52 protein-coding genes and 2 pseudogenes (1 of these 54 only partly in view) are annotated in these 56,635 nt (G+C 62.9%); 38 read left to right on the top strand and 16 right to left on the bottom strand.

All coding sequences use genetic code 11. The features are described 5' to 3' along the window. The first annotated feature begins 136 nt into the window (after positions 1–136). Together HHL27_RS07735 and HHL27_RS07730 are read left to right on the top strand one after the other, a co-directional pair. The gene (locus HHL27_RS07735) at positions 137–991 is read left to right on the top strand and encodes a TorF family putative porin (RefSeq protein ID WP_169492759.1); all 855 of its coding nucleotides are present in this window, start codon (positions 137–139) and stop codon (positions 989–991) included. A 118-nt stretch (positions 992–1,109) separates the two neighbouring features. Continuing rightward, entirely contained in the window at positions 1,110–1,583 is a 474-nt protein-coding gene (locus HHL27_RS07730) for a PaaI family thioesterase (protein ID WP_169492758.1), read from the top strand. A 41-nt stretch (positions 1,584–1,624) separates the two neighbouring features. On the opposite strand, the gene HHL27_RS07725 is transcribed toward HHL27_RS07730, so the two are convergent. After that, positions 1,625–1,924, bottom strand: a complete 300-nt coding sequence (locus HHL27_RS07725; protein WP_169492757.1) for a hypothetical protein — start codon at positions 1,922–1,924, stop codon at positions 1,625–1,627. 164 nt (positions 1,925–2,088) lie between these two features. Here HHL27_RS07725 and HHL27_RS07720 point away from each other — a divergent pair, with 164 nt between their 5' ends. The 3 genes from HHL27_RS07720 (at position 2,089) to HHL27_RS07710 (ending at position 6,181) form a co-directional block, all read left to right on the top strand. After that, positions 2,089–3,831 (top strand): cation:proton antiporter domain-containing protein, encoded by a 1,743-nt coding sequence (locus HHL27_RS07720; protein WP_169492847.1) that lies wholly within the window; start codon positions 2,089–2,091, stop codon positions 3,829–3,831. An 83-nt stretch (positions 3,832–3,914) separates the two neighbouring features. Further along, a complete protein-coding gene (locus HHL27_RS07715) occupies positions 3,915–4,265 on the top strand; it encodes a hypothetical protein (protein WP_206069439.1) in 351 nt (116 codons plus the stop codon). Continuing rightward, the gene (locus HHL27_RS07710; protein WP_169492755.1) at positions 4,265–6,181 is read left to right on the top strand and encodes a linalool dehydratase/isomerase domain-containing protein; all 1,917 of its coding nucleotides are present in this window, start codon (positions 4,265–4,267) and stop codon (positions 6,179–6,181) included. Before HHL27_RS07715 ends, HHL27_RS07710 begins: the two co-directional genes overlap by 1 nt. Positions 6,182–6,207: 26 nt before the next feature. On the opposite strand, the gene HHL27_RS07705 is transcribed toward HHL27_RS07710, so the two are convergent. The 4 genes from HHL27_RS07705 to HHL27_RS07690 all read right to left on the bottom strand — a co-directional run bounded on the left by HHL27_RS07705 (position 6,208) and on the right by HHL27_RS07690 (position 11,563). Continuing rightward, positions 6,208–6,450: a hypothetical protein gene (locus HHL27_RS07705; protein ID WP_169492754.1), complete on the bottom strand. Its 243-nt coding sequence runs from the start codon at positions 6,448–6,450 to the stop codon at positions 6,208–6,210. 292 nt (positions 6,451–6,742) lie between these two features. Further along, on the bottom strand, positions 6,743–7,378 hold the full coding sequence (gene maiA / locus HHL27_RS07700; RefSeq protein ID WP_206069438.1) for a maleylacetoacetate isomerase: 636 nt from the start codon (positions 7,376–7,378) through the stop codon (positions 6,743–6,745). A 76-nt stretch (positions 7,379–7,454) separates the two neighbouring features. Continuing rightward, positions 7,455–9,038: a flavin-containing monooxygenase gene (locus tag HHL27_RS07695; protein WP_169492753.1), complete on the bottom strand. Its 1,584-nt coding sequence runs from the start codon at positions 9,036–9,038 to the stop codon at positions 7,455–7,457. A gap of 53 nt (positions 9,039–9,091) precedes the next feature. After that, positions 9,092–11,563 (bottom strand): TonB-dependent receptor, encoded by a 2,472-nt coding sequence (locus HHL27_RS07690; RefSeq protein ID WP_169492752.1) that lies wholly within the window; start codon positions 11,561–11,563, stop codon positions 9,092–9,094. A 154-nt stretch (positions 11,564–11,717) separates the two neighbouring features. Between HHL27_RS07690 and HHL27_RS07685 the strand changes: the two genes are divergently transcribed. Continuing rightward, entirely contained in the window at positions 11,718–12,377 is a 660-nt protein-coding gene (locus tag HHL27_RS07685; protein ID WP_277350549.1) for a TetR family transcriptional regulator, read from the top strand. Positions 12,378–12,424: 47 nt separating this feature from the next. Continuing rightward, positions 12,425–13,495 (top strand): acyl-CoA dehydrogenase family protein, encoded by a 1,071-nt coding sequence (locus tag HHL27_RS07680; protein WP_169492751.1) that lies wholly within the window; start codon positions 12,425–12,427, stop codon positions 13,493–13,495. A 68-nt stretch (positions 13,496–13,563) separates the two neighbouring features. Here the strand turns inward: HHL27_RS07680 and HHL27_RS07675 are convergent, their stop codons facing one another. Together HHL27_RS07675 and HHL27_RS07670 are read right to left on the bottom strand one after the other, a co-directional pair. After that, complete coding sequence (locus HHL27_RS07675; protein ID WP_169492750.1) at positions 13,564–14,793, bottom strand: acyl-CoA dehydrogenase family protein; 1,230 nt, start codon at positions 14,791–14,793, stop codon at positions 13,564–13,566. 65 nt (positions 14,794–14,858) lie between these two features. Then, a complete protein-coding gene (locus HHL27_RS07670; RefSeq protein ID WP_240959464.1) occupies positions 14,859–15,545 on the bottom strand; it encodes a TetR/AcrR family transcriptional regulator in 687 nt (228 codons plus the stop codon). Positions 15,546–15,633: 88 nt separating this feature from the next. On the opposite strand from HHL27_RS07670, the gene HHL27_RS07665 reads away from it, so the two are divergent. After that, positions 15,634–16,575, top strand: coding sequence for an oxygenase MpaB family protein (locus HHL27_RS07665; protein ID WP_169492748.1), 942 nt, complete (start codon positions 15,634–15,636; stop codon positions 16,573–16,575). Positions 16,576–16,616: 41 nt separating this feature from the next. Then, positions 16,617–18,206 carry a fatty acid--CoA ligase gene (locus tag HHL27_RS07660; protein ID WP_169492747.1) on the top strand — a complete coding sequence of 530 codons (1,590 nt, stop codon included), beginning with the start codon at positions 16,617–16,619 and terminating at the stop codon, positions 18,204–18,206. A 29-nt stretch (positions 18,207–18,235) separates the two neighbouring features. On the opposite strand, the gene HHL27_RS07655 is transcribed toward HHL27_RS07660, so the two are convergent. Continuing rightward, a complete protein-coding gene (locus HHL27_RS07655) occupies positions 18,236–19,051 on the bottom strand; it encodes a phytanoyl-CoA dioxygenase family protein (RefSeq protein WP_169492746.1) in 816 nt (271 codons plus the stop codon). Beyond that, the gene (locus HHL27_RS07650; RefSeq protein ID WP_169492745.1) at positions 19,048–19,872 is read right to left on the bottom strand and encodes a phytanoyl-CoA dioxygenase family protein; all 825 of its coding nucleotides are present in this window, start codon (positions 19,870–19,872) and stop codon (positions 19,048–19,050) included. The genes HHL27_RS07655 and HHL27_RS07650 overlap by 4 nt, the downstream gene beginning before the upstream one ends. Positions 19,873–20,030: 158 nt before the next feature. Between HHL27_RS07650 and HHL27_RS07645 the strand changes: the two genes are divergently transcribed. The 16 genes and pseudogenes from HHL27_RS07645 (at position 20,031) to HHL27_RS07580 (ending at position 33,321) form a co-directional block, all read left to right on the top strand. Continuing rightward, complete coding sequence (locus HHL27_RS07645; RefSeq protein ID WP_169492744.1) at positions 20,031–20,381, top strand: VOC family protein; 351 nt, start codon at positions 20,031–20,033, stop codon at positions 20,379–20,381. Positions 20,382–20,402: 21 nt separating this feature from the next. Further along, positions 20,403–20,768: a nuclear transport factor 2 family protein gene (locus HHL27_RS07640; protein WP_169492743.1), complete on the top strand. Its 366-nt coding sequence runs from the start codon at positions 20,403–20,405 to the stop codon at positions 20,766–20,768. Between the two features lie 90 nt (positions 20,769–20,858). Beyond that, a complete protein-coding gene (locus HHL27_RS07635; RefSeq protein WP_240959463.1) occupies positions 20,859–21,614 on the top strand; it encodes an SDR family NAD(P)-dependent oxidoreductase in 756 nt (251 codons plus the stop codon). A 47-nt stretch (positions 21,615–21,661) separates the two neighbouring features. Continuing rightward, the gene (locus HHL27_RS07630) at positions 21,662–22,297 is read left to right on the top strand and encodes a glutathione S-transferase family protein (RefSeq protein WP_169492742.1); all 636 of its coding nucleotides are present in this window, start codon (positions 21,662–21,664) and stop codon (positions 22,295–22,297) included. Positions 22,298–22,461: 164 nt separating this feature from the next. Further along, positions 22,462–23,361: pseudogene (locus HHL27_RS22875) on the top strand (methyl-accepting chemotaxis protein); the annotation flags it as partial. Positions 23,362–23,523: 162 nt separating this feature from the next. Continuing rightward, positions 23,524–24,441: a methyl-accepting chemotaxis protein gene (locus HHL27_RS22870; protein WP_420874034.1), complete on the top strand. Its 918-nt coding sequence runs from the start codon at positions 23,524–23,526 to the stop codon at positions 24,439–24,441. A gap of 64 nt (positions 24,442–24,505) precedes the next feature. Next, positions 24,506–26,086 (top strand): chemotaxis protein CheW, encoded by a 1,581-nt coding sequence (locus HHL27_RS07620; protein WP_169492740.1) that lies wholly within the window; start codon positions 24,506–24,508, stop codon positions 26,084–26,086. A gap of 47 nt (positions 26,087–26,133) precedes the next feature. Further along, positions 26,134–27,252: a chemotaxis-specific protein-glutamate methyltransferase CheB gene (gene cheB, locus HHL27_RS07615; protein WP_169492739.1), complete on the top strand. Its 1,119-nt coding sequence runs from the start codon at positions 26,134–26,136 to the stop codon at positions 27,250–27,252. Then, entirely contained in the window at positions 27,240–27,845 is a 606-nt protein-coding gene (locus HHL27_RS07610; protein ID WP_169492738.1) for a HEAT repeat domain-containing protein, read from the top strand. Before cheB ends, HHL27_RS07610 begins: the two co-directional genes overlap by 13 nt. Before the next feature lie 3 nt (positions 27,846–27,848). Then, complete coding sequence (locus tag HHL27_RS07605) at positions 27,849–28,715, top strand: CheR family methyltransferase (RefSeq protein ID WP_338114847.1); 867 nt, start codon at positions 27,849–27,851, stop codon at positions 28,713–28,715. Next, the gene (locus HHL27_RS07600) at positions 28,712–29,152 is read left to right on the top strand and encodes a response regulator (RefSeq protein WP_206069437.1); all 441 of its coding nucleotides are present in this window, start codon (positions 28,712–28,714) and stop codon (positions 29,150–29,152) included. The genes HHL27_RS07605 and HHL27_RS07600 overlap by 4 nt, the downstream gene beginning before the upstream one ends. Then, positions 29,143–29,481: pseudogene (locus tag HHL27_RS22865) on the top strand (Hpt domain-containing protein); the annotation flags it as partial. The gene HHL27_RS07600 and the pseudogene HHL27_RS22865, both read left to right, overlap by 10 nt. Positions 29,482–29,535: 54 nt before the next feature. After that, a complete protein-coding gene (locus HHL27_RS07595) occupies positions 29,536–31,440 on the top strand; it encodes a chemotaxis protein CheA (protein WP_240959461.1) in 1,905 nt (634 codons plus the stop codon). After that, the gene (locus tag HHL27_RS22195; protein WP_206069436.1) at positions 31,440–31,814 is read left to right on the top strand and encodes a hypothetical protein; all 375 of its coding nucleotides are present in this window, start codon (positions 31,440–31,442) and stop codon (positions 31,812–31,814) included. Before HHL27_RS07595 ends, HHL27_RS22195 begins: the two co-directional genes overlap by 1 nt. Next, on the top strand, positions 31,811–32,182 hold the full coding sequence (locus HHL27_RS07585; RefSeq protein ID WP_169492736.1) for a response regulator: 372 nt from the start codon (positions 31,811–31,813) through the stop codon (positions 32,180–32,182). Before HHL27_RS22195 ends, HHL27_RS07585 begins: the two co-directional genes overlap by 4 nt. Before the next feature lie 128 nt (positions 32,183–32,310). Beyond that, positions 32,311–33,321, top strand: coding sequence for a methyl-accepting chemotaxis protein (locus HHL27_RS07580; RefSeq protein ID WP_169492735.1), 1,011 nt, complete (start codon positions 32,311–32,313; stop codon positions 33,319–33,321). 4 nt (positions 33,322–33,325) lie between these two features. On the opposite strand, the gene HHL27_RS07575 is transcribed toward HHL27_RS07580, so the two are convergent. Beyond that, positions 33,326–34,252, bottom strand: coding sequence for a MerR family transcriptional regulator (locus HHL27_RS07575; RefSeq protein ID WP_169492734.1), 927 nt, complete (start codon positions 34,250–34,252; stop codon positions 33,326–33,328). Between the two features lie 303 nt (positions 34,253–34,555). Here HHL27_RS07575 and HHL27_RS07570 point away from each other — a divergent pair, with 303 nt between their 5' ends. The 5 genes from HHL27_RS07570 to HHL27_RS07550 all read left to right on the top strand — a co-directional run bounded on the left by HHL27_RS07570 (position 34,556) and on the right by HHL27_RS07550 (position 40,525). Further along, the gene (locus tag HHL27_RS07570) at positions 34,556–34,927 is read left to right on the top strand and encodes a response regulator (RefSeq protein WP_169492733.1); all 372 of its coding nucleotides are present in this window, start codon (positions 34,556–34,558) and stop codon (positions 34,925–34,927) included. A gap of 12 nt (positions 34,928–34,939) precedes the next feature. Next, positions 34,940–36,130 (top strand): methyl-accepting chemotaxis protein, encoded by a 1,191-nt coding sequence (locus HHL27_RS07565; protein WP_169492732.1) that lies wholly within the window; start codon positions 34,940–34,942, stop codon positions 36,128–36,130. 269 nt (positions 36,131–36,399) lie between these two features. After that, positions 36,400–37,836: an efflux transporter outer membrane subunit gene (locus HHL27_RS07560; protein WP_169492731.1), complete on the top strand. Its 1,437-nt coding sequence runs from the start codon at positions 36,400–36,402 to the stop codon at positions 37,834–37,836. A 20-nt stretch (positions 37,837–37,856) separates the two neighbouring features. Further along, positions 37,857–39,014: an HlyD family secretion protein gene (locus HHL27_RS07555; protein ID WP_169492730.1), complete on the top strand. Its 1,158-nt coding sequence runs from the start codon at positions 37,857–37,859 to the stop codon at positions 39,012–39,014. Between the two features lie 5 nt (positions 39,015–39,019). After that, positions 39,020–40,525, top strand: coding sequence for a DHA2 family efflux MFS transporter permease subunit (locus HHL27_RS07550; protein ID WP_169492729.1), 1,506 nt, complete (start codon positions 39,020–39,022; stop codon positions 40,523–40,525). Positions 40,526–40,543: 18 nt separating this feature from the next. Here HHL27_RS07550 and HHL27_RS07545 read toward each other — a convergent pair whose 3' ends face one another. Then, a complete protein-coding gene (locus HHL27_RS07545; RefSeq protein WP_338114845.1) occupies positions 40,544–41,275 on the bottom strand; it encodes an enoyl-CoA hydratase/isomerase family protein in 732 nt (243 codons plus the stop codon). A gap of 146 nt (positions 41,276–41,421) precedes the next feature. Here HHL27_RS07545 and HHL27_RS07540 point away from each other — a divergent pair, with 146 nt between their 5' ends. Then, positions 41,422–43,284 (top strand): AMP-binding protein, encoded by a 1,863-nt coding sequence (locus tag HHL27_RS07540; RefSeq protein WP_169492728.1) that lies wholly within the window; start codon positions 41,422–41,424, stop codon positions 43,282–43,284. Positions 43,285–43,635: 351 nt separating this feature from the next. Here HHL27_RS07540 and HHL27_RS07530 read toward each other — a convergent pair whose 3' ends face one another. Continuing rightward, entirely contained in the window at positions 43,636–44,220 is a 585-nt protein-coding gene (locus tag HHL27_RS07530; RefSeq protein ID WP_240959460.1) for a PAS domain-containing protein, read from the bottom strand. A gap of 151 nt (positions 44,221–44,371) precedes the next feature. Between HHL27_RS07530 and folE the strand changes: the two genes are divergently transcribed. From folE to HHL27_RS07515, 3 genes are read left to right on the top strand one after another with little or no spacing between them, the layout of a single operon-like run. Beyond that, on the top strand, positions 44,372–45,013 hold the full coding sequence (gene folE, locus HHL27_RS07525; protein ID WP_169492839.1) for a GTP cyclohydrolase I FolE: 642 nt from the start codon (positions 44,372–44,374) through the stop codon (positions 45,011–45,013). A gap of 37 nt (positions 45,014–45,050) precedes the next feature. Then, a complete protein-coding gene (locus HHL27_RS07520) occupies positions 45,051–46,031 on the top strand; it encodes an FAD-dependent oxidoreductase (RefSeq protein ID WP_169492726.1) in 981 nt (326 codons plus the stop codon). After that, positions 46,028–46,468, top strand: coding sequence for a DUF3429 domain-containing protein (locus HHL27_RS07515; RefSeq protein WP_169492725.1), 441 nt, complete (start codon positions 46,028–46,030; stop codon positions 46,466–46,468). Before HHL27_RS07520 ends, HHL27_RS07515 begins: the two co-directional genes overlap by 4 nt. Here HHL27_RS07515 and HHL27_RS07510 read toward each other — a convergent pair. The 4 genes from HHL27_RS07510 to HHL27_RS07495 form a co-directional block, all read right to left on the bottom strand. Then, positions 46,465–47,718: an acetyl-CoA C-acetyltransferase gene (locus HHL27_RS07510; protein ID WP_169492724.1), complete on the bottom strand. Its 1,254-nt coding sequence runs from the start codon at positions 47,716–47,718 to the stop codon at positions 46,465–46,467. The genes HHL27_RS07515 and HHL27_RS07510 overlap by 4 nt on opposite strands. Positions 47,719–47,728: 10 nt before the next feature. Then, positions 47,729–49,666, bottom strand: coding sequence for an alkyl/aryl-sulfatase (locus HHL27_RS07505; RefSeq protein ID WP_206069430.1), 1,938 nt, complete (start codon positions 49,664–49,666; stop codon positions 47,729–47,731). Positions 49,667–49,747: 81 nt separating this feature from the next. Next, positions 49,748–50,878 (bottom strand): acyl-CoA dehydrogenase family protein, encoded by a 1,131-nt coding sequence (locus tag HHL27_RS07500; RefSeq protein WP_169492723.1) that lies wholly within the window; start codon positions 50,876–50,878, stop codon positions 49,748–49,750. 42 nt (positions 50,879–50,920) lie between these two features. Beyond that, positions 50,921–52,120 (bottom strand): acyl-CoA dehydrogenase family protein, encoded by a 1,200-nt coding sequence (locus tag HHL27_RS07495; RefSeq protein WP_169492722.1) that lies wholly within the window; start codon positions 52,118–52,120, stop codon positions 50,921–50,923. 238 nt (positions 52,121–52,358) lie between these two features. On the opposite strand from HHL27_RS07495, the gene HHL27_RS07490 reads away from it, so the two are divergent. The 4 genes from HHL27_RS07490 to HHL27_RS07475 all read left to right on the top strand — a co-directional run. Then, positions 52,359–53,084 (top strand): AcvB/VirJ family lysyl-phosphatidylglycerol hydrolase, encoded by a 726-nt coding sequence (locus tag HHL27_RS07490; RefSeq protein WP_420874031.1) that lies wholly within the window; start codon positions 52,359–52,361, stop codon positions 53,082–53,084. Positions 53,085–53,094: 10 nt separating this feature from the next. Then, positions 53,095–53,517, top strand: coding sequence for a DUF2147 domain-containing protein (locus HHL27_RS07485; RefSeq protein WP_169492720.1), 423 nt, complete (start codon positions 53,095–53,097; stop codon positions 53,515–53,517). Further along, positions 53,514–56,096, top strand: coding sequence for a bifunctional lysylphosphatidylglycerol flippase/synthetase MprF (mprF, locus tag HHL27_RS07480; RefSeq protein ID WP_240959458.1), 2,583 nt, complete (start codon positions 53,514–53,516; stop codon positions 56,094–56,096). The genes HHL27_RS07485 and mprF overlap by 4 nt, the downstream gene beginning before the upstream one ends. Positions 56,097–56,257: 161 nt before the next feature. Next, positions 56,258–56,635, top strand: the beginning of a protein-coding gene (locus HHL27_RS07475) for a trypsin-like serine protease (RefSeq protein ID WP_169492719.1). It continues 1,947 nt past the right edge of the window; only the first 378 of its 2,325 coding nucleotides appear in the window; it begins with the start codon at positions 56,258–56,260; the stop codon falls past the right edge of the window.

Below are 56,635 nucleotides of genomic sequence, written 5' to 3'. Positions count from 1 at the left end.
GTCACGAACTAGCCAATGGAGGGCAACGCGTGGTGCGTAGCTAAGGAACAGTCCCGGGCGATGGTCTCCACATCCAGAGAGGCCGCACCAGGACCGCAGGTGGAACGGAAACCCACGTCAGGGAGGACGTTCCAAGATGAAGTTCCGCAACCTTTGCGCGCTGTCCGCGGCGCTGCTGTCGATCTCGTTCGCCGCGCCCGCAATGGCACAGGACGAAGAAGCCAAGCCGATCACCGTTTCGGGCAGCGTCGGCCTCGTTTCCGAATACCGCTTCCGCGGCGTGTCGCAGTCGGACCGCAATCTCGCCATTCAGGGCGGCCTGACCATTGCCCACGAAAGCGGCTTCTATGTCGGCACCTGGGGGTCGAACCTGGCCGGGTGGGGAACCTTCGGCGGCGCCAACATGGAGCTGGACCTGATCGCAGGTTACAAGAAGACCGTCGGCAATGCGACGATCGATGTCGGCGCGACCTGGTACATGTACCCCAAGGGCTTCGACAACACCGACTTCATCGAACCCTATATCAAGGTTTCGGGCACGACCGGCCCGGTCACGCTGACTGCCGGTGTCGCCTACGCTCCGCAACAGGAAGCGCTGGGCGCCTGGTACGCAACGGGCGCGGATGCCGCCGCCGGTGTCTATACCAACCCGGGCGACAAGAACGACAACCTCTATCTGTGGGGCGATGCCGCAGCGGGCGTGCCCAACACCGGCCTGACGCTGAAGGGCCACATTGGCTATTCGAAGGGCAACAAGGGCCTGGGGCCCTTCGCCACCTCGGTCGCGCCGACCGGCGAATACTGGGATTGGCTGATCGGTGCGGACTACGCCATTGCCGGCACCCCGCTGACCGTGGGCGTCGCTTACGTCGACACCGACATCACCAAGGAAAAGGCCGCCTACCTGCAGCCGAGCTTCTCGCGCGGGCAGGATGGCACCGGCTCGATCGCCGGCGCAGCGGTGGTGTTTTCGCTCACCGCGGCGTTCTGACGAACGACACCCTGCCGCACGTTACAAGCTTGACGCGACTGTCCCCCGGCCACCACGTGCGGCCGGGGGACTTTTTTGTCGCTTGACCTGCGCCCCTTGCCGTCGCAGCGGGAACGCCATGACGACGCCCCCTACTCCCCCATTCAATGGCGGCTATCTGCGCCAGGTTACCGACGCCCCGTTCGAGGGGTGGTGGGAGTGGTTTCCCGAAGACCCGTTCGAGGGCCTAGCGGGTCCGTTCAGGGTCTGCCGCGACGAACGGGGCCAGATCCTGTGCGGGTTCCTGCCGACGACCAAGAACCTCAACGGCCACGGGATGGTCCACGGCGGAACGCTGATGACCTTTGCGGACTTCGCGCTGTTCATGATCGCAGCCGAGGACGGCGACGTGGTTCACGGCGTGACGGTGACGATGAATTCGGAATTCGTCAGCGGCGCACCCGCCGACGTGCCGCTGTATGCCCGGGGCGAAATTGTCCGCAAGGGCGGCGGGCTGATCTTCGTGCGCGGCATGATCACCAGCGAAGGCGTAAACGTGCTGGCATTTTCAGGCGCGATCAAACGGGTGAAGACGAAGTTCGTCTCGCACTGATAAGGCGCCCCACGCACGGTGGAGCGCCTTGAACGGAAACGTCAGCCGACCTTCTTTCCGGTCATCGGGAAGGTTCCGAAGGGACCTGCCTTCACTTCGCCGGCGAAGGAATCGCCATCGACGGTGGCCTTGCCTTCCAGCGTCATCGGCATCGGCGCGGTCAGCTTCATCATCCAGGTCAGCGTGTTGCCGTCGATCTTGCCGTCGCTGATGTCGACCGAACCCATCGGGCCTGCATTGGTGCCGGTAAAGCTGTCGCCATCGGCGGTGATCGTCAGGGTAGACTTCTGCTCGCCCATCGGGCTCTTTGTAATGCATTCATAGGTACCGGAAATCGACATGGGCATCCTCCTTGTGAATGGGCGAAACGTCACCGCAACCTACACCGGTGTCAATTGATTCCTATCGTTCGACATGAATTGGACGCGCGCTTGACGATGCAGGCATTCGCCATATCGTCGCCGGGTCAACTGAAAGGCGGCCATAAGTGAACGAAGCGGGATCGATGCTCCACGATGGCTTCCTGCTGCTGGGCTTTGCGCTCGTCTTCGTGCTCGTGTTCCGGCGGCTGGGCCTTGGTGCCACGCTGGGCTACCTGCTGGCAGGCGCGGTCGTGGGGCCCCAGGCGCTGGGCCTTGTCGGCCAGGCCGAACAGAAGCTGGGCTTTGCCGAGCTGGGCATCACGCTGCTGCTGTTCCTTGTCGGGCTGGAGCTCGATCCGTCGCGGCTGTGGCGGATGAAGAAGGACATCGTCGGCCTTGGTGGCCTGCAGGTGATCCTGTGTGGTCTGGCCATTTCGGGCGTGATCTTCGCGTTCACCGACTTCTCCGCGCCGGCGGCATTTGCGCTGGGCCTGCCGCTCGCGCTGTCCTCGACCGCGCAGGTATTGCCGATGCTGCAATCGGCGGGGCGTCTGCGCACGCGCTTTGGGGAACGCACCTTCTCGATCCTGCTGTTTCAGGATCTTTCGATCATTCCCCTGATCACGATCATCACAGCGCTGAGCCGCAATCCCGCCGATGCGGGCGGACCTCCGGGCTGGCTGCTCGGGCTGGAGACGATCGGCGCGATTGTGGGGCTCGTGCTGGCGGGCCGCTTCGCGATCCGGCCGCTGTTCCGCCTGATCGGCAACCTTGGCGAACGCGAGATGTTCGTGGTCGCCGCGCTGTTCACGGTGATGGCGAGCGCCGCGGTGATGGAAGCGCTGGGGCTTTCCACCGCGCTCGGCGCGTTCATCGCCGGCGTGATGCTCGCCGACAGCCCCTATCGCCACGAACTGGAAGCCGACGTCGAACCGTTCCGTTCGATCCTGCTCGGCCTGTTCTTCCTGGCCGTTGGCATGATGCTCGATCTTGGCGCGATCGCGCGCAATCCGGTTTTCGTCGTGTCGATGGCGCTCGCGCTGATCGCGGTGAAGGCGGTTGTCATCTTCGGCCTTGCCCGCCTGTTCGGGATGGGATGGCGCCCCGCCCTCGCCATGGGCCTGTTGCTCAGCCAGGGCGGCGAATTCGGTTTCGTGCTGTTCGCACAGGCGCAGAACGCACTGCTGATCGCGCCGGAAGCCGCGAGCATCTTCGGAGCGGTGGTGACACTGTCGATGGCGACGACGCCATTCCTGATGATGGCCACGGCACGCATCCGCGAGGCCCCGGCAGGCGCTGCCGAGGTTCGCGAAGGCCCCACCGGCGAGCGCGCCGGCGCGCTTATCGTGGGCTATGGCCGCTTCGGCCAGACAGTCGGCCAGATGATGCTGGCGAGCGGGATCGACGTGACACTGATCGACACCGACGTGGAAATGATCGACGTTGCCGGACAGTTCGGCGCCAAGGTCTATTTCGGTGATGGCACGCGCATCGACATGTTGCGTCAGGCCGGGGCGGCGGAGGCGGAGGTCATCCTGTTCTGCCTGGATGGCGATCAGCTCTCACCCGACCTGATCGAAGCGGTGCACGAAACCTTTCCTGACGCAGCCATCTTCGTGCGGGCGTTCGATCGTCGCGCCATGGTAAAGCTGCGCGATGCGCCGACCACGCTGGTGGTGCGTGAAGTGATGGAATCGGCCGTGCTGATGTCCCGTTCGGCGCTCGACACGCTGGGGCTGAGCCAGGAAGCGATCAACAAGGCCGAGGACCGGTATCGCAACAACGACCGCGAACGGCTCGAAGTGCAGATCGCAGCGGGCGACGTGCGCGCCGCGCGCGACCGGATCATCACCGACCGGCTGGCGCCGGGCAGCGCACCGGCCTGACCGGCAGACGCGACGGCATCGCAACCACGGGCTGGACGGCATCCATTTTCTAGGATAGCTTGACCAGAAAATAGCTCGTGGAGATGGATGCGCCGATGGCCTGCTGTGCTTTCGCGGTTTTCCTGTTGATGCGCCTGCTCGCACCGCTGCGGGCCATGATGCGCGCGTTGGGCTTTGCCAGCACCGAGGGCAAGGACGCCGCGGTCGCGTGGAGCCTTGCAACGGTGACACCCGCGCCGAAGCGTGCGGCCGCGTCGCGGCGCCATGGCCTGCTGTCGCGCCCTGTTCTCGCGGTCGAGGCGCTGCTGCTGGCCGCACTGGCGGGACCGGCCGTGGCTTCCGCCACCCTTACCACAGCCGCGTCCGCGACCGATCCCGCGATCATTGCCCTTATTCACAAGAACATCTGCGCCCCGCTGGGCTGGAGGAACTGATGGCCACGATACCCCTTTCCCGCGACATTCCCGGGCTTTCGCCACACCGTGGCCGCAAGGGACCGGTGACCGCAGCGCGCCAGCGGCGAACCTGGACGATCTACCTCGGCATGTGCGCGCTCGGCCTTGCCCCGACACTGCTGGGATCGAGCCCGGCGCTTCAGGCGGCCGGTATCGGCCTGATCGTGCCGGGAGGCGGCTTCCTCGCTGTAGGCGGTTGGGCGATGCTGCTGTTCGCGTTGACGGCGGTCGTGTTCGTGGCCTCGCTGGTCGCATGGTTCTGGGCAGGTGCGGTGATCGCGCCGGCGACCGTCTGGCTTGGCAGCGCGATCCTGGCCAGCGCGATGGCAGGCGAGACGACCTGGGCCGGCGCACCGATTGCCGCACCGCTGGCAGCGGGCGCTGTCATCCTTGCCTTCGCCCGCAACAATCGCAGGGCGCATGCCGCAGGGCTCGAAAAGGCGAAGGCACGCGAGGCATTCCTGCCGCGCGCGTTCATGGACGTGACGCAGCAATCGGCGCGCGAGCCTGATCCGGCAAAGCGCGAGATGGACGACGAGCAGCTTGCAGGCTTGCGCTATCTGCTCGACCGCGCGCTGCAGCCGGTGGGCGAGTTCGGCGGCTTCACCGTGATCGACCAGTTCCAGCCTGCCGCGCTGCGCTACCAGATCAACCACATGGGCTTCGCGCTGGCGATTGCGCAGACCGCCTACGTCCCCAATTTCCGTGGCTACATGGGCCTTGCCCAGCGAAACCTGATCGAGAAGTACCTCGAGAAGAAAGTCTGGGACTACTGGGTGCTGGAGAGCTGCTGGGGCCACTTCAACTTCACCGATTGGGACCCGGCAGCCAAGGACAACATCATGTTGACCGGCTGGTTCGGCGCCCATGTCGGCGGCTATACGCTCGCGACCGGCGACCGGCGCTATCTCGAGCCGGGCAGCCTGACGTTCCGGCTGAACGACAGCAAGGCGTGGAAGCACGATTTCGGTAGCCTCAACGCCTCGGTGGATCGGAACTACGCCGTCGCCAAGTTCGGCATCTTCGCCTGCGAGCCCAATTGGCTCTATCCGATCTGCAACCACTACGGGATGCTGAGCCTGGTCACCCACGACGCGGTCACCGGATCGCGGCTGGTGGACCGGCACATGACCGACTGGCTGCGCGGCATCGACGAGGAGTTCACCGACAGCTCGGGCTCGATCGTCGGCCTGCGTTCGCAGTGGACTGGCATGCCGGTGCCCTTCCCCGTTGGCGAGGCAGGCTATGCCTTCTTCGAAAGCGCTTTCCTGCCGCAGCGTGCCCGCCAGCTATGGGCCATCGCCCGCGAGGAGATCGAGCCCATCATCGTCGAGGAAGCGGACGGTCCACGCATGGTGATGCCGGGTGAAGGACTGGATGCCGGCAAGTACGGTACCGGGCATGTCGGCGCCTATGGCACGTACCTTGTGTCGGCGCGCGAGTTCGGCGATGCGCGGATCGCACATGCGGCAAAAGCCGGGCTGTTCCACGATTGCGAGCCGGAGGTGCGCGAAGGCGTCCTTCGCTTCAACAAGGGATCCAACATCAGCAACGCCACCGCGATCATGGGCCTGCTGATGGAAACCGGCGACTTCCGCCGCACCTTTACCGAGGGGCCGGCCAAGGCAGCGCTCGCCGGGCCGATGATCGAAACGCTGGAATACCCGGCGGTACTGGTCGCGCGCGCCTGGAGCGACGGAACCGATCTGGAAGCGACGCTGGTGCAAGGCGCCGACGCCGGCCCGCGGCGAATTGGGATTTCCCAGCTGGAACCGGGTCGGCGCTACCTGCTGGAAGGTGCATTGGAGCAAGAGCTGGTCGCCGACGGTGCAGGCAATGCGGACTTCACCGTTCAACTCGAAGGTCGCGTAGCTATCGCTTTGCGCGCCGCCTGACCCCGCAGCGAGCCAAGCCGGACCGCTCAGGCTTCGCTGGCCCGAGAGACGCGGTGCCCTCGCAGCATCGAGAGTGCCTGATCGACATAGGCTGCCGCGATCAGGTTCTCGGTCAGGTCCAGATGGAGCAGCGCTTCACGCAGGTGGAATGCCGCGTCATCGAGTGCGGTGTCATTGGCCCTGTTGGGCTGGGCGGCGGTGCCGATCGGATACCCTGAGGGCGTGGTAACGGTTATCGTGGAGTTGCGGGTGCGGATCGTCAGGCTCATCTGGCGCATTTCTCCACGCTTGGTCGGGATTTTCCCGAAGGGCGCGGCGCTGGTTGATCCGGCAAGCGCGACACCTGCCTTTACGGGAGACAGTCGTTATTTCCTGCCACCGTTCCGTTCCCTGCCACCGTTCGTTGTACAAATGTGCAGGGACCGGAAGTGGTAAATTTCTCCACAACGAAGCGACCTCGCCAACCGATTGTCCGGCAAGACAATTAAAGAAACCGGTTCGGGTCTTCTTGAGTGATCGGACATTTTTTGGTTGGCGCTTCGCACCTGCGGGATTGGCGACTCAACCCTGCTCCACGGCACTGGGCGCAGTCGACGCGAACGCCGAGAGGGAAAGGCACGCCTCCTCGATCGCCAGCAAGCGCGGCCAACGCATGTCACAGCCAAAGCGACGGGCGTTGGCAAGCTGGGGGACGAGGATCAGATCGGCAAGGCCCGGCGCGTCGCCCAGGCAGAACGCGCCCGCGCCTTCCCCGACCAACTCGGCAAAGGCATCAAGCCCCTGGTCGCAGGTTTCGCGGGCCCAGATCGTCCCTGCATCGGCATTCCCGGCAATCGCGCGGATGCGTTGCAGCACGCGCAGGTTCTGCACCGGGTGAAGATCGCATGCGATCGCCTGGGCCAGCGCCCGCGCCCGTGCCCGTCCGGCCGCGTCGGGGGGCAGCAAGGGAGGCTGTGGATGGGTCTCGTCAAGGTATTCGCAGATCGCCAGGCTTTGGGTGAGTACCAGTCCGTCTATCTCGAGTGCGGGGACCAGGCCCTGCGGATTGAGCGCTAGGAAGCCTGGATCGCGCTGTTCGCCATCGACGAGCGAGTGCGGAATGGTCTCCCACGATAGGCCTTTCAGCGCGAGTGCGATGCGCACGCGCCAGGACGCGCTCGAGCGGAAATAGCCGTGCAGGCGGATCGGCGATGCCATCGGCGACGTCTCCCTTTCGTTTGACGCCGGTCAAGCATCCCGAAGGCCGCGCTGCAAGCTTCGTGTCCTTTGAACGTCAGGTCGAAAAGCGAAGGCCCGGAAAACCTTCTTCAAGTATGGCGTTCAGACGCTTTTTGTAGTCGGTGCCGACATAGGGAAGCATGACCCGCGGTTTCCCGGGAATATTGGCCCCCATGTACCATGAGTTGGCGCGCGGAAAGAGCGTGCCCTCCGCCTCGCGCCGGACGTGATCGACCCAGGCATCCTGCGCTGCTTCGTCGGCGGCGACACGAGCATGCCCCTGGCTGCGCATGTGTTCCACCACGGCATGCACGAATTCGACGTTGTGTTCTCCGGCAAGGATGACGTTCATCAGCACCGAGGGGCTGCCGGGTCCGGTGATCGTGAAAAGGTTCGGGAAGCCCGCGACCATCATGCCCATCCACATCGCGGGGCCTGCATACCACGCATCCTTGAGCGCCCTGCCCTCCTCGCCACGAATGTCGACGCGGGTGAGCGCACCTGTCATGGCATCGAAGCCGAGCGCCCAGACAATCATGTCGACTTCGTATTCCGCCTTGGCCGTGCGGATACCGCGCGTGGTGACCTCCTCGATCGCGCCTTCGTTCAGGTCGACGAGGGTGACGTTGTCGCGGTTGTAGGTGACGTAGTAATCGGTATCGACGCAGGCGCGCCTGGTCGAGATCGGGAAGCTTGTCGGACAGAGCTTCTCGGCTGTCACAGGATCCTTGACGAGCGCGCGGATCTGGCTGCGCACGAAGTCGCAGGCGGCATCGTTAATACGTTCGTCCTTGGTCAGGCGCGGGATCTGCACCGTCGAGACAAGGCCGCCGCCGTTCCAAAGGATCTTCACGTGTTCGGCGAGTTCCTCGTCGGTCGGGTTCCAGTCTTCGGGCAGCAGTTCGACGCCGGCCTCGCCCGTATCGATCGCCTGCTTGTAGAGCGGCCAAGCCGCCTCGAACGCCTCGCGCTCGTCGGCAGAGATCGGGGAATTAAGCGCAGGCAGGCTGAAATTGGGCGTGCGCTGGAACACGTAGACCTGGCTGGCGGCCGCCGCGATGTGCGGCAGCGACTGGATGGCCGAACTGCCGGTGCCGACAACGGCAACCCGCTTTCCGGCAAAGTCGACCGGATCGTGCGGCCAGCGGCCGGTAATAAGTTGGGGACCCTTGAAGCTGTCGAGGCCGGGGAAGTCAGGTTCCTTTGGCACGGACAGCGCGCCCGTCGCCATGATGACGAACCGGGCGGAAAGTGCCTCGCCCTTGTCCGTGTCCACCAGCCAGCGGTCCGCCGCCTCATCCCAGTGTGCGGCAGTGACCCGCGTCTCGAACCGGTACAGCGGGCGGATGTCGAGGATGTCAGCGCAGTGGTTGGCGTAGGCAAGGATCTCGGGCTGGGTCGCGTACTTCTCGCTCCAGTTCCAGGAGGTGCGGATCTCCTCGTTCCAGCTATACTGGTAGAGAAGGCTGGGAATGTCGCAACGCGCACCGGGGTAGCGGTTCCAGTACCACGTCCCCCCGACGTCGGCCGCCGCCTCGATGCCTTGCACATCGTAGCCTGTCTGCCGCAGCAGATAGCTCATGTACATGCCGGCGAATCCGGCTCCGACAACAACGGCATCGACCTCGCGGCGCTGCATTCCCAAGCCTCCCTTTCCTTATTTTTCCGTCATTTACCGCAAGCTGTTGCGGCTTACTTGAACAGGGTCCGCAGCGTGACGCCCCAGGTACGGCTATGGCCGGGGAAGCGCACCGCAAGGTTGGCGTTGGTCGCGGCCGAGACCCAATAGTATTCGTTGGTCAGGTTGCGTGCCCAGAGCGACAGGTCCCACTTGTCATCGACGTCATGGACGCCGATGCTAGCGTTGATCGTGCCGTAGGGCTTCAGATTGAGCTGCGGATCATCCTCGAGCGTGTTCTTCGCCGACGACTGGTAGCGACCGTTGACGATCGCGCGGAACGCCAGCTTGTCGTTGATCGGCGAGTCCCAAGTGACCGTCGCCGCGCCCGAGAACTTGGGGCTGAGCGGGAAAGTGGCACCATCGTAGCTCTTGGTAAGACCGGCCGCGTCGATGCCGACGTAGCCCTGGATCTCGGTCTTGAGCAGTGTCGCGGCGAGCGCGACGTTGAGATGCTGCCCGATGTTCACGCTCATGTCGCCGTCGAGGCCGTAAGCGCGCGACTTCGGAATGTTGTCGAGCCGCAGTAGCGTCGTGTAGATCGGGTCCGCGAAGTAGACCGCGAGCTGCTTGTCGCCGTAATCGTAGTAGAACCCGGTCAGGTTGATGTTCACGGCCCGGTTGGCGAGCGAGACCTTTGCGCCGAGTTCGTAGGACGTCAGCTTTTCCTGCCGCGCCGGACCGTTCTGCGTTGAAATGTTGGCCGCGTTGACCGGTGTCGAACCCGACTTGTAGCCGCGCGAAACCGACGCAAAGAGGTGCGCATCCGGAGTGACTTCCCAGCCAAGCGCGACGCGCCAGGCCACGTTGTCCTCATCGAGCTTCGACTTGACGATGCCGAACGTTCCGGTCGCCGGATCGAAGGTGTTGCACTGGTTGACGCCGATCGGCGCGGTGAAGGCACCGTAGACCTGGTAGAAGAACGCGCGGTTGAACAGATTGACGTTGGGCTGCATCGAACCGTTGAAGTCACGCGAGCAGCCGGCGTAGTCCTGCGTATCGCGGGTATAGCGGATGCCGGTGGTCAGCGTCAGGCTGGGCGTCAGCGTCCAGTCGGCGCTGGCGAACACGCTCTTGGTCTCGACGTCGAAGTCGGCCGTATCGCGGTAGGTGCGGAACGAGGTCGCAACATCGGCAGCAGTGTAGCCGGGCGAATTGAACGGCGAGTTGAGCAGGCCAAGGCCGAATATCAATCCGCGTACCGCCCCGACGTTGGCGTTCTGGCCGAGCAGGGTGCGGTTGTTGTCAGTCACCTTGTCGTTCGAGAAGTACCCGCCAATTGTCCACTGCGCCGGTCCTGTCTTGCCCTGGAAGCGCACTTCCTGGCTGATCGAACGCGCCTCGCCCTCGGCCTTCTGGATCAGGATCTCGTAGGGCGCGCCGGACCAGTCGAACGTCGCCTTGCGCTTGACCTTATTGTAGCCGGTGAGCGCGACGAACGTGACGTCAGGGGTGATCTCGAATTCGAGCAGGCCGCGGAAGCCGATGAACCAGTCGTCCTCGCGCAGCGGATCGCTGATGCCGGCGCCGCGACCGATGTCGGGGCCGCGCTGCGAAAGCGGCGCCCAGTCGGCATGGTCCTGGTCCCACTTGTTCTTGTTAGTGGCGATGTAATCGGCGACGCCCGCGGCATTGAAGGCACTGAACAAGGTGCCATTGGCCGGATCGGTATTCGGCGTGAAGCCGACAGCCTGCCCGGCTAGCGCATCCGACTTGTTGATCCAGCCGTTTGCGGCGAGTTCGATCTTCATGCCGTCAACGGGACGGGTCGTCAGCGTGAGGCGCCCGCCATAGCGGTGATTTTCGCCCAGCGTTTCGTCACGGCTGGCGCTCTTCTGCCAGCCATCCCAGCTGTCCTCCGTACGGAAGGCGGCACGCAGGGCAGTGCTTTCGCCAAGCGGCAGGTTGATGAAACCTTCCGAATTGAAGGTCTTGAAGTTGCCAGCCTCGACCGTCAGCCCGGCCTGAAGCGTATCCTTTGGCTTGGCGGTGATGAAGTTGACCAGCCCCGCAGTGGTGTTGCGGCCATAGAGCGTGCCCTGCGGCCCCTTCAGCACTTCGACGCGTTCGAGATCGTAGACGGGGCCCGAATTCATGAACGGGTAGGCGAGTGCCACTTCGTCTAGATAGGTGCCGACGGTCGACGTGGCCGACAGGTTGATCGTGTTGAAGCCGACGCCGCGCAGCGTGTAGATCGGCACGCCTTGATACCCGCGCGAAATGTTCAGCGACGGAGCCACCGACGGCAGGTCTTCGGTCGAGGTGACGCGCAGATTCTTGAGCGATTCGCTGCCGAAAGCCTGGATCGAAACCGGAACTTCGCTCAACGATTGTTCGCGCCGCTGTGCCGTGACGATGATTTCCTGCGTACCGCCGGCATCGGCCTGATCGGCCTGAGGCGTGGCCTGAGCCTGAGCAAGAACTGGCGTGGCCAGAGCGGACCCGGCGAAAAGCGCGCAGAGCAAGTGCGTCTTGGTGAAGGACATTTGTTCTCTCCCTTGAAACCTCTTTCCGCGCGCTTTTATCATGTGATAGGTAGTTATCAATCATGATAACGAACAAACGTGAAAGTGTGGCATTTTTGCCAGACAGGCGCGGCAAAGGCTTGCCAAGTGCAGCTTTGCGCGATCAAACCGGGTCATGAGCAAAAGCGATCGCGCAGACCCTTCCCCCCTTCCCGCCACCGCGGGACGCGGATCGCGGGAAAACAGTCGGGAGGCGCTGCTCGATGCCACCAGCGCGCTTATGCGCGAACTCGACACGATCGAGATTGGGATCGTCGACATTGCGCAGCGCGCGGGCGTGAACCACGCGATGATCCGCTACTTTTTTGGCAGCAAGGAAGGGCTATTACTCGCGCTGCTGGATCGCGACGTCTATCGCCGTATCCGCCAACTGGACCGGCTGTTCGCGCTCAATGTAACCCCCACCGAGCGCATGCGGGTGCACCTGCGCGGCATCCTCGATACCTATTACCAGATCCCGTACCTCAACCGCCTGATCCAGGTGATGGTGCGCGAAGCCGATCCGCAACGCGTGCAGCACATCGCCGATGAACTGCTGATCCCGATCGCCGCCGCCCAGGCCAGGATCATCGCTGAAGGGATCGCGGCGGGAGAATTCCGCGACGTCGACCCCAAGCTGTTCTATTTCAACACTATCGGATCTGCCGACGGTCTCTATTCCAACCGCTTCACCTTATCGGCGGTTTTTGGCGGTCTGCCGAGCGCCGACCAGGCGCTGCACGAACGTTATCGCGAGCATACGGTCGAAACACTCATGCGCGGCTTGCTTCTCTGAAAAGGCTCGTTATCAGAACTGATAAACGACCCTTGGGAGAACGCTCGGTGAATCTCGAACTCGACGAAGACCTGCGCATGCTGGCCGACAGCGTGTCTGGCTGGCTGAAGCAGTACCTGCCCTTTGACCGTCGGCGCGAGATGCGTGGCGGGGCGGCAATGCGGGCCTTCTGGGACGAGATGCAGGGTGCGCTTGGCCTTGCCGGTGCGGGCTTGCCCGAGGCCTGGGGCGGATTCGGACATGGATCGCAGGCGCATATGGTGGTGGCCGAAGCGCTTGGCGGCGCCTTGGCGGCAACGCCCTATATCGAGGCTGCAGTGACGGTCGGCACGCTGCTAGAGCGCCTCGGCGGACAGGACGAACTCGGCACGGCGCTTGCGGCCGGCAAGGTCGTGGTGCTCGGCTGGGAAGAGGCGCAGAGCCGTGGGGATGCGCTTTCGGTGCTGACCGAAGCAACCCTGGACGGCGACGTATGGCGGCTGACCGGTACCAAGCGCGCGGTGCGCTGGGCCGCGCAGGCGGACACCGTGCTGGTGACGGCGCGCACGCCGCGAGGGCTTGGCGTCTTCCGCATCGACGGTGACGTACCCGCCCGCGATTACCGGCTTATCGATGATCATCCTGCCGCCGATCTGCTGCTCGACGGCACGGCGGCCACACTGATTGCTGCAGGCGATGCTGCAGCGGCTGCCATCGCAGCGGCGGTTGATGCCGGCACTGCGGCCGTTTGTGCCGAGGGTGTTGGCCTGATGCGTACGCTGCTTGATGACACCGTCGAATACACGAAGCAGCGCAAGCAGTTCGGACAGGCCCTGGCCTCGTTCCAGGTGCTGCAGCATCGCATGGTCGACATGCGCATCCAGCTTGAACAGAGCGCCGCTGCGGCAATCCTTGCCGCTCTGCGCGGTAACGATCCAGCAGCGGTTTCCGCCGCGAAGGCCCAGGTCGGTGAAGCGGCACGCTACATCGGACAGCAGGCGGTGCAATTGCACGGCGGCATGGGCCTGACCGAAGAACTGCGCGTCGGCCATTATTTCCGCCGAACGACAGCGATCGAAAATCAGTTCGGCGATGCCGACGCGCACACCAGGCGGTATCGCAAACTGAAGGTCGCCTGAACCGCCAGCAGGAAAAAAAGGGCCCCGGTACCGTGCTGGTACCGGGCCCCTTTTTGTGTCCGACAGGGTCAGAGACCGAGCACGCGCTTGGCGAGAATGTTGCGCTGGATCTCGTTCGAACCGGCGTAGATCGGCCCCGCACGTTCGTTGAAATAGCGCAAGGGCGCAAGGGCCTGCCACACATCGCCGATGCTGCCGCCATCTTCGGGCGGCGTATAGTTGGGCACCGCGCCGCCGGGCCGCGTAACGTGTGGCTGGTAGACCGTGCCGGTGGTACCCGCGGCTCGATAGACGAGTTCGGTCATCTCGGTCGCAAGCTCGGTGCCCAGCACCTTCATCATCGAGGAAAGGGCGCCGACCGAACCATCGTCCCGCGCACCTGCAAGCAGCTTGAATTCCAGCACTTCAAGCACGTCGAGCTTCATCATCAGCCGCGCGAGGCGCGAGGCGAACACCTCGTCGTCGATAAGCATGCCCTCCGGCGTGGGCGTGGTGCGCGCATGCTCGCGCAGCGCCTCGGCTCGAACCTTGAGACCTGCGGAATAGCCACGCGCACCACGCTCGAATTCGAGCAGATACTTCGCCACCGTCCAGCCGTCGTCGATCGCGCCGATGACGTTCGACTTCGGTACGCGCACGTCTGTGAAGAACACCTGGTTCTGCACCGTCTCACCCGATGTCATGACCAGCGGGCGGACAAGCACGCCGGGTGTGGTCATGTCGACCAGCAGGAAGGTGATGCCCTGCTGGGGGCGAAGCCCGCGCGTGGTACGCACGAGACAGAACATCCAGTTCGCCTGCTGCGCGTGGGTTGTCCAGATCTTGGAGCCGTTGAGGACGAGATCATCGCCATCGGAATCGGCGCGCATCTGCAGCGAGGCGAGGTCCGAGCCGGACTGCGGTTCGCTGTAGCCCTGGCAGAAGAACACTTCGCCCGACAGGATGCGTGGCAGAAAAAACGCCTTCTGCTCTGGCGTACCGTAAGCCTGGATGACGTAGGCTACCATGTGGATGCCCATGGGCGAGACCGGCGGCGCGCCCGCCAGGATGCGCTCGCGCTCGAACAGGTAATGCTGCGCGTCTGTCCAGTCCTGACCACCGTGTTCGACCTGCCAGTGCGGGGCTGCCCAACCCTTGGCATGCAGCTTGGCCTGCCATTCCATGCCAAGGTCATGATCGCCGTAGACGCTGGTCATCAAGCGGCCGGCATCGCGCAGTTCGGGCGTCAGTTCGCTTTCGAAGAATTCGCGCGCCTGCGCAGCGAAAGCCAGATCCTCTGCCGTCCAGTCCAGGTCCATTCCACTCTTCCTGTCACTTGTTTATCAAGCTTGATAACAAGCGGGACGTAGACCTGCAAGGCGTGTTACGAGGCAATAAGTCCTGAAAGCATGCGCAGGGCGCATTCACCGATAAGCGTCTTGTGCGGGTCTTCGGACGCGCTCCCGCCAAGGAAGGCGCTGGCCACCGGCTCGTCACGCGTGAGCGAGGACAACGAGGCAAGCAGCATCATCGCGCCCACCCGATCGCTCTGGTCGGCGGCTCCCTTGCCGCGCGCGATGGCAATCAGCTCTGCCACCAATTCCATGCCCGGCTTCCACAGCTCCTCGTACAGAAGGTGGTAGCCCGGCCCCTGCTCGCTGAGTTCACGCAGGACGAAGTCGGTAGCCAGCCGCTGCTCGTCGTCGGCGGTGATGGCCGCGACAAGCGCGGCGAGGATCTTTTCAAGCCAGACGCGCGCCTGGTCGCCGGTCAGGCTTCCGTCATCGGCGGCACAGCGCGCAGCCGCTGCAACGGGCAGCAGGCGCCGGCGGTGCTGCTCCACGATCTCTTCGGCGCAGGCGAGGTGCAGGCCATCCTTGTTGCCGAAGTGATACGCGATAACCGGCAGCGTCACACCCGCCGCACTGGCGATCATGCGCGTGGTTGCCCCGGCGAAGCCCTCCTGCGCAAAACAGGCCATGCCCACCCGCAGGATGCGTTCGCGTGTCGTTTCGGGCAAGGCTGGCGCATCGTGGGCGGTTACGGCGGCGGAAAGCAGGCTGTCGATCATCACACCGTACATAGCCGGTAAGCGCTTGCGGGGAAACCTATCGGATGATACGCCGTATATCACGTGATAGGTTCAGTGAGTTCGAATAATGGCGCTACGTGATCCCGAAGACGGTCAATTCGATTCCACGGTGGAAGAGCGCGCCAGAGCTGCCGCAAAGCGCGAGTGGACCGTCGACTACCGCCATCCGGCTGGTGAGCCATCACTGGTGCCGCCCGATTCCGTTCAGTGGAAAGTGTTCCGCAACATGATCGCGATGGGTGTCGGCGGTGTCGCGGCTGTGCTGCTGGAGTTCGCGGATGCCCGCATCCGGACTGGAGTGTGGGAGCATTCGGTCTATCCGGTCGATCCCATCGGCCGTTCACGCCGCACCGGGATGGCGGCGATGGTCGGGGTCTATGGCCCTGAATCGATGGCGCGCAAGGTGATCGGCGGGGTCAACCGCATGCACGCCAAGGTAGGCGGAACGACACCAGCGGGTTGCCCCTACAAGGCGCTTGAACCCGAACTGCTCAACTGGGTCCATGCGACAGCGGCATATGGCTTCATGAAGGCCTATCACACATTCGTCAGGCCTCTATCTCCAGCTGACCAGACCCGCTTCTTCGAGGAAGGCGCACCGGTCGCCGCGCTTTATGGCGTTACCCAAGTCGCCGCTTCGGAAGCGGACTTCCTGACCATGATGGAGGAACTTCTGCCCGATTTCGAACCGCACCCGATCAACACGGAATTCCTGAACATCATCGCCTCGGGCAAGGCCGCGCCGGGCACGCCGAAGGCCCTGCATCGCACGCTTGCCAGAGGCGCGGTGTCGATCCTGCCACCAGTGGTGCGCCAACGGCTCGAACTGGGGTGTGAATGGGACCTCTCCCCGCTCGACCGTGTTGCACTCAAGGCTGCCGGACGCCTGGCCGATGCTTGGCGCGACACGACCTCTCCTGCCTGGCAGGCGGCGGAGCGGCTCGGCCTCCCTGGTCATTTTGCATGGTTGCCAAGCGATAGGCAGCGACGCATGCTCACAAGAAGTTAAACAAAAGCAGCCCGCCACGAAGCAGGTTGCAGGGGACTGGGATGAAACAAGGCACGATCGCCCGCGCGGCGACGGATACGGTCGCACGAACGGCGCATCTGTTCACATTCGACGGGTTCATCCGCTTTTGGGCGGCCGACCGGCCGCAGCGCATCGCGCTCGACGGGCCCGACACGACGCTGGATTTCGCGCAGCTCGAGGAGACGACGGCGCGGATCGCGGGTGTGCTGGCGGACCTCGGCATTGGCAAGGGCGATCGAATTGCCTGGATTGGCAAGAACTGCACGCTGTACTTCTCGCTGTTCTTCGCGGCAGCACGCGCCGGTGTCGTGATGGTCCCCATCGGCTGGCGGCTTGCAACTGCAGAGGCAACCTGGATTGCCGGAAATGCCGAGGCCCGGGCGGTATTTCTGGGCGACGGATTCGACCACCTCGTCGAACATTTAAAAGCAGCGGCTGACACCCGCGCCTGCCTTACCGCAAGCGAAGCGCGCGCACGGATCGCCGCTGCGAGGCCCGCAGTCTTTGCGCCCGCCGGGCCCCATGATCCGGTGCTGCAACTGTACACCTCCGGCACGACCGGCAATCCCAAGGGTGCGGTGCTGTCCAACATGAACCTGTTCGGGTTGCGCAAGCAGCATGAAGGGCAGGAGCCGCACCAGGCCTTCGACGATGACGAGGCAATCCTTGTCACCATGCCTTGCGCCCACATCGGCGGGACCGGGCTTGGCGTGAACGCGCTAGCGGCGGGGCTTCCGGCGGTGATCCTCGCCGAATTCGACCCGCGCGAAGTGTTCGATGCGGTTGAGCAGAAGGGCGTGACACGCTTCTTCATCGTGCCTGCTGCGCTGCAGATGCTGCTGCGCCATCCCGATTGTGCACGCGTGGATTTCAGCCGCATCCGTTATATCGTGTACGGGGCAAGCCCAATCCCGCTCGAGCTGCTGCGCGAATGCATCGCGATGTTCGATGCGGGCTTCGTTCAGGCCTATGGCATGACCGAGACTGCGGGCACGTTCTGCACATTGCCGCCCGAGGATCATAGTCCCGAGGGCAATGCGCGGATGCGCTCTGCGGGGCGGCCCCTGCCCGGCGTCGAGGTGCGGATCGTCGGCGAAGATGGGCGGGTCCTGGATGCCGGCGAAGTCGGCGAGATCCAGACGCGTTCGACCAACAACATGATTTGTTATTGGAAACTCCCGCAGGCAACCCGCGCGACGTTGACCGATGATGGCTGGCTGGCGACGGGCGATGCGGGATCGCTCGATGCCGATGGCTATGTTCACATCCAAGACCGGATCAAGGACATGATCATTTCGGGCGGAGAGAATGTTTATCCGGCGCAAGTCGAGAGCGCCATCTACGGTCATCCTGACGTTGCAGAAGTCGCGGTGATCGGCGTCCCGGACGAGAAATGGGGTGAAGCAGTCAAGGCGGTCTGCGTCCCCCGCCCCGGCCACAGCATCGAGCCGGCAAGCGTAATCGCCTGGACGCGCGAACGGCTCGCCGGGTTCAAGGTCCCAAAGAGCGTCGACGTGATCGAGACGCTGCCGCGCAATGCCTCAGGCAAGATCCTTCGCCGGGCGCTGCGCGCTCCCTATTGGGAAGGAATGGAGCGGCAGGTTCACTGACGGCGGTGCACCCGGCCAGGCGCAAAAGGTCAGTCGGGCGACCTTCCGTTGACCAGGCCCAGCCCTTCCGTCTTGAAACCGAGCAAGGTCAGCGCGTCATCGCTGGCGAATTGGCGCGTCTCGGGGCGCAGTGACAGGGCCCAGTTCTCCTGCTGGCGATAGATTGGCTTGGTATACCAGGCAAAGACACCCGCACGGGTCTGGTCAGATGTGCGATTGTGACCGGTCTTGTGCCAGACACGGCTTTCAAAGATCGCGATCGAGCCCGCAGGGGCAACGATCGCCGCCGTCTGGACTTCGGCCTCATCGGGTCGAGGCGCGCGGTTGAGCTTGTGGCTGCCCGGCACGAAGCGCGTGCCGCCGTTTTCCTCGGTAAATTCGTCGAGACACCACGCCACGTTCATGCCTTGCGGTTCGACCGACCAAGGTTCGGGCACGAAGATCTGGTCGGCGTGGAGGATCATTTCGCCCCCGCCCGGCCCGGTGATGTTGGCAGAGAGATTTCCGAGCAGCGCGGGCCATCCAAGCAGAGCGCGGACATATTCGATGGCGATGGGATGGAACGCCATGTCCTCGAACACCGGATCGCGGCTAAGCACGTTCCACACGCGCTGGTTGCTGTCATCGTGGCCGTAGTCGAGCGAGAACTTCTGCTCGCGCCCCCTAGCCCTGTCGGATGCGGCCGCACGATACAAGGCGTCGCGGGCGGATTTCAGGGCGTCGCCGGTCAGGACGTCGGGAACCAGCGTCAGGCCGTGTTCGGCGATGTTGCGCAGCCCTTGGGCAAGATCACGCGTCGGTTCTGGCAAGACGACGGGACGCGCGGTTTCGAGGGCGGCGCTCACGAACGGCCCCCGTTCCCGGACTGCCGATTGACATGTCCATCGACAATGCCGGTATTGGCGGTCAGGCCGAGCCCGAGCCAGATCTGCATGCGCTCATCGAGCGAAGCCTGGGTTTCATGGCTAAGCGCAACGTTCCAGTTCACCTGGGGCCGCAGGAATGGCTTGGTGTAATAGCCAAAGAGCAGCGGTCGCTCCTCATCCTCGGTGATGTTCGCGCCCGACGTGTGCCACATGCGACCATCCATCGCCACGATCGACCCCGCCGGGGCAACGAAGGATTGCAGCAGGTCTTGCGCATTGTCGGGCACGTCTGCGCGGGTACGCCACCTGTGGCTGCCCTTGATGTGCAAGGTGCCGCCATTTTCGAAATGCACGTCGGACAGGCACCAGATGATGTTGATTGCCCATGGTTCGAGCCAGGGCTCGGGCACGACTAGCGACTGGTCGGAATGAAGGAACATCGATCCCGAGCCGGGCCGGGCAATGTTGGCAGTAAAGTTCGAAATCAGGAATTCCTGCCCCAGCAACGCCTGAACCAGTTCGACCGCCAAAGGGTGCCGGATCAGATCGCGGAACACTTCGTCATGTTCGAGAAGATAGAACACGCGCACATTGGCTGCGTTGGGATCGAGGATCGGCATGTAGGTGGCCACACCATTGCGCTCGCTCGCCTCCGCCGCACGATAGAGGCGGCGAACGACTTCGGCGACTTCACCCAGCGGCAGCACATCGGGCACGACGCAAAAGCCCTCTTCTGCAAGCTGCTGCTTTTCCGCGCAAAGATCTCGAGGGGGCGCATCCGCCCGGGCAAGGGTCGCCATTTCAGCTCCACTCCAAAGCGGCGGCCATCTGCGCGGCCTGCCTTGATTGGTGCCAAGGTCCTGCGGGCGAATTGTGTTGTCAACGCTGATAATGCCTTCCACCATGAATTAGTGGTCAGAATCGACCAGTTCGGGAGAGATGCGTGACAAGATTGACGATGACGAAGCTTGTGGTGGCTGATCTGGAGGCATCAGTGGCCTTCTACGCCGCCGTGTGCGGCTTCAAGGAAACAGGACGGTTCTCGGCCGGACCGATGACCGAAGTGATCATGGCCTCGGCCGACGGCAAGGGCGCTGGCCTGGTTATCCTGACCGATGACACCTCGCCTGGCACGGGCGAAGCGATCCTCGTGTTCGATACCGACGATCTGTCCGCATTTGCCGGCCGCGTGGAGGCCAATGGCGGCAAGACCACCACGCCGATCACGCGGCTCGATCAGCTTGGCATCAGCTATGCCATGTTCACCGACCGAGAGGGTCACATCGTCGAAGGCATCCAGCGCGGCTGAGCGTGAAAGGGAGACAGGCTCATGGATATCGAGGATTTCAACCGGCGGTGGCTGGAACAGTGGACAGCGAAGTCGGTGGAGGGCGTACTCTCGTTCTATCACGAGGGTATCGAGTATTACGACGAAGGGGTGCCGGCCGGGCTGAAGGGGAAGGAAGCCCTGCGCGCCTACCTTGCAGGGCTGTTCGCAGCAGTGCCTGCGTGGGACTATGCGCCCGAATGGGTTCAGGCCATCGATGGCGGCTTCATCGGTCGCTGGTACATGGACTTTGGCACGGGCGCGGAAGCGATCCGCATGCGCGGGTTCGACCACTGCCGCCTGCAGGATGGACTAATTGTTTTCAACGAAGTCTACACACACAAGTTCGCACCGGTTGCGGCGGGTTGATGCCGATCGCCATGCACGCTACTTGTCCAACCAAGTAACAAGCTGGCCGCTCCCTTTCTGGACGGGCGCCAGAAGGGGAGTTTCTGCCTGATGAGCGCGATGTCGCATCCCGGCCTGTTCGACCTGTCGGGCAAGGTGGCATTGATCACCGGCGGCTCGCGGGGCCTCGGCCGGCAGATGGCTCTTGCCTTCGCCGATGCCGGCGCAGATGTGATCATTGCCAGTCGCAAGATCGAGGCCTGCAACGAAGTCGCCGACGAAATTCGTGGGAAAGGGCGGCGCTCGGCGGCCATCGCGGTCCACGCCGGACGCTGGGATGACGTCAACAGCCTGATCGAGCAGGCTTACGCCGCGTTCGGCCAGATCGACATCCTTGTCGCCAATGCCGGAATGTCGCCGGCCGTGCCTCCGCAAGACGTGACCGAGGCGTTGTTCGACAGCGTCATGAACCTCAACTTCAAGGGCCCGTTCCGGCTCTGTGCCGAAGTCGGGCACCGGATGAAGATGGGTCGGGGCGGCACGATCATCGTGACTTCGTCCAGCGGGGCATTGGTCCCTGCCCCGAACACCATTCCCTATGGCGGCGCAAAGGCCGCGCTGAACGCAATGACCGTGTCGCTGGCGCATGGTTACGGCCCGAATGTGAGAGTGAACGCCATCAGCGCAGGCCCCTTCCTGACCGACATCGCCAAGGCCTGGCCCGAAGAAATGCGCGAAACGTCGGCCAACGCGCTCGGCCGTCCGGGCAGGCCGGAAGAAATCGTCGGCACCGCCCTGTGGCTGGCAAGCGATGCGTCGAGCTTCGTCACAGGCGCAATCATCCGCTGCGACGGCGGGATGCACTGAACCACCAGATGTCCGGCCACACCCGGCACGCGAAAGGAACGCAATCGATGCTGATCGTCCACCACCTGGGAGTGAGCCAGTCGGACAAGGTCGTCTGGCTGTGCGAGGAACTGGGCCTCGACTATGAACTGAAGTTCTACGCTCGCGATTCCGTTACCCGGCTGGCCCCTGCCGAATACAAGGCCCTGCATCCGGCAGGGACAGCGCCGACGATCCAGGACGGTGACGTAACCCTCGCCGAAAGCGCGGCGGTGTTCGAATACATCCTCGGAAAGTACGGGGCTGGAAGGCTGACCGTGGCGCCGGACGCACCGAATTATGCCGACTACCTCTACTGGTTCCACTATGCAGCAGGCACCGTGCAGCCGGCGATGCTGGTGGAGATCATCATCGCAATGTTGGGCGTTGATCGGGCGCAAGTAGCAGCATTGACCGCGCGGGGCGACACTGCGTGGGCTTCGCTTGAGGAGCGTTTGGGCAAGGTTCCCTACCTTGCTGGCGAGCAGTTTACGGCAGCGGACATGATGAACTTCTTCACGTTGACGACCGGTCGGTTGTTCGTGCCCAAGGACCTTTCCAGCTTCCCGAATATCCGCGCCTACATCCAGCGCGTGCTCGACACGACGAAGGCGCGCGCGGCGCTCTCCAAAGCGGATCCGGGGCTCGAGATCCCTTTCGCCTGAACAGGAAAAAGGGTTAGCATCTCTTCACCGCACTCCCCTTAGGGATAACCTGTGTCCTGACGGGGAGCGGACGGTAAGGCATCAGCGCCATTTTCCGTGACGAGCCGGCTTTTCGGGACGTCTGAGTCCCATCCTCTTCTTGCCGGCAGGTCCGCAACGGAGAGATGGCGATGGCCCTGGTTAAGAAGGAAAACCTCAATGGCGCCGGCCCCGACAAGGGCGTGCTGGCGAACCAGGCGCTCGCCGAACGACGCGCGCCGAAAGCGCGTCCGGCGGCTGCAAGCGATGGGGCGAGCAGCCGCGAGGCCGATGCCCGCAAGCGCGCTGCTCGCACATATGCCCGCCAGCAGCAGGCAGCCGAGCGCATCGCCGCCGCCAGCATCCAGCTCGCCGGCGGGGTGACGGAAGCCTCCGAAGCGCTGGACCTGCTCCAGTCCGCGATGACCCAGATTTCCGCCGGTGCCGAGCAAGCCTCCAGCGCCGCCCAGCAGTCGCTCAACAATGTCGGCGCAATCGCGAACCTTGTCCGCGATTGCCGCGTGGCAGCCGACCAGTCGCTCGGCAAGACCCGCGCCCTGCAGAAGCTGCTTGATGAAAACCGCGTCCAGATCGGCGCCTCGGTCCGCGCGCTCGAAACCGCTTCGGAGCGTCAGGCCGCATCGGTGAAGACTGTTGCCGACCTCGAAGCCCAGGCGACCAACATCGGCGATATCGTCAAGGCGGTCGCGCGCATCGCGGACCAGACCAACCTCCTGGCGCTGAACGCCGCGATCGAGGCAGCCCGCGCGGGCGAGCATGGCAAGGGGTTTGCCGTCGTCGCCGATGAAGTGCGGACGCTTGCGGAAACCTCCGAAAAGAGCGCGACCGAAATCCAGTCACTTGTTGCGCAGATCCAGGCCGAAGTGCAGGTCATTGCCGAGGGCATCCTCCATTCGGCCGAAGGCGCGCGCAGCGAAGCGCAGAAGGGCGCCGAAGTGACCGAGCGCCTGGGCGAACTGCGCGCGGACATGGATGCGATCCTTGCCGGGGCAAGCGACATCGCCCGCCTGAATGCGGAATCGGAAACCGCGGTGGTAGAGGCGCAGAAGGGTTCGGAAGCGATCTCGAGCGCCGCGGCCGAACAGTCGGCAGCGTGCGAGGAAGTCCTGGCGACGCTCGAGCAGCAGGGCTCTGCGCTGCGCGAAAGCGATCAGACGGCACAGAACCTGTCCGAAATCGCCGAAGACATGAAGAATTCGACCGACGTGCGCAAAAGTGCCGAGGAAGTTGCGTCAGCGGCGGAAGAGCTGTCGTCGGCCGTCGAAGAAATCAACCGGTCGGCAAGCCAGATCCTGGTGGCCATCGACCAGATCTCGGGAGGCGCACGGACGTCTGCTGCGGCGGCCAACCAGTCGGCGGCTGCCATGGAGCAGATCCGCAAGGGGGCCGAGCGATCGAGCGAGGCCGCAACGGCGGGCCTGGAGCGCGGTGAAGCCGTTTCGCAGCTGATCGCGCAGAGCCGCGCGTCAGTCGACGAAGTGATCAGCGGGGTGGCGGAATCGGTAGAGGGCAACACGCGACTGCGCGCCCAGGTCACGCAGCTTGGGCAGGTATCGCGCCGCATCGACAAGATTGTCGAAGCGATCACCACGGTCGGTATCAAGACCAACATGCTGGCGGTGAATGGATCGGTCGAAGCCGCGCGCGCGGGCGAGTTCGGCCAGGGGTTCGCGGTAGTGAGCAACGATATCCGCAACCTTGCCGAGGAATCGTCGGAGAACGCCGATCGGATCAAGGACCTGGTCAAGACGATCCAGGAGCAGATCGCCAACGTTGCCCGCGATCTCGACGAGATAAGCCGCGCAGCTCTCGACGAGGTCGAGAAGAACAAGGTCATTACCGCAGACCTCGCCCGCGTGACCGACGACATGTCCGAAGTGCTTCAGGGCAATCGCGCCATCCAGACCAGTGCCAGCGAAATGCTGCGACAGGTGACCGAAGTGCAGACGGGCATCAACCAGATTGCTGCGGCCGCCACGCACGCCGATCAGGCGAGCACCCAGGCCGCAAGCGCAGCCAAGCAGCAGAGCCAGGGTGCCGAGGAACTGGCTGTTGCGATCGAGGAAATCGCGTCGATGGCGGACGAGCTGCAGACCAACGCCTGATCCGCAAGGATCGGCGCCAGGCTGCCGCCCCCACTCATCCCGCCAAGGCGCGAGGACTCAAGCGATGTACCAGTCAAAAATCGTTCCCGGCGAAGTGGCCGGTCCGGCGCCGGAAAGCATGACGCCGGGCGACCTGCGGACGTCGCGACAGTTCACCATCTTTACCGTGGAGGGAGAGACGTTTGCGGTCTCGCTCGACGAGGTAAAGGAGATCATCCGCATGCCCGACGTGGTGCGGGTGCCGCTGGCGCCGGAAAGTCTCGAAGGTCTTACCAACCTTCGGGGGACGGTCCTGCCGATCGTCAATACGCGTAGCCTGTTCGGCAGCGAACCTGTTGCGCCCGACGATGCCACGCGTGTCGTGATCCTCGACCACGGCCAGCCGATCGGCATTGTCGTCGATCGCGTGGTCAGCGTCGTGACGATTGAGACCAGCCGCATCGAGGATGCCGCCTCGGTCGAAACCAGCGTTCGTTCCGAACTGCTGCGTGGCGTGATCAAGGATCAGGGCGAGCTCGGCCTTGTCATGATCCTCGATAGCGGGCGCCTCATCGAACAGGAATTCGAAGCGCTCGCGTTGGCACGGAGCGAGGCGAGCGATATCGGAGCCACGGCCAACGCGGGGGTGCCGCATTCCGAAGCGTCCGATACGGCGCAGGACGAAATCCAGCTGGTGAGCTTCGAGGTAGCCGGCCAGGAATATGCGCTGCCAATCCACAGCGTGCGGGAAATCGTACAGCTCCCGGAAAACGTCACCCGGGTTCCCCGCGCCGCGCCAAGCGTGATGGGCGTTATCAGCCTGCGTGACCGCCTGCTGCCCGTGGTCTGCCTGCGCCGCCTGTTCGGACTGCCTGCTGCAGAGCGCGCCGACCACAACCGTGTTGCGGTCGTCTCGATCGGCGATGGAGGCCTGATCGTCGGCGTGGTCCTCGATCGCGTGAACGAGGTCCTGCGAGTTCGGCGCGGCGGGATAGACGCGATGCCGCCGATGCTGGCCGAGAATGCCGACTTGTCCGAATTCAGCGCGATCTGCCGTCTCGATGGCGGCAAGCGCCTGGTCTCGATCCTCTCGGCCGAAGCCATGTTCGATCGGCGCGCGATCGAGGGAGCGCTCGAAAGCGCGATAGAGGCAGCAGGGGGAGAGACGATGGCGATTTCTGCAACGAGCCATGCACGTGCCGCCGGCGGTACCGGCGAAGAGGAACAGTTCGTCGTATTCCGCCTGATGGACGAAGAATTCGGCGTCGACATCGCCGCGGTGCAGGAAATCGTTCGCGTGCCCGAGGATCTCGCCAAGGTGCCGCGTACCGAGGACTATATCCGGGGAGTGATGAACCTGCGCGGCGCGGTGATCCCACTGATCGACCAGCGCGCCCGCTTCAATCTTCCTGCACTTGATGACAACGACCGCCAGCGCATCGTCGTGTTCACCATGGGCGGCGTCCAGACCGGCTTCATCGTCGATTCCGTGTCCGAGGTGATGCGTATCCGGCGCGACCTGATCAAGCCGGCACCTGAAATCTCGGACCGCCAGCGACGGATGATCCGCCGCGTCGCCAACTTGCCTGAGGCAAGGCGGATGATCCTGCTGCTGGATGCCGAGCAGATGCTGGCGACCGCCGTTCCCGCAGCCGAGGCGGCCTGACCAGCACCCCCAGGAAGAGAGAGGCCAAAGGTTACGAGACTGCCGCGATGAAAGCCTTAGTCGTTGACGATTCCGCGCTGATGCGCCGCCAGATCGGAGACATTCTTACGCGGGGCGGCTTTGCCGTCACGACCGCACGGACGGGCGCTGAAGCGCTCGAGCGTGCGCGCGAAGAGCGCCCAGACGTAGTGACACTCGACATCAACATGCCCGAGATGGACGGCCTCACCTGCCTCAGCCGGCTGATGTCGGAATGTCCCGCTCCGGTCGTGATGATTTCCTCGCTAACCGAGGAAGGCGCGCTGGCAACGCTCGAGGCAATTGCGCTTGGTGCGGTAGACTTCGTGCACAAGCCCGGTGGGACCGTGTCGACCGCGTTGCGAGAGCAGGAAGACCTGATCATCGCCAAAGTAAAGGCGGCCGTCGGCGCGCGCGTCCGACGGAGCGATGGCCTGCGCCAGCGCCTTGTCGCCAAGCGCGAAACGATCCTGCGCAATCCGCCGCCCCTGCGCGGCCGAAACCTGGCGAGCTACGGCCCGGGTAGCGAGGCGCTTACGCTGATCGGCGCTTCCACGGGCGGGCCGGCCATCCTCGAGGACCTGCTTGGTGGCCTCAGCCCGGACTATCCGATGCCGGTGCTCGTCTGCCAGCACATGCCCGGAACGGTCACGCGCCACTTTGCGGAACGCCTGAACAGCTGCTGCGCGCTGCAGGTGGAGGAACTGCGCCGCCAGACCGAGCTGGAAGCCGGCACGATCTACGTTGCCCGCGGCGATGCGGACATGCTGGTGGTCGAGCGTGGTGGCCGATTGATGGCCACCACCACACCGCCATCGCGCGAGTTTACCTGGCACCCGAGCGTCAGTCGCATGGTCGCGAGCGCCATGAAGACGCTGACTCCCGATTCCCTGATCGGTGTCCTGCTCACCGGGATGGGCGACGATGGCGCGGCGGAACTGGCCGAATTGCGGCGGCTTGGCGGCCACACCATCGCCGAAAGCGAAGACAGCTGCGTGGTTTACGGCATGCCGCGGGCATTGGTCGAACGCGGCGGGGCGAGCGAAATCCTACACGGTTCGCAGATCGCGGCCCGGCTGGAACGAGTGGCGTTCGCGCGGATGCGCGCGATGCGCACCAACACGGGGAGTATGACATGGGCCTCCTGAAAGCGCGTTCCGGCTCTGCGATCCCTGCTGCGGCAGACGCTGCAGAAGAACCGCGGCTCGATCATCCCGATCCGATGCTGCGCCGTCGCGCCGTGCAGGCTCTTCATGGCGACCCCGAGAGCGTCAGCGTGCTAGTCGCGCTTCTGCGCGAGGAAGGCGATAACCTCGTCCGCCAGGCTGCCTTCCTGGCGCTCGCTTCGCTCAATTCCGAGAAGGCCGCGCACGGCGTTGCCGTCATGCTGTCTGACGCGGATGCCGCCCTGCGCAATGGCGCGCTGGAAACACTCGCCTCGATGCCCACCCACGCCGGCGGTCTGCTCGAACCGCTCGGCCGCGATGAAGATCCGGACGTGCGTATCTTTGCCGTGCTGCTGGCCGGCGAACTTCAGGACAGCGCCGCTGGCGCCTGGCTCCTCAGCCTCGCAGCGAGCGAGACGGACCCCAACGTCTGCTCCAACCTCGCCGAAGCGCTTGGAGGAACAGGTTTGCCAGATGCCGTGCCCGCTCTCGAAGCGATCGCGGCCCGGTTCCCTGACGAGCCGTTCCTGGCCTTCGCGGTCGAGACCGCGCTGCAGCGCCTGCACGAGGCCTGAAACGTGGCGAGCTTCCCAGCCCCAGACCTTGGCGCGGCGCGGATATCCGCAGAAGACGTCACGGTGTTCTGCGACTTCTTCTACAAGAAGACGGGCATCAGCATGGATGCCAGCCGACGCTATTTCATCGATCGCAGGCTTGAAGAGCGGATGGCGGCGAACGAGTGCCGCAGCTTTCGTGAATATCTCTCGTTGGTGAAGTTCCAGCCCGGCGGTGCCGAGATGCAGGCGCTGATCAACGAGATGACGGTCAACGAGACCTATTTCTTCCGCGAGGACTACCAGTTCAACTGCCTGACCAAGCGGATGCTGGACGAGATCGCAAACCGCAAGGATCCGCGTCGCGAACGCATCCGCATCTGGTCAGTGCCCTGCTCCACCGGCGAAGAGCCGTACTCGATCGCGATCTCGATCCTGGAAAACTGGCCCAGGGCCAGCGATTTCGACATCGAGATCATTGCATCGGATATCGACACCCGCGCTCTGGGCAAGGCCCGCAACGGCATCTACCAAGCACGCGCGCTTCACCGGGTACCCCAGCGGGTGCGCGATACCTATTTCCGCAAGGTCGATAGCGAAAGCTGGCAGGTCGTCGAGGACCTGCGCGATTCGATCGACTTCGGAATCGTCAACGTGAGTGACCCGGTGCAGATGTCGCGGATGCGCGGGATCGACGTGATCTTCTGCCGCAACCTGCTCATCTACTTCGACGACCTTTCCCGCCGCCAGACCGCCGAAAACTTCTTCGACGCGCTCAACCCCGGCGGCTTCGTGGCTCTCGGTCATTCCGAGAGCATGAGCCGGATTTCGCCCATCTTCCTGCCGCGCAAGTTCCCCGAAGCGCTGGTCCATCAGAGGCCGCTCGCATGACCATGACTGCTACCGAACGCGTGCCTGTCGAGGCCAACTCGACCACTTCCGATGGCGCCCAAAAGGCGCGGATCCTGATCGTCGACGACACCCTGACCGTCCGCCTGTACTGCTCCCAACTTCTGAAGCGCGCCGGCTATGCCGTGAGCGAGGCGATCAACGGGCTCGAGGGCCTTGAGCAAGCGCTGCACCAGCGCTTCGAATTGTTCGTCGTAGACATAAACATGCAAAAAATGGACGGTTACGCCTTCCTCGCGGAAGTGCGACGTCACGCCGATCTGCGGACCATTCCCGCTGTCATGATGAGCACCGAACAGGGCCGCGAGGATATCGCCCGAGCCTACCAGTCGGGCGCCAATTTCTATCTGACCAAGCCGATTGACCCCACGCGGTTTCTTGCAACCGTAAACCTGATGACAGGTGTGCCATGCCCCTGAGGTCCAGCCAACCGCTTAGCCCGGCTGAGGAAGCCGCGCGAGCTGCAGAGACAGCCGATCTCGCGGCGAGCTTCGTCGAGGAGACGCGTGCGCTTCTCGAAGAGGCGAACAGCGCTCTTCTAAATCTGGAGCGGCATCCCGAGGATGCCGAGGCGATAAATGCGCTGTTCCGCTGCGTCCATTCGATCAAGGGCGCCGCGGGGCTGTTCGACCTGCCCGCGCTGATTCACCTCGTGCATGCAGGTGAGGACCTGCTTGGCGCCATGCGCGAGGGCGAACTCTCGATCGATGCGGAACTGACCGACCAGTTGCTTGCCGGGTTGGACCGCGTAGCCCGCTGGAACGAGATGTTTCGTGCCGATGGCGTCCTGCCGGCCGAAGCCATGGAAGAGGCGCGCAGCTTTGCGTCGATCTATCGCGCACGCCTTGGACGCAAGAACGAGCTGGCGGCGAGATCTGCCGGGCAGACGGAGAACGAAGGCGCCCAACTGCCGGAATGGGCGCGCACCAGTGGCGAGGCTATTTCAGCGGTGAGCGACGGCAGTGATGACGCCGTGCTTGTCGAATATACTCCGGACGAAGGATGCTTCTTCGCCGGCGAGGACCCTTTGCGCGTCGCGCTTGCGACACCCGGGTTGATCTGGCTGGACATCGGGATACAGGCGCCTTGGCCCGCTGGCGAAGCCTTTGATCCCTTCGCCTGCAACTTGCGTTTCCGGATTGTCTCCAATGCCAATCGGGCCGAGGTCGAGCATCACTTCCGCTACGTGCCGGACAATACCGCTCTGACCGTCGCCGCAACGAAGTCGCTCGCCGAACCGGACGAGGCTTTCTGCGAAAACATGAGGGGCGGCCTGGATCCGCTGGCCGTAGAACTTCTGGAGGCGCAGCAGCGTGCGCTCGCGCTGCCCGGACGGCATGGCCAGGTTGGCGACATCGAAACGACGTTGCGAAACCTTTGCCGCTCACAAAACGTACCTTGTCCGCTTCACGATGGTCCGGCCGACGCGGACGCATTGGGTCGGGCCATTGCGGATCTTCTTTTGCAAATGAAACCTGCCGGCAGCGACGCCCTGACGCAGACCCCGGCATCCGACATCGCGCTGGAGCGGCATGAGGCAAGCGGCGAACGGACGCTGCGGGTCGAACAGGGCAAGGTTGACACCCTGATGAACCTTGTCGGCGAACTCGTCGTTGCCAAGAACGCGCTGCCGTTTTTGGCTCGCGATGCCGAGACGCGCTTTGGAAGCCGTGAGCTTTCGCGTGAGATCAAGGACAAGTACGCGGTCATCGACCGGATTTCGCGCCAGCTGCAGAATGCGGTGATGGACATCCGGATGATGCCGGTGTCCGACCTGTTCAAGCGCTTTCCGAGGCTGGTGCGCGATATTGCCCGCAAGCAGGACAAGAAGGTGCGCCTTCTGATCGAAGGCGAAAGCACCGAGGCCGACAAGAACATCATCGAGGCGCTGGCCGAGCCGTTGACGCACGTCCTGCGCAATAGTCTCGACCATGGGATCGAGCAGGCAGGCGTCCGGACGATCGCGGGCAAGCCGGAGATCGCAACGCTCAAGCTTCGTGCATTCCAGGATGGCGACAGCGTGGTGATCGAAGTGATCGACGACGGTCGCGGTATCGATCCGGACAAGGTCCGCAGCAAGGCTGTCGAACGCGGCCTGCTGGATGCAGAGCGCGTGACGCAATTGTCGGACGCCCAAGCGGTGCAGCTCGTGTTCTTGCCCGGTTTTTCGACGGCGGAGGCGGTATCGGACCTTTCCGGTCGTGGCGTGGGCATGGACGCAGTGCGCGCCGTGGTAGAGCGCTTCGGCGGCCACGTGACGCTGGAAAGCAGGAGCGGCGAAGGCACGACGGTACGGCTGAAGCTGCCGCTGTCAATGGCGGTCACGCGCGTCCTCACAGTGGAGATGGCCGGACAGCTTTATGGCGTCCCGATGGACCTGGTGGTCGAGACGGTCCGTATCGAGCCCGGATCCATCCGCCGCCTGAAGGCGTCGGAAGCGGTGGTGCTGCGCGATCAGGTCATCCCCATTGCGCGCCTGCGGGACATGCTGGGAATGGAGAGGCATCGCCCCGCACTGGAATCCGTCCTGATCCTGCGCGTCGGCAATGCCACCGTCGGCATGGTCATCGACGACTTCGGCACCGGCATGGACATCATCCTCAAGCCGTTTTCCGGCATCCTCGCGAACCTCAGCGGCTTTTCAGGGACCGCAGTGCTGGGCGATGGCCGGGTCTTGCTTGTTCTCAACCTCAAGGAGATCCTGTGATGCCGATCGCCTTCGAAGGAACGATCGCCCGGCTGAGCGGCCAGTGCGTCGTCGAGGAAGCGGGCGAACTTACCGAATGGCTCCTGGCTGATCGCACACGCGCCGTCGATCTTGCGGCATGTGAAGGCATGCACAGCGCAATCCTGCAGACCTTGATGGCGCTGACCCCAGGACTTGCTTCAGCTCCGGCAGACGCGACGCTGGCGCGCTGGCTGAAGCCTTCGCTTGGTCACCTGCCAGCGACCACGATGCCCGCCAACCAACAGGAAACTTCCGCACCAGCGCAACCCCGAAAGCCGCGCGCGCCCGTCCCAAATTCAAACCCGAAATCCCCTGCGCGCGCCCGGCGCGCCAAGAAGGCCGATCCGTCATGAAGACCGTGATGATCGTGGATGATTCCCCGACGATCCTGATGAGCATGGAAGCAATCCTAACGCGCGCCGGCTACGGCGTGCTGAAGGCTGACAGCGGCGAAAATGCGTTGCGGGCACTGCAAGGCGGCGGCAAGCCGAACCTCGTCATTACCGACCTCAACATGGCGGCGATGAGCGGGATCGACTTGATCCGCAACCTTCGACAGCTTCCGCAGACGAGATTCACGCCGATCATCATGTTGACCACCGAATCCTCGCTGGACAAGCGTCAGGAGGCGCGCAGCGCCGGTGCAACGGGCTGGATCGTGAAGCCGGTTCAACCGACAGACCTGCTTGCGGTCGTCAAGCACATGGTTCCCGGGTCCTGACCGTGCTTGCGTTTTTCTCCCGCCTTTTCGGCAAAAGGGGTCCGCAATCGCCCGACGATGAGCCGCGGGTCGACCTCTTTCCCGCGTCTCCGGAACCGCTGGATGTCGTGATCCCGCCTGAGCTGACCGTGAGCAACGTCGTCCAACTCGATCCCCCAGACAATCGACTGCACCGGATCCATCCGCAGACGATGGCCCTGGTCGAGGAGATGAAGAGCTACGCTGGCTTCGTGGAGATCATGCAGCATCACCTCTCGAATGTCTGCACGGAGACCCAGAGCGCTGCTGAAGACATTCTGGGCCAGGCGCTCGACATCGAGGGAAGCGTCACCTCGCTTGTTCGGCACGTCAGTGACACGATGCAGTCCGATGCCCTGATGGACGCGAGCGACACATTGCAGCTGAGCGTGTCTACAGGCCGTTCCGTCATCGCCGACCTGATCCGCAATCACAGCGAAACCCAGGCGGAAATCCGGCATAGCCTGTCGACCGTGCGCGCGTTGTCACACAGGATGCGTGCGCACCTCGACGAGATCGAGGATATCCGGCGCTATACCGATCTTCTCGCAATCAACGCGCGTATCCGCATAGCCAGCCTGGGCAGCAATACGGGCCTCGACGTTATCGCCGAAGAAATCCGAGCTTTGGCAACGCAGACCGGTTCGCTCGCCAACAACCTGAACGTCGAACTGACCGAGATGGACCGTCTGGTCGGAGAGGATCTTCTGAACAAGGTTTCGAGCCAGAAACACTCCGACGACGCAAAGGCCAAGGCTCTTCAGGACAGCTTCGAAAAGCTGTCTTCGCACATGGCCCTGCTTAACCAGTTCCAAGCCGAGCTAATCGGACAGGTTCAGCAGCGCGGAGAGGAAATGCGCACCCCGCTTAACACGCTTTGCGGTTCGATCCAGTTCCAGGACGTCGCCCGGCAGCAGCTCGAACAGGTCAGCCGAGCGCTATCGATGATTTCCGACCACTTCGTCTCGCTCTCGAACGCTATCATCCATGATGATGCGCCCCCCGACAGCTCGATCGCAAACTGCCTTGCTTCGATCCTTGAAAACTACGTCATGGAACAGCAGCGCGCCGCACACCGTGGCGAAGCTGCGGCAACCGCCCCGAAGATCGAATTGTTCTAAGAGCTCAGGCGGCGCGTCTTGTTTGCAGGCCGCCGACTGCTTCCCCGATCGTTGCAAGGCTAGCAAAGCGTTCGACACCGGCGCCTGTAATGTGACCGAGCCCGACACAGCCGCCTCCCACCCACAAGCGAACGGTCGGCGCGAGCAGATTGCGAAGTGTTTCAATCGTTCGGGCGGCCCTGCGCGGTGCATGGAAGGCCGAAAACGACAACCCGACAACGTCCACCTGGTGCGCAACGGTAGCTGCAGCAATTTCCTCGAGCGGTGTCTGCAAGCCAAGCGAAAGGCAACATCCTCCTTCGAGCGCGATCATTGCTTCGGCCATGGCGATCCCCAGGCCGTGTGCCTCTCCCGGCGTTGTGGTCAGGATGAATTTCGGCCCCGCAGCAGACCCGGCATTCAGCACGACAGTCCGCAGGACATGCTGCAGAATTTGCGAAAAGGCATGTTCCTGATGTACCGATATCCGTCCCACTTGCCAGGCGAAGCCCACTGCCGTCGTCAACGGTGCCGCGGTTTCGAGGATGAACGATCGCGCGCCTCGATAAGCCAGATCGCGCCTCAAACCTTGGGCAAGTGCGTCCAGATCGTTGCGCGCGAGCGCTTCGACCAACTGCTCGACGATGTCCGAATAGCCGACGAGCGGTGATCCGGCAGTGACGGCCAAGGGACTGGTCTGAATCAGGGCTTTGAGCTGTGGCTGAGGCAGCGCAGCGATACGCGATGGACGGTGCCCTGCGTTAACGAGTTGGCATAGCAACTGCAGCCGGTCGACTTGGGTCACAGGATAGACGCGGCGGCCCTGCCGATCCCGCAGAGGGTTGGGAAAACCGTAACGTCGCTCCCACGCTCGTAGCAGGTCGCCCCCCATACCGGTCATCGCGACGACGTCGCTCAGCGATAGAACGGTTGCAGGCGCATAATCTTCCATGCCTCCGGGCATGACCAGGACCCACTACCTAATCGTGAACGGGACGATCCGTTTGTCCAACCTCGGCTGTCCAATCGAGCGCCCTTACGTAATCTCGCGAGGCCGTTTTCGTGTCGCCTTAAGCGCGCTGCGCAATAGTCCCTTTCAGCTTCCGGGCGCAGGGGGTGGGTCGACCACCGGATGTGGTCGCGCCGATTGCCACAAGGGGACTTGGCGCAAGTTGGACAAATTGTGTTGGACAGTGCGCCTCGAAGCACCCGCTTCGTCCGCGCTGGCCCGCCATCGATGAGGGGAATCCGGAACATGAACAAGACCATCCTGATCGTCGACGACTCCCCGACGATGATCATGAGCGTCCGCGCGACGCTGGAGATGAATGGCTTCCGCGTGGAGTCGGCCGCCGATGGCGCCCGCGCGCTTAGCGCCCTGTCCGCCGGCCTGAAGCCCGATCTCATCATCACCGATATCAACATGCCGAACATGGGCGGGCTCGATTTCATTCGCAACGCGCGTGGTCTTCCGGGCTGCCGCTTCACGCCCATCCTGACGTTGACCACCGAAAGCGAGCGGACCAAGCGCGAGGAAAGCCGCCGGCTCGGTGCGACCGGCTGGCTCGTCAAACCTATTTCCGGTCCCGACTTGCTCGGCGTGATCCGGCAAGTGCTCCCGGCCTGATTGATCTTGACGATGCGCCGCATCGCGCTGTTGCCGCGTTCTCGCCTTGCCATTCTGGTGATGGTGGGCGGAATCGCGGCGGCACTTGGCGGTGCCTCGGCGCTTGCAGGGGTTGCCGCCGGCCTTTGCGCTGCTGTCACGCTCATGCGTGATCGGAGCAACGACGAACAGGCACCGACCGAAGCCGAGACGGTTCCAGATGTCGAACACGCCTCGCCGATCGCCTCGCTTGCCTTTCTTAACGACCCGTTCGCCATCCCCCCGCCCGTGCTTGCCGACATGCAGGCAGTCGAGCCCTTCGTCGAAACCCTCTGCGGCCAGATCGAAGGCATCCAGAACGATGTCGAAAACGGCGTCGTGGCCGTAGTGGACAAGGTTCGGGCGGTCGACCGGGCATCACAGTCGCAGAGGGACCGTATCCGCGCGACGCTGGCGGGCGCGGATACGATCATGCGCGCGACCGAGGTCCCGGGCGAAATCGTTTCTCGCTTGGCGACCATGCTTGCCGAAAGGGACCAGCAGATCGAGGCAAACTTCGCAGGATTGCAGACACTGGCCGATGAATTCCAGGGCCTGCGCTCCACAGTCGACATGATCACCAAGATTGCCGACAAGGCCTTCTTTCTATCGGTCAATGCTGCAGTAGAGGCGCAGCATCGCGGTGGCGCGGGGAGCGCCTTTGCGTTGATCGCCGCGGAAATGAGGTCGCTGGCCAAGCAGACGGCGGAAAGCGCCCATGACGTCGGCGTCGACATCAACGCATTTTCTGAACGCATGCACGACCAGATCACGGCTGCCATGCCGAGCAAGAAGGCCGGGCTCGAAACGCTCGACAGCTTGGTAGACGAGTTGCGCCAGGCGCAGGATCGGATACTCGAAAGCAGTTCCGACCTGGATCGCGTTATCCAGACGCTTGACGCTGGCCATTGGGAAATTGTCACGACCTTGTCAGACATTCTCGGCAATCTACAATTCCAGGACGTCATGCGGCAGAGACTGGAGCAGGTGTTCAATGCCTTGCGAGCGCTGGAAGATCTCGTCGCGCGCGCCAATCGCGGCGCGCCACCGGCGCGATCGCTTCTCGAAGTGCTCGAGGATCAGCGGAATGGCTACGTGATGGAGAGCCAGCGCAACGTCTACAGCACGGTGCTGGCGGGTGAGGAAGCGATACAGCCGTCCGATGCCAAGATCGAGTTGTTCTGATCAGCTCCTTCCCGTTCAAAACAACACCCGCGTTTTCCGCTTCCAGCGTTCTGACCATCACGAAAAACGACAGCATCGATGATGCACCGGTGGCTTCGTGGCCAAGTGCCTCCCCGCCAAGCCCACATGGATCACGCCAGCTTGAATGCCATGGCAGGGCACACTGCAGTCATTTAGTGACCGCCCCGTACAGAAGGCGCTTGACACCATAGCTGCAAGCGGGCATCGCACTATTAGTGACCGATCTGTACACTAATTTGCGAGTCCCCATGACCACATCGCGATCCAGCAGAGGACAATCGCTGTCCATCTCTACCGCGCTGACCGCGATCGCCCTGTGCCTCGGCGGCTGTGCGGCGGTCCCCAACCTCGGCGCGAAACCCGAAGTGCGGTCAGCGCCATCGGTAACCCGCGGACTGAGTCCCGGCGGACAAGCCGAATTCCCCAAGGCCGATTGGTGGTCGCAATTCGGCGACCCGCAACTCGCCGCCCTTATCGACGAGGCACTGCGCGGTTCGCCCACCCTTGCCGCCGCCGACGCCCGGGCCCGCCGCGCCGAGGGTTACTCCCAAGCCGCGGGCGCCGCTTTATTGCCGACGGCGTCGGCATCAGGAAGCGCAGGGTGGTCAAAGCAGAGCTATAACAACGGCTTTCCAAGACAGTTCGTGCCCCAGGGCTGGCAGCAGACCGGTCGAGCGAGCCTCGATCTTTCCTACGAGATCGACTTCTTCGGCAAGAACCGGGCCGCCCTCCGCGCAGCACACGCCGACCAGCTAGCCGCGAGGATTGAACGTGAGGCAGCCCGCCTTGCCTTGGCGACTTCGGTCGCCGCGACCTGGGCGGATCTCGGCCGAGCCGGCGCTGATCAGGCATTGGCGCGCGATGCCTTGCGATTGCGGCAGGAAAGTGCCGATCTAGTCCGGCGCCGGGTCGCAAACGGGCTGGATACAAGGGCTGAACTGCGTCAGGCGGATGCAGCGGTCGCATCGGCGAAAGCCCAACTCTCATCGGCCGATGAACAGATCGAACTGATCCGCAATGCGCTCGCGGCGCTCCTTGGCGCAGGTCCCGAGCGGGGCGCAACGATCGCGCCGCCGGACACTGTGCCCCATGCTGTGTCCATACCAGCCAATCTGCCGCTGGAGCTTGTCGCCCGCCGGGCAGACATTGCTGCTGCAAAGGCCCGCGTCGAAGCTGCAGCCGCACGCATCAAGGTGGCGCGCGCCGCCTTCTATCCGAACATCAACTTGATTGCTCTGGTGGGCGTGCAATCGCTGGGACTGAGCAACCTGACGGCGTCGGGTTCGGACATTGGCCAGGCGACCGGAAGCCTCAGCCTGCCGATCTTCGAGGGCGGCCGACTGTCAGGAAACTATCGCATCGCCCGCGCCGACTACGATGAATCCGTTGCCCAATATGACGAAACGCTCGTCCGCGCAGTTCATGAAGTGGCCGACGCGGTTGCTTCGCAACAAGCGATCGAAAGTCAGGCTGCTGCCGCCACGGAGGCCGTGAACGCTGCTCGCGAAGCGTATGATCTGGCGCGGCGACGGTATCAAGGCGGGCTGTCCGCTTACGTCTCAGTTCTGTCGGCCGAAGATTCGCTCCTTGCTGCACGCCGGCAGCTGGCCGCGACCGAGGCTCGTTCCTTCAGCATCAACGTGCAACTGATCCGCGCGCTTGGCGGCGGTTTCTCTGCACAATGACCAATCCAGTCGAGAGCTCCATGGCCGATATCGATCCTGCTTCGATCCACCCCGCCACAGATCGCGACGCGCACGATGCCGCTCTTGGCACGTCGAAGCGAAAGCGCGCGTTTACGATCTTCTTTGTTGCACTTGCGCTCGTGGGTGGGATCACACTTGCCTACCGGTGGATCACGGGTGGTCGCTACGTAGAAACAGACAATGCCTACGTCGGAGCCGAGACCGCTCAGGTCACTCCGCAGGTCGGCGGCTCGGTAAAGGCGGTCGCTGTTTCTGATACGCAGATGGTCAAAAGGGGCGATGTGCTGGTCGTGATCGACGACAGCGATGCAAAGATCGCCCTAGCCCAAGCCGAGGCAAACTATGCGCAGGCCTTGCGCCGCGTACGCCAGACATTCGCGACCGCGTCCGCGCTGGGTAACCAGGTGGAAGAGCGGGCCGCCGATATCAGCAAGATGGAAGCGCAGGTCAGGATTGCCATGGCAGACGTGGAACGTGCCCGCATCGACCTGACCCGGCGCGAGTCCCTTGCCAAGGACGGGGCAGTTTCAGGCGAGGAGCTGAGCAGCGCGCGCAACGCCTTTGCGTCGGCCAGTGGATCACTGGCAGCAGCCAAGGCCGGGCTCGCTCAGGCACGGGCGGCGCGAGGATCTGCGCAAGGCCAGAAGGGCGCAAATGCAGCTCTGATCGATGGCACTTCGGTCGAAAACAATCCCGAAGTCCTCGCCGCAAAGGCGCAACTCGACAAGGCCAGGCTGGACCTTGCCCGGACGGTTGTCCGAGCGCCCATCGACGGCGTGATCACGACCCGCTCGGTTCAGGTCGGTCAACGGGTTCAGGCGGGATCAACGCTGATGACCATCGTCCCCGTCGGGCAGGCTTATGTCGATGCCAACTTCAAGGAAGGCGAACTGAAGGGGGTCAAATCCGGCCAGCCTGTGGATCTCGTTTCCGATCTCTACGGCGAGGACGTCGTCTTCAAGGGCCGGGTCGTTGGTCTTTCAGGCGGCACCGGCTCGGCGCTTTCGGTCATTCCGGCACAGAACGCGACGGGCAACTGGATCAAGGTCGTGCAACGTGTGCCGGTGCGGATCGCGCTCGATCCAGCACAGCTCAGGGATCACCCGCTTCGCGTCGGGCTGTCGATGACGGCCACCATCGACACGAAGGCGGAGTGAGTCCCGTGTCGTCGGACACGCAATCGCTGAGCGGGTTCAAGCTGATCCTTGGCGGCGCGGCACTGGCCCTTGCCAACTTCATGGTGGTGCTCGACATCACCATCGCCAATGTCTCGGTTCCGCACATTTCGGGGGCGCTAGCGGTGGCCCCTACGCAGGGCACTTGGGCGATCACCTCCTATTCGGTTGCGGAGGCGATTTGCGTCCCCTTGTCAGGGTGGATTGCATCCCGCTTTGGCGAAGTCCGCGTGTTCATGCTGGCGGTGCTCGGCTTTGGTATCTTCTCGCTGCTCTGCGGGCTTTCAACCAGCCTGGAAGCATTGATCCTTTTTCGCGTCTTCCAAGGCTTTTGCGGCGCGCCGATCATGCCGATGTCACAGACCCTTTTGCTGCGGATCTTCCCGAAGGACAAAGCGCCGGCCGCGCTGGGGCTGTGGAGCATGACCACGGTCGTGGCACCCATCGCGGGACCGATCCTGGGCGGGACGATTTCCGACAATTGGTCGTGGCACTGGATATTCTTCATCAACCTGCCGGTCGTGGCGATCTGCGTCACGCTCGCGTGGCAGTTGCTGCGGCGCTACGAGACCGGCACCACGCGCAACCCGGTTGATTACGTGGGCCTGTTGCTGCTCGTGATCTGGGTGGGTGCGCTTCAGATCATGCTCGACAAGGGACGCGAGGTTGACTGGTTCGCGAATGGCCTGATCGTTTGGCTGGCCGTGATCGCGGCTGTGTTTTTCCTCGCATTCCTCATCTGGGAACTGACAGAGGCCAACCCGATCATCGACTTGTCGGTTTTCCGACAGCGCGGCTTCACGATCGGCGTTATCGCGCAAAGCTCGACTTACGCGGCGTTCTTCTCGTCAGTCGTGCTGATCCCGCTCTTCCTGCAGACAAACCTTGGATATACCGCAACCTGGTCCGGCTATGCGACGGCGTTCGTGGGCGTCATGGCCGTTCTGATGTCTCCAGTTGCTGCTGCATTCGGCAGCCGTTTCGACATTCGCCTGATGGTGAGCGGCGGGGTAATCTGGCTCGGGATGGTATCGCTGATGCGGACCGGCTGGGTCACGCAGATGGACTTTTTCACCTTGTCGCTTCCCCAATTCCTGCAGGGCATCGGCATGCCGTTCTTCTTCATCGGCACGACACTTCTCGCACTTGGTTCGGTTCGGCCAGACCAAACCGCATCGGCTGCCGGCATCCAGAACTTCATGCGTACTTTGTCCGGCGCGATAGCTACCTCCATCGTGCAGACAATTTGGGAGACCCAGACGCGGCTGCAGCGTGCAGAGCTCGTCAACGTGATGCACCCAGGAAGAGTGCTCGACAGCTACGGTGCCGCCCAAGGACGGATAATCCTCGATAGGCTGGTCCAGTCGGAGGCGGTGACCCTGGCCACCGACAAGATTGCCCTGTGGAGCGCCGGCATCTTTGCCTTCGCGGCAGCGGTGATCTGGCTTGCCCCCAAGCCAAAGGCAAAGGTCGACATGTCGGCGGCACACTGACTGCGCCGCCGACAACGGCTAGCCCTTTCTTCCGCCAAAGCCCGCTACGCGCTCGGCAAAATCAGGTCCGTGCCCTTCATTTTCGAGGATCTCCCACTGCAGGCCGGCATCGAGTGGCATTCCATCAGTTGCGGCAAGCAGGCGCTTGTTGGCGCGATGGGAAAATGCTGACTGCGATGCGATCCGGCTGGCCAGCGCGGCAATTTCCCGCTCGAAATCGGCGAGCGGGACGACATATTCCGCCAATCCGATCCGCTCGGCCTCGACGGCATCAATCATGTCGGCGGTGAACATCAGCCGCTTGGCGGTCGCCACGCCGACACGTCGCGGCAAGCGCTGGCTCATGCCCCAGATCGGAGTCAGGGCCCATTTGGCGTGAGTATCGCCGAAGCGTGCATTGTCTGCCGCGACAATGAAATCACACGCTAGGGCGACTTCAAGCGCACCGGTGTAGCAATGACCATGAACCGCAGCGATGACCGGTTGGGGCAGCCGTTCAAGCATCCGCAGCGTCTCGCTGTGCCATCCTCGTGACGGTACCGCCTCGCCAGTCGCGATGTCCCCCAGATCATGCCCGGCCGAAAAGCACTTGCCCGCTCCGCGCAAGACGACGCAGCGCACGGTGTGGTCATTTGCGAGCAACTCTATCTGCGCCCGAAGCGCGCGGAAGACATCGACGGTCAGCGCGTTCAGCTTGTCGGGACGATTGAGGGAAAGAATGGTCCATCCATCGTGATCCTCGCGCAGCACCAAGTCATCCATTGCCAATCTCTCCCACTTACGCCTCATCGCTTGCGGCAATTTTCTTAATCGATCAACCAATTGACTTTTATCGCTTGATATACGAGCAAGCTCGAAAGCTGCAAAACATGGTTTGAATGACTGGGAGAGGATCGATGGTGGTCACGCTTGATGCTGTGCGCGATATTACGAGCGTTCCGTTCAAGCCCCTGCCGCAGAAGGGGCCCGATGTAACTGTCGAGCGCCGCGACGACGGCTCGATCCTGATCCGCTCCAATCATCCGCTCGCACCGCCAGCGCGATCGATTGGTCATCTGTTTGCCCAGCACGCCGCCGATCATCCCGAGCGCAAATTCCTGATGCAGCGCGAGCCACTTCATGGACCCTGGCGCGGCGTTACCTATGGTGAAGCGAAACGCATCGTGGACGGGATCGCCCAAGGCTTGATCGATCGGGGCCTAAATAGCGATGACTGCGTGCTTATCCTCTCGTCCAACTCGATCGAGCACGGCCTCCTCATGCTGGGAGGCTACACCGCTGGCGTTCCCGTTTCGCCGATCAGCCCGGCACACAGCCTCGTGTCGAACGACCATGCTAAGCTGAAACATGCCTTCGAGACACTTCGCCCGAAAATTGTGTTCGCGCAGGATTCGGAACAATATGCGCGAGCATTCCGGACCCTCCGAGATCTGGATCCGACGATCCTTTGCGTTTCGGTGGACGGGGCAAATGACTCGGTGGGCTTTGCCGAACTTGCTTCGCCGTTGCCAACGGCAGCCGTGCAGGACGCTCTCGACACCGTGGACCATCAGAGTATCGGCAAGTACCTCTTCACCTCGGGCTCGACCGGCATGCCGAAATGCGTGCCGCAAACCCATGGTATGATGACGCACGTCGTCGCAGCATCAGAAGGGCTACGGGTCGACGACGGGATGGAGCGCGATCCACCGCAATCCCTCGAGTGGATGCCCTGGAGCCATATCTCTGCCGGAAACATCGCCTTCAATGGCAACCTGCACGCAGGCGGAACGCTTTTTCTTGATGAAGGAAAACCCGTACCGGGCTTGTTCGAGACAACGATCAAGAACCTTTACGACGTTTCGCCGCTCGTATTCGGCTCCGCTCCGATCGCCTTTGCGATGCTGGCCGAAGCCATGGAGAAGGACGAAAAGCTGCGCAAATCGTTCTTCAAGAACCTTATCTTCATGGGATACGGCGGGGCCACGCTCTCGAGCGATGTCAACGAACGGATGCAAGCGCTTGCCATCGCCGAAACCGGCCACCGCATTCCGATGACCACGATGTACGGCGCCACCGAAACCCAGGGCATAACGGTCGTCCACTGGGCAACCGAGCGGGTCGGTCTTATCGGTTTGCCGCTCCCCGGCACAACGCTGAAGCTCGTCCCCAGTGGCGACAAGATGGAAGTCCGCGTCAAGGGTCCAACGGTGACAAGCGGCTATCACAAGGACCCGGTACGGACTGCCGACGCTTTCGACGACGAGGGTTTCTACAAGCTGGGAGACGCCGCGAAGTTCGTGGATCCCGATGATCCGGCGCAGGGACTGGTGTTCGATGGGCGTATTACCGAAGACTTCAAGCTTGATAGCGGTACGTGGGTTTCGGTCGGAACGCTGCGCCCCGATCTGATCGCCGCCTGCGCGCCATACATCCAGGATCTTGTCGTTGCCGGACAGGACCAGCCGTATATCGGCATTCTGGCCTGGCCTTCGGCCGCTGCCCTCGCCGATATCGAGCAGGAGGTACCCGGCGCCGACGCCTTGACCATCCTGAGCGAGCGTGTGCGAGAGAAGCTCCATGCCCACAACGCCACGGCCGGCGGATCTTCGCGTCGGGTCAAACGCGCGATCGTGCTACGCGAGCCACCATCCATCGACGGCGGCGAAATTACCGACAAAGGCTATGTCAATCAGCGTGCCGCGTTGACGCGACGCGCCGACGATGTCGCACGGCTTTACAACCCGACGGAATCTGAAAGTGTTCTAGATCTGGGATGATCACGCGCCGCGTGTGCGTGATCTTGCTGTCAGAACCAGCACGATCACCTCTGCGACGACCGTGTAGACGATCGCACAGACGATCGCTGACACACCCTGGTACTCGAAAAGCATTTTGGACAGTCCATAGCCCGCCAAACCTGCAAGCCCACTGAAGGCAAGCAGGCAAAGACGCGCCCGTGCCGATTGCCGCACGGATAGCCAGTAGACGATCGAGGTGACCGCGATCCACCCGATGCAAAGCGAACTTACGAGCGCCACCGGATGCGCAACCTCATGCTTGAATACACGAGGGCGTCTAAGTGGCACCATAATTTATTCAAGTGTTTGAAAGACTTATTTACAGAAAAATTATAGCCCAGCCTCGACTGCGACACGGATTGCGTCGGCACTCGTCCTGACGCCCAATGCCTTGAACATGGCCGCGCGATGCATCTTGATCGTCCTCTCACTCAGGGAGAGTTCCCAAGCGATCTGCTTGTTGAGTTTTCCTGCCGCCATCATCAGCAGGATCTCGCGCTGGCGGCTGGTGAGCCCGCCAATCTTGTCGAGTGCGGCCTGGCGCCGAACTGGAGGCGTATTGTCATCCACGACCTCGACTTGGGAGCCGAGGAAATACTCCACCTCGCCATCGGCATCGAAGATCGGCGCCACCATGACGGCGTTGCGGAAAGGCGTGCCGTCCTTCTTGTAATTCAGGATCTCGACCATGACCGGTTGGCGCGCGTGAATATTCTCGCGCAATTGCTGCGCCAATTCAGGCTCCGTATCCGTGCCGCGCAGGAACCGGCAGTTTCTGCCGACAATCTCGTCCTTGGAATAGCCGGTGAGGCGACAGAACGCCTCATTGCAGGCAACGATAGGATTATCCGGCAACCGCGGGTTGCTGATAACGGCGGCGACTGAGCCCGCTTCGATCATGTCTGCAATTGGCATCTCACATTTCCATACCGCTTCGATCGAACTTGTCCAATGTCTTCCCTGAAGTGCAGTTTGCAAGGGCTGTTCCCCTATGTGCAGGTATCGACTGAGGGGGGGCGGTGCCATCTCGATGGCTCAACAAGCGAAAGCATTAGCCATGAACGTGATGGTACGTAACCTTTGCCCGGTCGGCGACGACCACGAGCACGACCATGACCACGATGTGCTTGAAGAAGGGAAGATCCCTGTCCCCGATCACGTTCTGGCCGCCGTCCGCACCTTGCTCGAATGGTCGGGCGACGACCCGCAGCGCGAAGGCCTGCTCGATACGCCCAAGCGCGTGGCGCGAGCCTGGAAGGAATACTGCAGCGGTTACGAAATGGACCCGGGCCTGCATCTTTCCCGCACGTTCGAGGAAGTAGGCGGCTACGACGAGGTCGTGCTTCTCAAGAACATTCCGTTCCAGTCGCACTGCGAACATCATCTGGCGCCGATCACCGGCACTGCATCAATCGCCTACCTACCCAATGAGCGGGTCGTCGGGATTTCGAAGCTGGCCCGCGTGCTGAACGGATTTGCGCAGCGCTTGCAGGTGCAGGAAAGGCTTACGGCCGAAGTGGCACAGTGTATCCAGGATCACCTGCACCCCCGCGGCGTGGCGGTGGTGATCGAAGCACAGCACGGATGCATGACGGGACGCGGCGTTCGCACGCACGGGGTGAACATGGTGACGAGCCGCATGCTCGGCGTGTTCCTCGATGATCCTCGCAGCCGTCGCGAAGTGCTGAGCCTGATGGGCCGTCCCTGAACTCGACAGCCCTTCACTCGCAAACGGGAATTATTTTGTGTCTTCGCGTATCGTGATCGTCGGGGCCGGGATGGCCGGTCTTGCCTGTGCGGAGGTTCTGGCCTCCGCCGGAGCATTGGTCACCTTGCTCGACAAGGGCCGCGCTCCTGGTGGTCGGATGTCCACGCGCCGAGTAGACACTTCCATTGGTCAAGCTGCCTTTGACCATGGCGCGCAATACTTCACGGCTCGCGAGGATCGCTTCCTCAATCGCGTCGTAAACTGGGCGGCCGAAGGTGTGGTAACACGATGGCCCGAGGCCGGAGATCATGCCTGGGTTGCTCGCCCGGGTATGAGCGCCCTGCCACGCCACATTGCCAGATCGCATCACGTACGTCAGGGCGCGTTGGTCCGTGCGATGGTCCGAAAGGGGGATGGCTGGTACGTTCGGTTGGAAGAAGAAACGGAAGGCCCCTTCGACATCGCGGTTGTCGCGCTCCCCGCAGAGCAGGCCGCTGCGTTGCTCGGAATGTGCGATTTCACATTCGGCCGCGTCGCAGCCTCGTGCAAATCCGAACCTTGCTGGGCCGGCATGTACGTTTTGCCCCAAGCAATCGACGCGCCATCAGTGATCCGAAGCAGAGGCGCAATCGGATGGGCCGCGCGCAACAGCGGCAAACCCGGGCGGGGTGGCCCGGAGTCCTGGATCGTCCAGGCTGATACTCGCTGGAGCACCTCGCACCTCGAGAAATCGGCCGACGAGATTGCACCGCTTCTGCTGGCCGAATTCGCAGCGGCAATCGGATGCGAAATACCCGCTCCGATCCACGCCGCCGCCCACCGTTGGCGATATGCGCGCTCAGGCAACGCCAATAAGCGCTTCTTGTGGAACCCTGCTCTCGCCCTCGGCGCATGCGGCGATTGGTTACTAGGACCGAGAGTCGAAAATGCGTGGCTATCCGGCAATGCCCTCGGCGAAGCCATGTTGCCATCGATCCACGCCGCGGACGCAGAGCACGCCAGCCGCGCATCGGCATGAGCAAGCAGGTTCAAGGATCAGCCAGATGGCTTGGCGTAGCCGGCCTTTTGCCGCAGCTTGCAGCACTTGTGGCGGCGCACACCGAAACGCTGCATTGGTCCGCAATCGCGGCAGGATGCGTCTATGCAGCGCTGATCTTCAGCTTTCTCGGCGGGATCTGGTGGGTCCAGGCGCTGCTTGCAGATCGGCAAAGTTGGCCTGACCATCTGCTGGCAGTGACACCGAGCCTGATCGCACTGGCCGCCATGCTGCCATGGTGTTTCGGATTACCATGGCCGGGACCATCGCTCGTTGTCTTGGGCACATGCCTGCTGGCGAGCCCGTTCGTCGACGCAAGATTGGCGAAGGCAATGCCTCTTCCCCAAGGCTGGCTTGCTCTACGGCGCCGTCTCTCTACTGGCCTCGGGCTGCTGACGCTCGCGCTTGCGTTTGCCTAGACGCGCTCGATGACCAACGCAGGCGCCATCCCGCCGAATGCGCACATCGTGATGAGAGCATAGCGGCCGCCTCTGCGTTCGAGTTCATCGAGGGCAGTGCCGATGAGGATCGAACCCGTCGCACCGATCGGATGGCCCAAGGCTATGGAGCCGCCGTTTACATTCACCTTATCGCGGTCGAGTCCCAGATCGCGGATCGCTTTTTCCGTGACCACGGCAAAGGCTTCGTTGATTTCCCACAAGTCGATGTCCTCGACCGAAAGCCCTGCTCGCGCCAGCGCCTTGCGCGCGGCTGGCACAGGGGCATTCAGAATCAACGTAGGGCAGTCGCCCTCATTCACCGCTGTGACGATCCGGGCGCGTGGTTTCCAGCCATTGGCCGTCAGGCCATGTTCGCTGGCAAGAAGCAATGCCGCCGCGCCATCGACGACGCCTGAACTTGTGCCGACATGGTGAACTGGCTCCCACCGAAGGTCGGGATACTTGCGTTCGATCATCTGCCGCATGGTCGTGCCATCCGGTGCGGCCGCCAACTGCTCCACTGCAATGAACGCGGGCTTGAGCGCTGCCAGCGTTTCCGCCGTGGTCTCCGGACGCGGGTACTCGTCGAGGTCGAGTGCGAGTGTGCCATCGCGATTGCACACGGGCACGAGGCTGCGAGCGAAGCGCTTTTCGTCGATGGCAACCTTGGCCCGGCGTTGGCTTTCCACGCCCAGTGCCTCAAGGTCGGCGCGCGAAATACCTTCCATGCCTGCGATCGCATCCGCCGCCACGCCGACCGCGGAGATCGGATGCTGTTCATAGAGCGCATAATTGCCCCGCGCACGACCGAGCGTTGCGTAAGGGGTGCCCTGATCCCAGCCATCAGCTTCCTGATGATGGCTCATCATCTCCGTACCGCCGGCAATGATGACATCTTCGAAGCCGGCCATGATCTGCCCGGCGGCAAGGCCGACGGAAGTGATGCCCCCACCGCAGAAGCGATCGAGAGTCATCGCGCTTGCCTTGACGTCATACCCTGCCCAGAGCGCGGACAATCGCCCAAGATCGCCACCTTGCTTCCCGCGCTGCTGGCTGCAGGACCAAATGATGTCGTCGACCCTGGACGTATCGAGATCGTTGCGGTCGCGGATTGCGCGAAGCACGGCAGCGCCAATATCTTGCGGATGGAGGTGCGCAAGCGCCCCCTTCCCGGCCTTGCCGATGCCCCGCGGGGTGCGAACGGCGTCGACGATATAGGCAGCTGTCATGGAAATTCCCTCAGGGCGTGACGATTGGGAACAGCGGATCCGGCCTGTCCAGATATGTCACGAACCTCTGCAGCGCCGTCGGGTCCCCGGCAAAACTTGCATCACCTGACGCAATCCTGGCCGCGAGAGGCTGGCCGCGCAGCAAGGCGTTGACGAGATCGGGATACCGCACCGTTAGCGTTGCATCAGGTGCACCGACAATGCCCGGGCGATGCGTAAGGACGCCGTTGGCGACGACGAGCGTGTAGGACGCGTTGCGATCGGGAAATGTGAAGCCCAGACGAAGCGACACATCGCCGACCCTGTCGGGATCAAGCCGGGTCGCCAGGACGTCGAACAGATCGTCCGGCGGCAGCGACGTCGCTATCGTCGACCGTCCTCCGCCTGCAAGCGGCTTGATTCCCGTGGTAAGTTCCTGTGCGCCGGTCAGATACATGTTGCGCCACAGGGCATTTTCGCTGCCCCAGGCCATCTGGCGATAACTGCTGGCGAGCAAGGTGCGCGCTGCCTGATCGCCCGGGTCGGCAAACACCGCCTTGTCGAGCAACTCTGCTGCCCAGGGGTAGTCCCCCTTGTCGAATGCAGCCTTGGCAAGCGCACGAACCTTTGCCGCTCCCCCGATCGCTGCGACATAACGCTTGGCGGCGTCTTCGGCAGGCAAAGGCGCTAGGTGAACGGGGTTCGCATCATACCAGCCGAGGTAGTACTGATAGACCGCCCGCGCATTGAACGCGAACGAGCCATAGTATGGCCGGTCGTACCACTCTTTCTCGAGCGCGGCCGGAAGCTTGAGCCGTGCGGCAATCTCCGGCCCGGTAAGGCCCTTGTTCATCCATCGCACGGTCTGGTCGTGAAGAAATGCGTAGGCGTCACGATGCTTGGCGAGATAATCGGCAATCTCGCCTGCGCCAAACCGGGGCCAGCCGTGGCTGGTGATCATCACCTCTGCGCCGGCGAAGAAGTCGATAGCCTCCGTCAGGCCTTGCGCCCAGCCGCGCGCGTTGCGGATCTGCGCCCCACGCGGCGTCAGGATATTGTGCTGGCTGACATTGGCATTCTCGGCGAGGTCAGCCACCTTCCAATCCGGGAAGCCCAGGTTCATTTCCGCAGGCGCCTCGGTCGAAGGCGTAACCTGGAAACGCACCCTGACCCCGTCGAGCACGAGTTCGGTGCCGGTGGTTTCAATCTCCTTGGTCGGCGGAACGAGCGTTTGTGTTCCGACCGGTACGGCCAGACCTATCCCTGAATTGACGGTCCCTCTGGGACCTGGATCGAGCGGCACACCAAATTGGTAGGCCGCGCGCCGTGCCATGGCAGGTCCGGCAATCACATTTTCGGACACGGCTGCTTCACGGAACCCCTTGGGCGCAACGATTGGGGCACCCGGAGCAAGATCCGCTACAAATGCGCCTGTGCCTCCGAAATGATCGGCGTGGCTGTGGGTATAGATGATCGCCGTGACCGGTGCCTTGCCGAGTTTTTCGGCAACGAGCGCCCATGCCGCTCCAGCCGTCTCCGAGGTCGTGCCGGTGTCGATGACGATCCAGCCCTTCTCCCCACGGACGAAGGTGAGATTCGAGATATCGAACCCGCGCACTTGCCAGATACGGTCGGTAACCTTGAACAGGCCACTTTTCGCAAGAAGGCCGGCATGCCGCCACAGGCTGGGATTGACGGTGTCAGGCGCCGCTCCTGTCGCGAACTTCCATTGGCCGAGGTTCCAAACCACCCGCCCGTCACTATCCTTGATGAGCGGATCGGCACGCATTGCAACGAACCCTCTGCCGGCAAAGTCTTCGTCACGCTTGTCCGACATCGGTGCAGCAGCAAGAGCCGCTGCATTGGCGGCGCGGGTCGTCTCAGTCGGGGCATCAGGATCGGCGGGTGCAGCGTGCGCAACGGAACCCAGCAGAAGCGACGCCAGCAGAGCCAAACGCGGTCGCATCATCCATCCTCCCTCACAAATGAAATAGCGGGCAGGAGCTTACGCCCCCGCCCGCCAGTTACCTGAAATTACTGCCCCAAGCGGTCACGCTGGCAGTGTCAGCGCTTCGTAACGCTCCAGATGATAATCCGGGCTTCCGAACTGGCCCTCTATCATGGTCGTGCGCTTGAAGTAGTGCGCAGCGGCCAGTTCCATGGTGATGCCGATACCACCGTGGGTCTGCGTCGCGTTCTGGCCGATGAATCGCAGCGAACGCGCCACCTTGGCCTTGGCAAGGCTGACAGCCGCCTTGCGCTCGGCTGACGGCAAGTCGAGCTTGAGTGTTCCCATGAGGACCATGGATTCAATCTGCTCCGCTTCGACCATCATGTCGGCCAGCCGGAATTGCAGCGCCTGGAACTTGCCGATCGGCTGACCGAACTGCTTGCGCTCCTTCGTGTAGGCAAGCGTCAGTTCGTGATGCCGGCGACCGGCGCCCAAGCCTTCAGCGCAAACCGCCATCGTGGCGTCGTCCACCAGACGCTCGATCAAGTCGAGCCCGCCTGGCAACAACGCATCGCCCCCGATGGCGACGTTTTCGAAATAGACTTCGCTTGCCATGAAGCCATCGACGGTTGGGTAATCACGACGAGTGATTCCCGCAGCCTTTGCATCGACCAGAAACAGCTCGACGCCCTCACGATCAGGGCCAGAACCACCGGTCCGGGCCGTCACCAGCAGATGCGTGGCCCACGGGGCTGCATAGACCACTGCCTTGTGCCCATTGAGCACATATCCAGCGCCATCCTTCTTCGCGGTCGTCTCGATGCGCGCCAGATCGTAGCGCCCCTTGGGCTCGGCATAAGCGAACGCGAAGATCGCTTCGCCGCCGATGATTTGCGGAATAAGCGCGTCGGCATGCGCGCCACCTGCATACTTCAGGGCATTGCCGCCGATGACGACGGTCTGAAGGTAGGGCTCGATCGCAATAACCTTGCCCAGCTCCTCCATCACGATCATGTTCTCGATCGCGCCGCCGCCCATGCCGCCGTGCTCCTCGGCGAACGGCGCGGACAGGATTCCCATCTCGGTCGCCAGCGCGTTCCAGATTCCGGGATCCCGGCCTTCGGGCCGTGCCAGCATCTTCTTGCGGGTTTCGAAGTCATACGTATCGGCCAGGAAGCGCGCCAGCGTTTCGCGCAGCATGTCCTGCGTTTCGGTAAAGCTCAGGTCCATTCTAGTAATCCCCTCGTCCGGTCTCTGTGTCTGGCGTTCAGCTCAGAGGCCGAGGACCATTTTCGCGATGATGTTGCGCTGAACTTCGTTCGACCCACCATAGATCGTGGTCTTGCGCATGTTGTAGTAGCTCGGCGCGGCACGATTGGCCCATTCGGGTCCGATCGGATGCTCGTTGTCACCTTCGCCGAAGCCACGGAAATAAGGCGCGCCGTAGTGGCCCGCTGCCTCGAGCACGAGTTCGGTGATCCGCTGCTGGATTTCCGATCCCTTGATCTTCAGCACGTTGGCCGCGGCCCCGGCGTCCCTGCCCGCCGCCTCGTTGGCGAGCGTGCGCAGTTCGGTGAACTCGAGCGCCGTAAGATCCATTTCCAGCTCGGCCACCTTGCGGCGATAGAACGGGTTGGAAAGCAGCGGTCGGTCGCCATCCATCTCGGTGCTGGCGATATCGCGGATCTTCTCGATCCCGCGCTTGGATGCGGCCACACCGGCAATTCCAGCACGTTCGTGGGCGAGAAGGAACTTGGCGCAAGTCCAGCCCTTGTTCTCTTCATAGATCCGGTTTTCGACCGGGACCTTCACATCCTCGAGGAAAACCTCGTTCACTTCGTGCTCGCCACCCAGCGTGATGATCGGACGGACGGTGATGCCGGGCGTCTTCATGTCGATGAGCAGGAAGCTGATGCCTTCCTGCTGCTTGGCATCAGGATTGGTGCGGACGAGGAAGAAGCCCCAGTCCGCATGCTGCGCCATCGTCGTCCAGGTCTTCTGACCGTTGACGATGTAGTGTGTGCCGTCATCGCTCAGCACCGCGCGGGTGCGCAGCGAAGCTAGGTCCGATCCCGCGCCTGGCTCCGAATAACCCTGGCACCACCAGTCATCGCCCGAAAGGATGCCCGGCAGGAAGCGGGCCTTCTGCTCCGGTGTGCCGAAGGTGTAAATCACCGGTCCCACCATGGTGATGCCGAACGGCATGATGCGAATGCAGTCTGCGCGCGCCGTTTCTTCCGACCAGATGTAGCGCTGCGTCGCGGTCCAGCCCGGGCCACCGTATTCGACCGGCCATGCGGGCGCGATCCAGCCCTTCTTGGCAAGCACGCGGTGCCACGAAAGGAAGTCCTCCTTGGTCAGGTCGTCGCCTTCATCCTGCTTGCCACGCAACTCGGCCGGATAGTTCTCGGCAATGAAGGCGCGAACTTCGTCGCGGAAGGCGATCTCCTCAGGGCTGAATTCCAGGTCCACAGCGGCTCTCCTGCTCGTACCGTCCCTGACCGGACGGCGTTGTTTAATCGAGCATTGAATATCACGAAAATCCGCCGTGGAAAGGTGGCGACACGCAACTGACCCCGAGGGCATGCCCCGGCCGTCACGCGGCTCCAGCATTCCCTAACGTCCGCCTCTCCAAGATTTTTCATGACGCGAATTTAATCCCTCCCTCACTGCCGCGAAGGCATCAGGATTCTAAGCCGGAAGCATGCCTTTGCGCGTAAGACCTCCCCGCCGGATCCTTGCCGGAATCGCAGCCGTCCCGGCGCTGGCGCTGTCGACCCTGGCTGTCGGAGGTTACTTCGACGCACAACCGATCGCATACCTCGATCCCGCAGGTCCCGTACATGGCGACGAAGCGGTCGTCTTTCTGTCGGGTGACATGGGCCTGCGCGTGGGAGCCGGCGAAGGTGCGGTGGAAGAGCTGCGCAAGCGGGGCCTTCCGGTGCTCGCAATCAATTCCTCGGGCTTGTTCGGCCGCGGTCGCGACCGTGCCTATGTCGATGCGCTGGTTTCCGATGCGATGCGGCAGGCGCTGGCCCGGCCCGGTGTGCACAGGCTCGCTCTTGTCGGCAGTTCTTTCGGTGCGGATGTGCTTGGCACCGGCGTCGGCAGCCTTCCTCCCGACTTGCGCGCAAAGATCGCGTCGGTGGTGCTCGTCGTTCCGGGGACCGATGTCTACTTCCAGGCAAATCCCAGCGGACTGACCTACCTCGGCAGACCCGACAGCGACCCCCGCCGCACGGCGCGACTGCTCCGCGGTTTGCCCGTCACCTGCATTTATGGCCTGCGCGAAAGCGAAACGCTCTGCCGCCAGCCTGAGCTTTCCAACGCTAACATCGTCGGCATCGACGACGGCCACCTCATGCTGCGCCACTATGGCGAGCTCGCCAGAAGAGTCGCCGATTCTGCCCTTTTTCCACCCAAACCCATGGATTGAGTACCTTAACATGATGTCGGTGAAACGGCTCGGCCTCGCCTTGATGGCGCTGCTTGTGGTTCCTCAGCTTGCGCTTGCCAGTCTGACCACGAATGGCAGCGATCCGCTGTGCGGCTCGTGGCACAACGATGACAACTCTGTCGCAATACGCATCGATCCATGCGGCGGCGCGCTCTGCGGTGTCATCACCAGCGCCAACGCCACGGCAGTGGCCGATGCACGTGCGGCAGGCACGACACAACTGATTGGCCTGCCGCTGTTCCAGGGGTACAAGCGGGATGGCCAGAACCACTGGAGCGGGACCGTCTTCGTCCCCGACCTCGGCCACCGCTTTTCCTCACACATAACACTGATCGACCGCGATCACGCCAAGGTTGCGGGTTGTCTCTTCGGCAGTTTCCTGTGTCAGTCCGAAATCTGGCAACGGATATGACTGCCGCCATCGCCGAACTTCCGAAACGTCTGGATTGGCGGCGTTGCGCCGGCATCTTCGGTATGCTGGCGACCCTCGTGCTGCTGATCGTACTCTCGCAGCACGCCATCCAGAACGTCAGAGTGGACGAGGTCAAGGCTGCGTTTCGCGACCTCGGCACGCTCCGCACGCTTATGGCCGTGCTCTTTACTGCGGCGAGCTACGTCCTGCTCACGTTTTACGATCGCCTCGCATTGCAGATGCTCGGCGTTCGCGTTCCCGTGGGCGTCACCATGCGGGCGGCTTTCACCAGCTATGCCGTTTCCCACACGCTGGGCTTCGGGGCGATCACGGGGGGATCTGCGCGCCTGCGCATTTATGGCAAGGCAGGTTTGCCCACGCGCACGATCGCCCGGATCGTGGCGATTGCAGGCGTCGCCTTCTGGATTGGCGTCACGTTCGCCACCACGCTTGCGCTTCTTGCGATTCCCCGGCCGATCCACCTTCCAACCTTTGATCTCGAACCGGGCGTGGCCCATGCTGCAGGACTGGCGGTTCTGGCACTCCTCGCCGCCCTAATTTTCGGAGTCCGCCGCGCCCTGCCGGAAAAGCTGCGTGCCAGGATCGAACTGATCGCGTGGCCATCGATGGCGACCATGGCCCTGCTCGCGCTGGTCTCGGTTGCCGATCTAACATTTGCCAGCCTCGCTCTCTATGTCCTGCTTCCGCATGCAGGACTTTCGTTCGCTGGCCTCGTACTGGCCTATGCGCTCGCCATCGCCTTGGGCCTCGTCCTTCACGTTCCCGGCGGACTCGGCGTGTTCGAGGCGGTCATCGTCGCCACCATAGGTTCGCGCGCAAGTACTGCGTCGATCCTTGGTGCCCTCGTCGCCTATCGTGCGGTCTATTACCTGCTGCCGCTTTGCATTGCGCTGTCACTCAATGCTGCGATCGAAAGCGAGCGGAGCGTCAGCTGGGCGTCGGCTCTGCTGATGCGCGCCACCGCCCCCGCACGCCGGCTGGCACTGGCGCTGAGCCCGATGTTCTTTGCGGGAATGAGCTTTGCCGGGGGCATCGTGTTGCTCCTTTCAGGTGCCGTGCCGGCAGAGCATGATCGCTTGCATCACCTTGTGCACCTGGTGCCGCTGCCCTTCATCGAAACCTCGCACCTTGCCGCAAGCCTGGTCGGCACCGGCTTGCTGCTCGTTGCTCCAGCCCTGGCACAGCGGCTTGCCAGCGGCCTTCGCGCGGCTCGCCTGCTTTTCCTGCTCGGCGCGATGTTCTCGCTGGCAAAGGGTCTCGACTTCGAGGAGGCCATGGTCATGCTGGCCATGGTCGCGCTCCTGCAGTTGGCCGCGCCGGCATTCTATCGCGGACGCAAGGCTGCTTTCTCGACCCACAACCTCCCGTGGCTGCTCGCCGCTGGGGCGGCCGTCATCGCGGCGACAGCGATCGGTGCCATGTTTCACGATGCCGATCGGTTCCGGTCCGACTTGTGGTGGCACTTTGCGCTCTATGGCGATGGACCGCGCGCGCTCCGGGCGAGCTTCGCAACCAGCGTCCTGATCTTTGCCTTCGCAATGCGCGAATGGATGAGCAGACCCCGGGCAATCGGCGGGCAGACCCACCTGCCTCAAGCCGTCATCGATCGCGCAACATCCGTGTGCCCTCGCAGCGACGCAGCGCTTGCTCATACCGGAGACAAGCGGTTCCTGGTTTCGACCGACGGTGAATGCTTCATCATGTTCCGTCCTCGCGGAAGGACATGGGTGGTGATGGGTGATCCGGTCGGCACACGCGATCACTGGCACCAACTCGTTTGGGACTTGCGCCGCCTGGCCGATGCGAGCAACGCCCTGCTATGCTTTTACCAAGCAAGCGCGGAACTTCTGCCGGTACTCGTCGAACTGGGCCTTTCGGTCATGAAGTACGGCGAGGAAGCAATCGTCGATCCCCGCAGCTTCTCCCTAGTCGGCCCACGGATGAAAAGCCTGCGCAACAGCTGCGCGCGTGCACGGCGCGACGGCCTGACGTTGCGGATCATTTCGCCAGACGAAGTGCAAGACTGGATGGACCGGCTGCGTCCGATCTCCGAAATCTGGCTCGACGAGCATAAGACGCAGGAGAAAGGCTTCAGCCTCGGCCGCTTCGATCTTTCCTACTTGCGACACTTTGCCATCGCGGTCGTTCTGCGCGACGAACAGCCGGTCGCCTTTGCCAACATCTGGCGGTCTGGTGACGGCGGCGAGATGTCGGTCGATCTGATGCGGCAATTGCCTGATGCGCCTCCAGGGACGATGGACTTCCTCCTGACCAGCCTGATCGAGCATGCTCGTTCAAGTGGTGCCGCTCGGTTCAACCTTGGCCTTGCGCCGCTTTCGGGGCTTCCGGGCGGCAGACTGGCCCCTTTCTGGGCCCGCCTTGCCCGGGTGGTCCACGATGTCGGTGGCCGGGTCTACAACTTCGCAGGCCTGCGCTTCTACAAGCAGAAGTATGCGCCCGCCTGGGAAAGCCGCTATCTCGCTTGTCCGCAAGGTCCTCAAGGATTCTTCGCGGTAGGAGCCGTCATTGCACTCGTTTCAGGGGGAAACCGCGGGTGAAATGGCCTGCAGATGCAGGGCCGGTCTTAACTCGGGATCAACATGGAACGACAAGCAAACCGCCGGTTAACGGTTGGCTGGAACACGTGATGGCACAGCTTTTGATGGTTGCGTTACAATGATATGGAAGCAACTTAACTAGGTTTGTTCCGGAGCTCTTCATGAGCGTTCGCGCCACCGTCTTGCTTGCAGCCTTGATCGTGACAAGCCTGCTTGGGCAGGCGCCGGCTTTCGCGCGGGGTCCGGACCACAAGATCGTGATCTTGCGATCGCTCAGGATCGGCGGCGAAGACGGCCCGACCATCCGGCGATCGGTAACGGTGCTGAAGCCTGATGACAGCGGCTGCCGCGCGGGCGACGCCGACGATTGCGAATATCTTGCGCGACGCTTCGAAAACAAGGCCCAGCTCAGGCTCGGCCATGAACTTTATTCGCCGGGTGCTGCCAGCGCGCTTTATTTCAAGGCCTGCAACCTGGGGCGCGGGCGCGATTGCATCAGGGCCATCGAACTCGGCTCGATGGAAACCGGCGGCAGCTTT

It is taken from the genome of Novosphingobium olei, from assembly GCF_012927405.1.
GTDB classification, from domain to species: domain Bacteria; phylum Pseudomonadota; class Alphaproteobacteria; order Sphingomonadales; family Sphingomonadaceae; genus Novosphingobium; species Novosphingobium olei.
This window is presented reverse-complemented; position numbering and strand designations above follow the sequence as displayed.

Excerpts from the sequence above, each read along its gene's own strand:
- HHL27_RS22195 (WP_206069436.1), top strand. The coding sequence starts at position 31,440 with ATGCCGATCGCCTTCGAAGGAACGATCGCCCGGCTGAGCGGCCAGTGC.
- HHL27_RS07600 (WP_206069437.1), top strand. The coding sequence starts at position 28,712 with ATGACCATGACTGCTACCGAACGCGTGCCTGTCGAGGCCAACTCGACC.
- HHL27_RS07735 (WP_169492759.1), top strand. The coding sequence starts at position 137 with ATGAAGTTCCGCAACCTTTGCGCGCTGTCCGCGGCGCTGCTGTCGATC.
- HHL27_RS07585 (WP_169492736.1), top strand. The coding sequence starts at position 31,811 with ATGAAGACCGTGATGATCGTGGATGATTCCCCGACGATCCTGATGAGC.
- HHL27_RS07670 (WP_240959464.1), bottom strand. The coding sequence starts at position 15,545 with ATGATCGACAGCCTGCTTTCCGCCGCCGTAACCGCCCACGATGCGCCA.
- HHL27_RS07660 (WP_169492747.1), top strand. The coding sequence starts at position 16,617 with ATGAAACAAGGCACGATCGCCCGCGCGGCGACGGATACGGTCGCACGA.
- HHL27_RS07505 (WP_206069430.1), bottom strand. The coding sequence starts at position 49,666 with ATGATGCGACCGCGTTTGGCTCTGCTGGCGTCGCTTCTGCTGGGTTCC.
- HHL27_RS07710 (WP_169492755.1), top strand. The coding sequence starts at position 4,265 with ATGGCCACGATACCCCTTTCCCGCGACATTCCCGGGCTTTCGCCACAC.
- HHL27_RS07485 (WP_169492720.1), top strand. The coding sequence starts at position 53,095 with ATGATGTCGGTGAAACGGCTCGGCCTCGCCTTGATGGCGCTGCTTGTG.
- HHL27_RS07630 (WP_169492742.1), top strand. The coding sequence starts at position 21,662 with ATGCTGATCGTCCACCACCTGGGAGTGAGCCAGTCGGACAAGGTCGTC.
- HHL27_RS07650 (WP_169492745.1), bottom strand. The coding sequence starts at position 19,872 with ATGGCGACCCTTGCCCGGGCGGATGCGCCCCCTCGAGATCTTTGCGCG.
- HHL27_RS07640 (WP_169492743.1), top strand. The coding sequence starts at position 20,403 with ATGGATATCGAGGATTTCAACCGGCGGTGGCTGGAACAGTGGACAGCG.
- HHL27_RS07515 (WP_169492725.1), top strand. The coding sequence starts at position 46,028 with ATGAGCAAGCAGGTTCAAGGATCAGCCAGATGGCTTGGCGTAGCCGGC.
- HHL27_RS07645 (WP_169492744.1), top strand. The coding sequence starts at position 20,031 with ATGACGAAGCTTGTGGTGGCTGATCTGGAGGCATCAGTGGCCTTCTAC.
- HHL27_RS07720 (WP_169492847.1), top strand. The coding sequence starts at position 2,089 with ATGCTCCACGATGGCTTCCTGCTGCTGGGCTTTGCGCTCGTCTTCGTG.
- HHL27_RS07570 (WP_169492733.1), top strand. The coding sequence starts at position 34,556 with ATGAACAAGACCATCCTGATCGTCGACGACTCCCCGACGATGATCATG.
- HHL27_RS07620 (WP_169492740.1), top strand. The coding sequence starts at position 24,506 with ATGTACCAGTCAAAAATCGTTCCCGGCGAAGTGGCCGGTCCGGCGCCG.
- mprF (WP_240959458.1), top strand. The coding sequence starts at position 53,514 with ATGACTGCCGCCATCGCCGAACTTCCGAAACGTCTGGATTGGCGGCGT.
- HHL27_RS07610 (WP_169492738.1), top strand. The coding sequence starts at position 27,240 with ATGGGCCTCCTGAAAGCGCGTTCCGGCTCTGCGATCCCTGCTGCGGCA.
- HHL27_RS07730 (WP_169492758.1), top strand. The coding sequence starts at position 1,110 with ATGACGACGCCCCCTACTCCCCCATTCAATGGCGGCTATCTGCGCCAG.
- HHL27_RS07595 (WP_240959461.1), top strand. The coding sequence starts at position 29,536 with ATGGAAGAGGCGCGCAGCTTTGCGTCGATCTATCGCGCACGCCTTGGA.
- HHL27_RS07665 (WP_169492748.1), top strand. The coding sequence starts at position 15,634 with ATGGCGCTACGTGATCCCGAAGACGGTCAATTCGATTCCACGGTGGAA.
- maiA (WP_206069438.1), bottom strand. The coding sequence starts at position 7,378 with ATGGCATCGCCGATCCGCCTGCACGGCTATTTCCGCTCGAGCGCGTCC.
- HHL27_RS07685 (WP_277350549.1), top strand. The coding sequence starts at position 11,718 with ATGAGCAAAAGCGATCGCGCAGACCCTTCCCCCCTTCCCGCCACCGCG.
- HHL27_RS07540 (WP_169492728.1), top strand. The coding sequence starts at position 41,422 with ATGGTGGTCACGCTTGATGCTGTGCGCGATATTACGAGCGTTCCGTTC.
- HHL27_RS07715 (WP_206069439.1), top strand. The coding sequence starts at position 3,915 with ATGGATGCGCCGATGGCCTGCTGTGCTTTCGCGGTTTTCCTGTTGATG.
- HHL27_RS07675 (WP_169492750.1), bottom strand. The coding sequence starts at position 14,793 with ATGGACCTGGACTGGACGGCAGAGGATCTGGCTTTCGCTGCGCAGGCG.
- HHL27_RS07560 (WP_169492731.1), top strand. The coding sequence starts at position 36,400 with ATGACCACATCGCGATCCAGCAGAGGACAATCGCTGTCCATCTCTACC.
- HHL27_RS07510 (WP_169492724.1), bottom strand. The coding sequence starts at position 47,718 with ATGACAGCTGCCTATATCGTCGACGCCGTTCGCACCCCGCGGGGCATC.
- HHL27_RS07575 (WP_169492734.1), bottom strand. The coding sequence starts at position 34,252 with ATGGAAGATTATGCGCCTGCAACCGTTCTATCGCTGAGCGACGTCGTC.
- HHL27_RS07565 (WP_169492732.1), top strand. The coding sequence starts at position 34,940 with ATGCGCCGCATCGCGCTGTTGCCGCGTTCTCGCCTTGCCATTCTGGTG.
- HHL27_RS07690 (WP_169492752.1), bottom strand. The coding sequence starts at position 11,563 with ATGTCCTTCACCAAGACGCACTTGCTCTGCGCGCTTTTCGCCGGGTCC.
- HHL27_RS07555 (WP_169492730.1), top strand. The coding sequence starts at position 37,857 with ATGGCCGATATCGATCCTGCTTCGATCCACCCCGCCACAGATCGCGAC.
- HHL27_RS07635 (WP_240959463.1), top strand. The coding sequence starts at position 20,859 with ATGAGCGCGATGTCGCATCCCGGCCTGTTCGACCTGTCGGGCAAGGTG.
- HHL27_RS07500 (WP_169492723.1), bottom strand. The coding sequence starts at position 50,878 with ATGGACCTGAGCTTTACCGAAACGCAGGACATGCTGCGCGAAACGCTG.
- folE (WP_169492839.1), top strand. The coding sequence starts at position 44,372 with ATGGTACGTAACCTTTGCCCGGTCGGCGACGACCACGAGCACGACCAT.
- HHL27_RS07695 (WP_169492753.1), bottom strand. The coding sequence starts at position 9,038 with ATGCAGCGCCGCGAGGTCGATGCCGTTGTTGTCGGAGCCGGATTCGCC.
- HHL27_RS07705 (WP_169492754.1), bottom strand. The coding sequence starts at position 6,450 with ATGAGCCTGACGATCCGCACCCGCAACTCCACGATAACCGTTACCACG.
- HHL27_RS07725 (WP_169492757.1), bottom strand. The coding sequence starts at position 1,924 with ATGTCGATTTCCGGTACCTATGAATGCATTACAAAGAGCCCGATGGGC.
- HHL27_RS07530 (WP_240959460.1), bottom strand. The coding sequence starts at position 44,220 with ATGCCAATTGCAGACATGATCGAAGCGGGCTCAGTCGCCGCCGTTATC.
- HHL27_RS22870 (WP_420874034.1), top strand. The coding sequence starts at position 23,524 with ATGAAGAATTCGACCGACGTGCGCAAAAGTGCCGAGGAAGTTGCGTCA.
- cheB (WP_169492739.1), top strand. The coding sequence starts at position 26,134 with ATGAAAGCCTTAGTCGTTGACGATTCCGCGCTGATGCGCCGCCAGATC.